This is a genomic window from Kitasatospora sp. cg17-2, from assembly GCF_054031055.1.
On record NZ_CM132923.1, the window covers coordinates 9,041,511 to 9,099,181 of the forward strand.

Genomic DNA, 57,671 nt, shown 5'->3' on the forward strand with positions numbered 1-57,671 from the left:
ACGTAGTAGCCGGTGCCCTGGAACTTGAACCGGTTCGGGTCGTCCTTGTTCTTGCCCACGCCGACGCAGAGCAGGCTGTCGTGGGCGTCCGCCTGGTCGGCGGTGACGTAGTGCGAGTCGTTGGTGGCCAGCAGCGGGATGTTCAGCTGCTTGGCGAGGCGCAGCAGGTCCTCGCGCACGTCCTGCTCGATGGACAGGCCGTGGTCCATCAGCTCCAGGAAGTAGTTCTCCTTGCCGAAGATGTCCTGGTAGGCGCCGGCCGCCTTGACGGCCTCCTCGTACTGCCCGAGCCGCAGCCGGGTCTGCACCTCGCCGGAGGGGCAGCCGGTGGTGGCGATGATGCCGGTGGCGTTGGCGGCGATCAGCTCGCGGTCCATCCGGGGCTTCATGTAGTAGCCCTCCATCGACGCGAGCGAGGAGAGCCGGAAGAGGTTCCGCAGACCGGTGGCGTTCTGCGCCCACATGGTCATGTGGGTGTAGCGGCCGCCGCCGGAGACGTCCTTGCCGCCCTCGCCGTCGGCGCTGGCCGGGCGCTGGCCGCCGGGCGACCAGAACACCTGCTTCTTGTGGAAGCGCGAGGACGGGGCGACGTACGCCTCGATGCCGATGATCGGCTTGACGCCGGTCTTGGCGGCGGAGTGGAAGAACTCGTAGGCGCCGAACATGTTGCCGTGGTCACTCATCGCGATGGCGGGCATGCCCTGTCTCTCCGCCTCGGCGAAGAGCTTGCCGTTCTTCGCGGCCCCGTCCAGCATCGAGTACTCCGTGTGGACGTGCAGGTGCGCGAAGCTGTCGGACACGGCGCTGGGCTCCTCGGGAGGGACGGCGGGACGGCGGGACTGGCAAGCGGTCCAGGGTAGTCGGTCGGCGCGCGCGACACGCCAGCGGTGTGGGCGCGGCCGACCGATCGGGCCGGGGAGCCGGGCCGCAGGGCCCCGGGGACGCGGTCAGGCCGGATGGTGGTCGGGCACGGCGTTGAGCTCGACACCGTGCTCCAGCAGGGCCTTCATCGAGCACAGCGTGGTGGTGAAGCCGCCGACGGTGTCGTTCACCCAGCGCAGGGTCTCGTCCCCCGACCCCCGGAAACCGGTCTCGGTGACCTCGACGAAGGTCGTCTCCGCCGGGCGCGGGGTGAACCTCAGCTCGACCGTCGTCGGCCGGTCGTAGTTGCCCCACTCGAACCGGATCAGGCGGCCCTCCTCGACCTCCAGGACCTTGACCGCGGCCGAGGCCCCGTAGGTCTTCCACTCCCAGCGCAGCGCGGCGCCCGGCACCATCGGGCCGCTGCTCCCGCTGTACCAGAACCGGGTCGTGACGGCCGGGTCGGCGAACGCCCGGAACGCCTCGTCGGCGGGCCGGCGGACGAGCATGCAGGCGTAGGCCCGCGGATCCTGGGTGAGCTGAGGTTTCTCCATGCCGAGGATGATCCGCCGTCGCCGGGCGGGGACCAAGCACCCGGCCGGGTCCGGCCGCACGTGGTGCCGGGGCCGGGGGTGTCCGCCCCGGCCCCGGCCCCGACTGTCGTCCGCGGTCCGCCGTCCGCCGTCCGTCAGCGGAGCTGGAGGGACCACTCCTGCTTCCAGCCGCCCTCGCAGGTCCAGACGCCGAGCTGCTTGTGGTCGGAGTCGTGGGTGAGGCAGTCGTCGTCGGAGATCTGGATCCGGTACTTGCCGTTGCCGACCGCGACGAACTTCCACTTCTGGTTGGAGGTGTCGCCCCAGGCCTGCTGCTCGGCCACGTAGGTGTCGGGGTTCTCGGTGAGGTTGTAACCGAGGTCGTTGACGATCCGGTAGCGGTCGCCGCCGAGCGGCTTGATCGTCCAGGTGGACCCCTTGTAGCCCAGGATGCCGCCCAGGACCGGCGCGCCCCAGCTCGCGGTCTCGTTGGGGGCCGTGGCGCCGAGGCCGTTGTCGAGCTTCAGGAACAGCGGCCGCTCGGTCGGGACGCTCGCGCCGCCGCCGCCCGTCGGGGGCTTCGGGTCCTTCGGATCGGTCGGCGTGCCTCCGCCGCCGCCCGGGGCGACGACGCCGCCGGAGGCCGATTCGAGCACCCACTCCTGCTGCCAGCCGCGCTTGCAGGTCCACACGCCGAGCTGCTTGAAGTCGGAGTCGTGGGCGAGGCAGTCGTCGTCGGAGATCCGGATCTGGTACCTGCCGTTGCCGACGCCGACCAGCTCCCACTTCTGCTTCGAGGAGTTGCTCCACGGCTGGAGCTCGGCCATGTAGCCGCCGCTCTCGGTGAGGTCGAGGCCGTAGGAGCTGGTGATCCGGTAGCGGCCGCCGCCCACCGGGGTGAGCTTCCACTTGGACTCGTTGCCGCCCCGGATCCCGGGGACGACGGCGGCACCGGCGGAGCCGCCGACGGGGAGGGCGCCCAGGCCGTTGTCGAGCTTCAGGGTCACGTCGGCACCGTTGCCGGGCGTGGTGGGGTTGGTGGGGCCGGTGGTCGGCGGGGTGCCGCCCCAGGCCCAGTTCTGGTTGGGCGCGTCGCGGTTGCTGTCGGAACCGCAGGCCCAGGCGACCACGGAGCTGCCGTTGGCGGTGCGGCCGCTGTAGTCGTCGATGCAGACGTCCTTGGAGCGGTCGTCCGGGTCCGTCATGTGGTGCAGGCCGCCGCTGGGCGACATGTGCCAGCGCTGGCCGGGGATCTCCAGGCAGTCCCAGACCTGGAGCTTGTTCCCGTTGGCGGCCCTGTTGTCCGCCAGGTCGAGGCACTTGCCGTTGGCGGCCCGGAGCTTGTAGCCGTTGTAGGTCCACCTCTGGGCGTCGCCGCCGTTGCACTCCCACATCTGCACGGGGGTGCCGTTCGCGCTGCCGTTGCCGCTGACGTCCAAGCAGGCGTGGTTGCCGGGGGCGCTGTCGGGGGTCAGACTGCCCGTCCTGCTGCCGTAGCCGGAGCGGGCGGGGAAGTGCAGGGTGCGCACGTCGCCGTCGCACTTGTAGGGCCGCGCGGTGCCGGAGCGGCAGGTCCACGGCTCCTTCTTGACGCTGTCGCCGTCGTTGCCGACGAACGCCCAGTTCATGTAGCCGCCGTCGCCCCGGTTGCGGAAGGTCGACTCGCCCTGGAACACCCAGATCCGGAACTTGTCGTAACCCGAGGGGTCCTTCTGCTCCTCCTTGTTCATGAAATGGTTCAGCTTGTAGGTGGTGTCGATCAGCACCCCCTTCATATCGGCCTTGTGCTCGTTCGTGAACCATTCGGTGTCGTACATGTCGGTGCCGACGGTCTTGAACACCAGGACATTGAACCCGGGAAACTTCTGGCTCAGCTGCGACGCGGTTTTCTGCGTGAACTCCGCATTGTCCAGCTTGTTGGCGTTGGCGGCGCCGCGCATGGCCCGGATCATGTCGAAACCGGAGCTGATCAGCGAGGTCATGCAGTTGCCGCCGCCCGGCACGGCCGGGGTCCCGCAGGTCTTGTCCACCGGATGGCCGGGCGACGGCGCGGCCTGGGCGGACTGCGCGGTGAGGCCGCCGACCAGGGCGACGGCGGTGACCCCGCAGGCGAATGCGCGTTTCAGGCGGGACAGGGTTTTCATGGCGGAATCGTCTTTCTGCTCGCGTCGGAGACCTTTTTTCGTCCCGACCGAGAAGGACGATAGGCCCGGAAATCCGCCGCGCGGCCGCTCCCTGACGGCTTCCATATGACGGGGCCGGGAGCTCTGCCCTTTCGTGCAGGATCCGGCCCGGCCCGGCCCGGCGGCGTCAACCGCGCGAACGCCGACCGCCGGGGCCGCGTCCGGTGGGAGCGGCCCCGGCGGTCGCCGGTCACGGGCTTCGGTGAGGGGGTCGTCCGGTTACGGGCACAGCTGGTGCGTGGTGGGGGTGCACTCGGGGTCGGGGTCGATCGGGCCGGTGCCGCCCCCGGGCCGGTAGTTGGACCACCAGATCGGTGTGCCGCCGTAGTAGACGGCCAGGTTGCCGCCGTTCTGGATCGCGAGGTAGGCGCCGGGGTGGTACGGCGTACGGCTGTTCCAGACCGCGCGCATGGCGGCGTCGTAGGCGACGAGGTTGCCGTCGGCCTGCATGTAGAGGTACGTCCCGACGCCGTAGGTGCCGACGGCGGTCCAGATGGCGACGTTGTTCTTGTAGAGCACCACGTGGCCGTCCCACTGCTGGTACAGCACGGTGCTGCCGTCCGGCGAGGACCAGCTCTGGCCCCGGTTCAGGCCGGTGGTGCCCTGGATGACGGTCTGGTCGGCGTCCGAGGCGGGCGCGGCCGCGACGGCCGGCGCCGCCGCTGCGGGCGCGCTCGTCGCCGGGGCACCGTCGGCGGCCTGGGCGGCGGTCCCGCCCAGCAGCCCGGCCGCCATCAGTACGGCCCCCAGGGCGACACCGGTACGGGGAACGAGGGAAGGCGCGATCCTCATGACGGTCACTCTCCTCAAGTCACTTCTCCAGGTGGCTTGTTGCCTCGAAGAGTCTCACCGTGCCCGCGTCACCCGGGCAAAGCCCTTCGACCGAGGTCGAAACCGGGCGCGCCCCTGGCGGAGGCGCGCCCGGGGCGGTCACCCCGGAGAGTGGGGTCACCCGGCAGCGTGGTCACCCGGAGCGTGGTCACCTCGGAGGGCGTGCTCCCGGAGCCCGCGGAGCCGCGTCCGGAACAGCAGGGCGCCCAGGGCGAGCCAGGCGGCGGCCAGCACCCAGCCCGCCAGGACGTCCAGCGGCCAGTGCACACCGAGGTAGACCCGGGTGCAGCCGATCAGCAGCGCGAAGCCGGCGGCGGCCGTCGCGGCGGGGCGGGCCGCGCCCGGGCGCGCCAGCGTGACGGCGAGGGCGAGCAGGCCCGCCGAGAGGGCACCGGTGAAGGCGTGCCCGGAGGGGAAGGCGAAGCCGTGCGCCGTGAAGGCCCAGTCGGCGGCCGGCGGGCGGGGCCGGCCGAAGCCGTGCATCAGGCCCTGACGCAGCAGCTGCCCCACCGCCAGCCACGCCACCGGGGCGAGCAGCACGGCGACGGCGGCCGGCCGGGACCGGTGCGGGCGCGTCGCCCGTACGAGGAGGGCCCCGGCGGCGAGGGCGAACAGATAGGAGAAGACCCCGGTGCCCAGATCGGTGAGCAGCTCCGCGGCGCGCTCGGCCGGGTGCGGCCGGTGGGCCACCACCCAGTCGATCGTGCCGCGCTCGAATCCGAACGGCGCCCAGCCGTGGGCGGCGACCAGGGCGGCGAGGGCGGCGAACACCGCGACACCGAGGGCGAGGACGGCGCCGACCGCCGTCGAGGGACGCACGGTCATGCGGTCAGCCACCTCCGCAGCCCGCCCGTGCGGGCCCGGTCGACCAGGGGCGCGGCCCGGCCGGACAACAGGCCGAGCAGATGGCCGGCCGCCGCGCCGATCGCGGCCCCGAGGAGCACGTCGTGCGGGTAGTGGACGCCGACCAGCACCCGGCTGAGGCCCATCGCGGCGGCCAGCAGCAGTCCGAGCGCGCCGAGGCGGCGGTCGACGTGCCACAGGGCGGCGGCACCGGCGAAGACGATCACGGTGTGGTTGCTGGGCAGCGACCAGTCGCCGGCGCCGGGGCAGGTCTCCAGGGTCCGTCCCGCGTCGAGGACCTGGCAGGGCCGGGGTTCGCGCAGCACCGACTTGAGCAGGGTGTCTGCGGCGAAGGCCAGCGTGACCACCAGGGGCACGGCCAGCGCGCGGGCCATCAGGACGTCGTCGGCGCGGCGCGAGCGCCACCAGCCGAGCAGCATCAGGGCGGCGAGCAGCAGCAGCCCGGCGACGGCGTAGGCGGCGACGAGGTGCTGCAGCGGCGCCGGGAGGTGCTCGGCCCAGCGGTCCATCCGCAGGTACAGGCCGCCGTCGACCGGGCGGCCGTCGACGGCGAGCGTCCGCACGGGTCCCCCCGCGGGCCCGCTCACCGGGTCCGGCCCCGACGGCGGGCCCGCAGCACTTCCAGCACCAGCGGCAGCAGCGAGACCGCCACCACGACCGCGACCATCGGCAGCAGGTAGCGGTCGACGTTCGGGATCGAGGAGCCCAGCACGTAGCCCGCCATGACCAGGCCGACCGTCCACACCAGGCCGCCCACGACCTGCCACACCGTGAAGGTCCGGACGTTCACGCCGAGCGCGCCGGCCAGCGGGTTGAGGACGGTGCGTACCACGGGGATGAAGCGGGCGAGCACGACGGCCTTGCGGTGGCCGTAGCGGTCGAGGATCTCCTCGGCCCGTGCCGCTCCCTCGTGCAGGTGCCTGTTGCCGGAGCGGGTGAGCAGCGCGCGTCCGCCGCGGCGCCCCAGCAGGTAGCCGACCTGGGCACCGGTGAGGGCGCCGACCACCGCGGCCGCCAGCACCTGGCCGAGGTTCAAGTGCGGGCCGCTGCGCTCGCCGGTGGTGCACAGCAGACCGGCGGTGAACAGCAGTGAGTCACCGGGCAGGAAGAAGCCGACCAGCAGGCCGGTCTCCGCGAACATGATCACGGCGATGCCCAGCGCGCCGAACGCGGCCAGCAGCGAGCCCGCGTCCAGCGGATTGACGGCCAGCACGGCCGTCGGGGGTAGCACCATGGAAGCGCCTTTCCGAGAAGGGGACCCGGCCGCGCCCGGAGGCCGGGCCTCGTGCCCACTGACACGGCCAGCATGACCGAACGGCGCTGAAGGTCCGCTGAAGACCTGAAGACGTCTTCAGCTCCCCGGCGCGGCGACCTGCGACCCTGGGGGCATGCGCGTACTGGTGGTGGAGGACGAACAGCGGCTCGCCCTGGCGATCAAGCACGGCCTGGAGGTCGAGGGGTTCGCCGTCGACATCGTCCACGACGGCCTGTCCGGCCTGGCCCGCGCCACCGAGCACGCCTACGACGTGATCATCCTCGACATCATGCTGCCCGGCCTCAACGGCTACCGGGTCTGCTCCCGGCTGCGGGCCGCCGGCAGCGACGCGGGGATCCTGATGCTCACCGCCAAGGACGGCGAGTGGGACGAGGCCGAGGCCCTGGACACCGGGGCCGACGACTTCCTCTCCAAGCCCTTCTCCTTCCTCGTCCTGGTCGCCCGCCTCAAGGCCCTGGCCCGGCGCATCGGCTCCCGCGCCCCGCAGCGCACGGTGCTCGGCGACCTGGTGGTGGACTCCGCCGCCCGCACCTGCGCCCGGGCCGGGACACCGGTCGCGCTGACCCCGCGCGAGTTCGCCGTCCTGGACCACCTCGCGCGCCGGGCGGGCGAGGTGGTCTCCAAGCGGGAGATCCTCGACGAGGTCTGGGACGGCGGCCCCGACAGCGGGGCCAACACCGTCGAGGTCCACATCAGCGCCCTCCGGCGCAAGATCGACGCGCCGTTCGGACGGACCGCGGTGCAGACCGTGCGCGGCGTCGGCTACCGGCTGGCGGCCGACGGTGGCTGACCCCGGAGCCGCTGGTCCGCGGGCGGCCGGCCCCGCCCGCACCGGGCTGCTCGCGGCCCTCCGCCGACGGGCCGGCCGGCTGCTGCGCTCGCCGAGGGTGACCGCCGCGACCGAGCGGCTGGCACCCCGCTCGGTCCGCACCCGCACCACGATCGCCGCCTGCGCGGCCGTCGCCGTCGTCCTGCTGGCCGCCTCCGCCGCCGTGGTGCTCCTGATGCGGGTCAACCTGCACCGCACCGTCGACACCGCCGCCCGCGAGCAGGCCAGGGCGGTGGCCGGGACCGCCGCCCAGGGCCCCCTGCCGCACGTGCTCCCGCTCGGTCCCGGCACCGACTTCATCCAGGTCACCGACGCGTCCGGGGCCGTGGTCGCCGCCAGCCAGAACCTCGCCGGCCACCCCGCCCTCACCGGCACCGACGACGGCCGCGACAGCTTCGACCTCGGCATGCTCGGCGGCGAGCACCACCAGCGGGTCACCACCCTCACCACCGACACCCCGAACGGCCCGGTCACCGTCCGGGTCGGTGCCTCGCTGCACACCGCCGACACCGCCGAGGACCTCACCACCGCCGCGCTCGGCGGACTCAGCGCCGTCCTGGTGGCCACCGTCGGCATGGTGACCTGGCGGGCGACCGGCCGCGCGCTGCGCCCCGTCGAGGCGATCCGCGCCGAGGTCGCCGCGATCGGCGACCGCGACCTCGCCCGCCGGGTGCCCGAACCCGGCAGCGAGGACGAGATCGCCCGCCTCGCCCGCACCATGAACGCCATGCTCGACCGGCTGGAGGCCGCCGGGGTCCGCCAGCGGCGCTTCATCGCCGACGCCTCCCACGAACTGCGCAGCCCGCTCGCCGTGCTGCGCACCCAACTGGAGGTCGCCCACACCCACCCCGACCCCGGCGTCCGCGCGGACATGGTGGCCGGCGCGCTCCAGGACACCGACCGGCTCCAGTCGCTCGCGGCCGACCTGCTGCTGCTCGCCCGCCTCGACTCCACCGGGCACAACGGCCCGGCCGAGGAGCTGGACCTCGCCGAGCTGGTGCGCACCTGCCTGGACGGCCGGGGCGCCGGGCGGACGGAGGTGGTGGCGGAGCTGGCCGACGGGGTCGTGGTGACCGGGAACCCGATGTGGCTCGGGCGGCTGCTGACCAACCTCCTGGACAACGCCGAGCGCCACGCCCGCCACCGGGTGACGGTGCGGATCGCCCTCGACGGGGCGACCGGCCGCGCGGTCCTCGACGTCGCCGACGACGGCCCGGGTGTCCCGCCCGCCGAGCGGGAGAAGGTGTTCGAACGCTTCACCCGGCTCGACGACGCCCGCAGCCGCGACGACGGCGGCACCGGCCTCGGTCTGTCGATCGCCCGTGACATCGCCGCCCTCCACGGCGGCACCCTCACCATCGAGGACACCCCGGCCGGTTGCACCTTCCGGACCCGCCTGCCGGCCGGCCACCGGCGCTGAGGCGCTGACGAACGGCGGTACCCGGCGCGCGCGGAGCGATCCGGGCGCGCCCTCCGCGCCGCCCGACGCCACCGGCACGCCGTTCGGCGGAGCGGAATTATTACAGGGAGGGACACGATCGGCTGCGGCCGGGTTACAGTGAAATGGTCGCCCCGGCGTGTTCAAGGCAGTCCGTCAGGAACAGTTCGCTCCGCAGTTCTCCGCACGGGCCTTTTCCCGGCCCTCTGCCCGGGGTCGAGTCACTGCCGCCGGATCCAGCCGGCGCTTTTCGGTCAGTTCAGTACTCCCCGCCACCCCGTTCCGCCGCATTGCCGGCCGGTTGTCGGCCGGTTGTCGGCCGCCTTTCGGCAGGCGCGGAGGACATGTGGGCGGGGCAGAGGATTCGAGCGGATCGGCGTCGGAATACCAGGGGAGGGTGGCGCATGCCTTCGGTGTCCTCGTTCTTCACGCAGGCGACCAATTTCGGGAGTTCGGTGTCGGGAGGCGTGGACCCCCGCACCGGCCTGTACAACGTCCGGATCGTGCTGGGCCGTCTGGTGGGGAACCGGAACCTCGGGCCCTCCCTGCCGGTGGCGCTGGGCTACTCGCCGCTCGACGGCACCGACCTCGGGTTCGGACGGGGCTTCTCAGCGGGGCTCACCACCTACGACACCGACAACGCCCTGCTGGCGCTGGCCACGGGGGAGCGGTACAAGGTCGTCGAGACCGGCACCGAGGTGCTGCCGCAGCAGAAGAAGCTCGACACGGTCCGCATCGGCAAGGACGAGGACGGCGACTTCTACCGGATCGTGCACAAGTCCGGTGAGGTGGAGATCCTGACCGGGCCGCAGAACGCCTTCGGCCTGAAGGTGCCCACCGTGCTGCTGACGCCCGCCGGCCACCGCCTCACCCTGAGCTGGGACTTCGGCGAGGCACAGCCCCGGCTGCTCGCGGTCGCGGACGAGAGCGACACCCTGCTGACCGTGGACCTGGACGACGCGGCCAGGCACGTCCTGCGTGTGCTGCCCGGCCACTCCGAGGGCTACGACGTGGAACTCCTCTTCCAGAACGAGCAGTTGTCGACCGTGCGGCACCTCGGACTCGGCCCGGGCGAGCCGTTGGAGTGGAGCTTCCGCTACGAGCCGATGGGCGAGCAGGGGGAGTGGGGCTCCTGGCTGACCGGGGTGGTCCTGCCGGGCGGGATGTCGGAGACGGCCTCCTACACCGCCGACGGTCACCGGTTCCCGGACAGTTGCGACCTGCCGCCGCTGCCCAGGGTGGCCCGGTTCGCGCAGGAGCCGGGCGGCGGGCAGCCGACGGTCGCGGCGGACTACGACTACACCTCCACCAATTTCGTCGGCGGATTCTCCGGCGCGAGCTACGACGCCGGCTCCGACACCCTGTACGGGGTGCTGACCGGATACACCTACGGGTCGACGGAGTCCCGGACCTGCGGAGCGGACACCAGGACCATCACCCGGACCTACAATTCGTACCACCTCCTGACCGAGGAGACGACGGCGCAGAACGGTTGTTCGCAGCAGGTCGGCACCGAGTACTACGCACGGATCGGCCAGGAATTCGACCAGCAGCCGGCCCAGTTCCAGCTTCCGACACGGCGCACGGTCACCTGGACCGATCCGGCGCGGAACACCCGCAGCGACATCACGGCCACGGATTTCGACGAGCGGGGAAATCCGCGCAGCCGGACCGCTCCGGACGGCAGCCGGACGGACTGGACGTACTACCCGGCGGGCGGCAGCGGATCGGACTGCCCGCCCGATCCGCACGGCTTCACCCGCTCGCTGAAGGAGGTCGTCCGGACGCCGCCGGCCACCGGGTTCGACGCGCCCGTCCTCACCACCGTCTACCGGTACGCCTCGTACGCCACGGGCGAGCCGAGGGTCGGCGCCGCACTGGTGAAGGTCCAGGAGCAACAGCTCGCCGACGGCCGGGAGTTGTCCTCGGTCGGCTTCCACTACCGCACCTCGGGCGAGGAGTTCGGCCGCCTGCTCGGCCTGGACGGGACGGAGACGCTCGGCGGGGACGCGGGCCACGGCTTCGTCACCGTCGCCGCGACCCACACCTTCGGCTTCGTGCTGGACGGGGAGGCCCTCGACCAGACCCACGCCGTCACCACCGACGACGGGCTCACGCTGACCCGCTCGGAGCGGCGCTCGCGCTTCACCGGGCGACTGTGGTCGGCCACCGACACCCAGGGCAACGGCGTGGCGGTGACCTACGACGGGCTGGGCCGGATGCTGACCCGCACCGTCAATCCGGGCACCGCCCACCAGGCGGTGGAGACCCGCGCCTACGCGACGGGCGGCGACGCGCCGTTCCTGGTGACCGCCACCTCCCCGATGATGTCCGCGGACCCGGGCGAGCCGGGCGAGCAGGTCCGGGTGGCCCTCGACGGCGCGGGCCGACCGGTCCGGCGGGAACGCAGGGCCGTCGACGGCGACGGCGGCTGGTACGTCGTCCAGCGGGTCGGCTACGACGAGCAGGGCCGCACGGCCTCCGTCACGGACACCGACCACCTGCCCGACGGCAGCGCCGGCGGCGAGCTGACCGAGACCTTCGGCTACGACGACTGGGGCCGGGTGTCGGCCACGGACTCCACCGACGGCTCCACCCGGGTCGGCCGGAGCGACCCGGTCGCCCTGACCACCACCACCCAGCTGAAGGGCGGCGGCAGCCCGGTCACGGGCACCGTGGTCACCACCCACAACCAACGCGGCGAGCCGGTCCGGGTGGAGCGGTTCGACCTGCGCGGGGTCTCCAGGGGCGTGCGGACGCTGGACCGCGACGGCTGGGGCCGGGTGCGCCGGGTGACCGACGAACTCGGCAACAGCACACGCCACGACTACAACCCGCGCGGCCTGCCCACCCTGACCGAACTCCCGGACGGCACCCAGGTCTCCCGCGCCCACGACGTCCGGCAGGACGGCGGCGGCCTCGCCACCGAACTCACCGTCGGCAAGGCCCACTACGGCACGCGGACCTTCGACCGGCTGGGCCGGCTGACCGGCACCGCCTCCGGCGGCCGGGCGTGGCACTACGACTACGACCGGGACAGCGACCTCGTCCCGACCGGGGCCACCACGCCCGACGGGCAGCGGCGCGGCTACGCGGTCGTCCCCGAACTGGACAACGTGCTGACCGCGGTCCGGGCCGACCGGGTCACCCAGGAGTTCACCCCGCACCCCGTCACCGGTTTCCCGACCGCGGCGCGGGAGGGCGAGGTCGCCGTCACGCGCGACTACTACCCTTCGGGGCTGCCCCGCGCCGAGACCGTCTCCCGCCCCGGGGCGCCCGACACCACGGTGACCTGGCAGTTCACCCTCGGCGGCGACGAGGTCGCCTGCACCGGGGTGGACGGCGCCGTCCGGCGGACCTCCCGGGACCGGCTCGGCCGGCTCCAGGAGATCACCGACCCGGACCTGCGGGTGCTGGACCCGGTCCACGACCCGGCGAGCCGGCTGACCGGCTGGACCGTCGAGGACCTCGGCTCGGGCGCCACCCTGGCCACCGCGCTGACCCTGGACGACCTCGGCCGGGAGGTGGCGCGCGGGTTCACCCGGACCCCGGGGGGAGGCGGCGCCCCCGAGGTCTGGACGCAGACCCAGGAGTGGCAGGACAACGACCTGCTGAGCGCCAGGACGCTCCGGCGGGGCGCCGAACTCCTCCGCCGCGAGACGTTCGGCTACGACAGCCGCAACCGGCTCACCGACTACAGCTGCCAGGGGCCGGTGCCGCCGCAGGACGAACTCGGCCGCGGGATCACCGCGCAGACCTTCCGCCACGACGGCTGGAGCAACCTCACCGACAGCCGGACCGAGTTCGCCGACGGCGGCTCCGAAACGGCCGGCTACCACTACGACAACCCCCTCGACCCCTGCCAGTTGACCGGCATCAGCCGCACCGGCGCCGATGGCGACATCCGACTGACCTACGACGCGGCCGGCCGGCTCACCACCGACGAGGCCGGGCGCGCGCTCCGGTACGACGCCCTCGGCCGGCTGGCCGCCACCGAGGGCGCGGGCGGCTACGGCTACGACCCGTTCGACCGGCTGCTGACCCGCACCGCGCCGGACGGCGGCACCGGCGCGCTGTCCTACCGCGGCGAGACCCTCGCCTCCGTCACCGAGGACGACCGCTCCGCCCGGCTGCTGCACCTCGGCGACCACCCGGTGGCCCAGCACGGCCCGGGCGGACCGCCGGCCACCCGGCTGCTGGGGGCGGACGGCACCGGGACGGTGCGGGTGTCGGCGTCCGGGACCGAGTCGGACCAGTACGCCTACACCCCCTACGGGCTGCGCCCGGCGCAGACCGGCGACGGCGTCCTCGGCTTCACCGGCCGGGCCGTCGACCCGTTGACCGGCTGCTACCACCTCGGCAACGGGGCCCGCGACTACCACCCGGCGCTCCTGCGCTTCGCCACCCCGGACCCGCTCAGCCCCTTCGGTGCCGGCGGCGTCAATCCCTACGCGTACTGCGCCGGCGACCCCGTGAACCGGGTCGACCCGTCCGGCCACCTCAGCTGGACGGCCTGGCTCGGCATCGGCCTCGGGGTCGCCGGCCTCGCCCTCACCGTCGTCACCGGCGGGCTGGCCGTCGTGGCGGCGGGCGGTGTCCTCGCCGCCCTCGGCGCCGCCTCCACCGCCACCCTGGTCGTCGGCGCCCTGGGTGTCGCCTCCGATGTCACCGCCATCGTCGGCGGCGCCCTGGAGAAGGCCTCGCCCAAGGCCTCGTCGGTCCTGGGCTGGGTCTCGCTGGGCACCGGCCTGGCGGGCCTGGCCGAGGCCGGCACCGCCCTCGCCCGCACCGCCTCCCGGCTCGGCGCCCGGGCCCCGGAGGTCGCCGGGGACGCCGCCCACGGGATCGGCGGCGGCAACGTCCGGGCCCTCGGCGACTATCCGGCCCTGGTGGACGCGCCGGACGGCGGGCCGATGGTGGTCCGGGTGCCCGAGGTCATGCACGGCCGGTACGACGCGGAGCGGTACTTCACCCGGACCCCCAACCCGAGGTACCGGAACGCGGTCTGGACGAGTGTCTACCGGGCCACCCCGGAGATGGTCGAGACCACGGCCAGGGAGGCGCGCGGGCTGCCCGAGGTACGGGAGATCCACATCCTGTCGGGGACGCACGGCACCCGGACCGGCGAGCGCGGACCGAACGAGGTCTCCGAGCGGATCCTCGGGGAGGACCAGGACCTCGCGGCCACGATGAACGGGGAGGACCCGCGGGTCCTGGTGACGGCCCACAACCTGCCCACCATGCGGCACGGTTCGCTGCGGGCGGTGCTGGAGCGGCCGAACGCCGAGATCATCGCCGCCTTCTGCTACAGCCGCAACGACCGGGTCCTGCGGGAGATCCTGGGGCTGCATCCCACCGTCTCGTTCACCAAGCGCTAGGGCGCGACCCGAACGGCCGCGCCCCGGGCGGACCCTGGCGGCGCACCCGTCACACGGAGAAGCGGAGGAGACCGCAGATGACCGAATGGGCAGGAGTGTCCAAGCTCTCGCTGATGCTGGAGACCGGAGGTCCGGGCGCCGAGGTCTACGCGAACGGCCGGAACCAGGTCGCGGTGACCGTCAGCGTCAAACCGACCGACGAGAACGGCAGCACCTACTACGGGGACATCTCCTGGCCGAACCGGGTGAACCTCGTCGACTACGTCAGCGGCGAGAAGCTCAACTGGCAGGGCCGGGAAGGCTGGTGCTTCACCGACCGGGAGGACCGCTACTTCCACCACGTCCCGGGCGGGGGCAGCCGGGCCGCCGTGGAGCCCGAACTCGCCGAGCCCGGACTCCCCGAGCCCGAACTCGCGGACGACGGAACGCAGAAGTTCACCTTCTACGTCAGCTGCTGGCCGGGCGCGGACCGGAAGTCGATCTCGGCCTGGGTCGAGACGGACACCGGCAAGGTGTACACGACCACGGCCGGATCGGGCTCCTTCGAGGGCAAGGTCGCGCTGGACCCGCTGGTGGCCCTGGTGCACCGGCGGTCGGGCGTCAACTGGGAGTACTCCAGGACGGCCACCAGGTACGAGAACGACACCAAGTACGTGACCACCGAGGCCTGGAACTACTACCTGTCGCTGGACGCCACCGACAACTACTTCGTCACCTTCTCGGTGTCGGGCTACTGGAGCGACCCCGGTTACGAGGGCTTCTTCGCCTGCGACATCAAGCCCGACAGCCACCACAAGAACCTCTACGGCTCCTACGTCTGGTACCAGGAGCCGCACGGCAGTTCGTACGACGGCGACGGCGGGTACGGCGGGCTGATCGTCAACTTCCCCGACGGCAACAAGTGGTGGGACTACGCGCGGGTCTACGACCGGCCCTACCCCGAGCAGTACCTGTGCTTCACCTGGGTGCACGCCACCACCGGAGGGGACGGCTGGCACATCCCGAACGGGCCGGTGCACACCTGGCGGGTGTACTTCAGCCCGGTGATCACGGCGTGGGACCGGTACGGCAACACCGGCAGGTTCAGCATCGACGGCTCGGGCGTGGACAGCGGGATCGAACTCGCCGACTACTCGTAGCGCCCGGGCAGCGGCTGGACAGCGCCCGGGTTGCGGCCGGGTCGCGACCGGGTGGTGGCCGGCCCGCCGGACGTCCGGCAGGCCGGCCACCGGGTCAGACCGGGTCCACCCGCGCCGGAGTGCGGGCGGCGAGGCCGAACGGGCGCAGCCGCTCCCAGCCCCGCGACTCGTACCAGGACCGGTCGAACCCGTTGACCGCGGGGACGCGCAGGGTGCCGTTCTGGAGGCCCTGTGCGAGGGTGCGCCACAGCTCGTCGACCAGGGAGCAGTGGCGCACCGCCTCGGCCAGCTCGGTGGTGGTGAACGGCGGGCCCTCCATCCGGACCAGCCGGATGTCGTAGCAGCCCCGGTAGCCGTGGCCGAAGACGGTGAACGGCGGGTGCCAGACCTGGGCGCCGGGCGCGCGGATCGTGTACCGCACCCGGGAGGCGACATGGCCGCCGTGGTGGTGCTCGGCGTGCTCCGCGATGTCGGGCACCTGCGGCGGGAAGAAGTAGTGCCGCTTGTCGGGGATCTCCGCCCGGTCGTACTCGCCCGGGGCGAAGTGCCAGCGGTTGTACATCATCCGCTGGGCGGACCGCCACAGGATCGGCGCGGTCTCCTCGCCGACCTCGGCCATCCGGGTCGGGTGCGGCAGGCAGCAGCAGAAGAAGTCGCCCTTCTTCAGTGCCAGGACGCCGTCCGGGCTGCCGGGCCGGACGCCGCGCAGCCCGGACAGGTCGCGCACCGAGCTGCTCATGCCGTAGTCGGCGTCGGTGGCCACGATCGAGGAGAGCACGACCGCCGCCAGCAGTTCGCCGACCGCGCCCTGGGCGGGTGGCACCGGGCCGGGGTCGGTCTCGGCGGTCTCGGCGGCCTCGGCGGCCGCGTCGAGCGCGACGGCGGCCAGGGTCATCGCCCGCAGGTCCGCCCGGACGTCGCCGGTGGGCTCCACCCCGAGGTTCAGCCGGCCGTGCCGGGCGACCAGCTCCGGCATCGTCTCCGGGTCGCGGGGCAGCGGGAAGTCGAGCAGCCGCTCGTTCTTCACGAAGGTCAGCCCGTTGATCCGGCGGTAGCGCATCAGCTCCGAGCGGTCGACGTCGTGCATCAACGCGCGGACGAGTTCGGCCAGTTCGAGCAGCGGGAGGCCGGCCGCGCCGCCCGGTCCGCGGTCCAGCGCGGCGCAGTACTGGGCGTGCCGGTCGAGCAGGAACTCCCGCAGGCCGGTGGCGGAGAGCTGGAGGCCGTTGAACTCCTCGAAGCGCACCGAACGGCCGCTGACGAACAGGCAGTAGGCGAGGACCACGAACAGCCGGTCGGCCGGCCGCCAGTCGTCGACCGGGGACGCCCGGAGTCCGGTCAGCAGGCCCTGCCGGGTCAGGGTGTTGGTGCCCGCGTCGGACTTCGAGAAGACGTCCCGGCCGATCAGGATGTAGACGCTCTCGACCCGTTCGACCCAGTCGGCGAGCCGGGCGAGCCGGTCGTCCAGCTCGCCGTTCTTCTCCCAGGTGCGCAGGATGGTGTCGGCCTCGTGCCGGTCGGCGGCCTCCCGGGCCTCGAACACCCGGGTCTCCTCGGCCACCGCGTCGAGCACCTCGGCCGGGACCCGCAGGCCGCCCACGCGCTCGGCCTCGGGACCGGGAGGTTCGCCGGGCGCCCAGAGCGACAGGCCGGCGAGAGGCGAGCGGGTGAGCGTGACGGTGTCGGGGGCCGCCGGTTCGCGCGGATCCGGGTCGGTGGCGAGGAACTCGACGTCGCCCCGGCCGAGGACGTGCTGCACCAGCAGCGATTCCCAGGTGGTCAGCCGGGAGCAGGCGAGCCGCAGCGATATCCGCCCGTTCCTGGTGAGTTCCGCGAGCAGCAGCGCGGTGGCGCCGGAGCCGGGGCCGGTGGCACCGGTGAGGGTCGCGCCGTCGGCGGCCCGGGGGATCATGACCGCGCTCCCGGTGCGCACCGGACGGCCGGGGTGTCGGTGGACGGGCCGCTCCGGCGGGCCCCGGCAGGGCCGCCGAGGCCGCGTGGGCGGACGAGGATCGTGCAGATGACTCCAATTGTCGCCATGGTCCTGACTTTCCATCGGAAGTGACAGGTCGAAGGGTGCGAGAGGTCGAGAGGGACGGGGAGAAGACGTGGTGCACCGCACCGGCCGTCCGCACGGGCCGGCGGCGGGGTGGTGCGGAGCGCTACTGGGCGGCCGAGGACTCGGCGGCCCGAGCGGCCGCCCCGTCGGACGGACCGTCGGCCGGTCCGTCGGCCGGTCCGTCCGACGGCCTGTCGGCCGGTCGGGGCCCGACCGGGAGCACCGGCAGCCGGGTACAGAGGCCCAGCGAGAGCAGGGCACACCCGAGGGCGACCCCGGTCTGCGGGCCCAGGCCGAGACCGGCCGCCAGACCGCCGACCATGGCCCCGGCCGGATAGCCGGCCATGTTGAGACTGGCGGAGACGGCGAGCGTCGCCGTCGCCCCGGTGTCGGGCAGCAGCCGCTGCCGGAGGCTGAGCAGCCCGACGTCCATGGGCCCCACGGCCACCCCGAGCAGCACGAACATCGCGGCCAGCCAGAACACGGTGGAGTGCAGGAAGAGTCCCGCGAGGCCGAGCGCCGTCAGGGCGGCGCCGGCGATCAGGAACCGGCGCTCCGCGCCGTCGGCGATCCGGTGCCCGGCGACCAGTGAGGACGCGATTCCCAGCGCCCCCGCGATCGACCAGCTGGTGCCGGTCCATGAGGGGGCGGCGCCGAACCCGGCCGAGACCAGCTGGGGCAGCGACACCACGAGGACACCGACCGCGACCTGGTACAGGAAGTACACCCCGGTCAGCCCGCGCAGCACCGGGTGGACCAGGATCCCGCGCACGGCCTCCACGGCGCTGCGCAGACCGACCTCGCCGCCGGCCTCCGGGGTGGTGCGCCCCGAGGCGGCCGCGACCAGCGCCGCGGCCAGGTAGGCCGCACCGACCACCGCCACGCTGTGCCGGCCGCCGAAGACCGTGACCGCGATCCCGGCCAGGGCGGGCCCGGCCATCGCGGCCAGACCCGAGATCATCGAATCGAGGCCGTTGGCCGCCCCGCGCAACCGCGCGGGCAGCGAGAGCGCGACGTAGCTGCGGAAGGCGACATTGCCGAACGCGCTGGTCAGCGAGGACAGCAGGGCCAGCCCCCACAGGGTCCAGATGCCCCCGGAGCCGGCCGACGCGCCGAAGGCGATCCCGAGCGTGGCGGCCGCCTTGATCAGGTAGTCGGCCGCCATCCACGCGGTGACGTTGCGGCCCTGGAGGAAGCCGCCGCTCAGCGGGCTGAGCAGCAGGCCGGGCAGGGTCGCCAGCAGGACGGCCAGGCCGGCCGCCGCGGGGCGGTGCAGGTCCTGCACCACGAAGATCACCACGGTGACGTCGAACATCACCTGGGCGAACCGGCCGACCGCCGTCGACAGGGCCAGTTGGGCACAGATCCGGTCCGCCAGGACCTTGCGGTAGCTCACGCCGGCGCCTCCTCCTCCACCGTCCGGGCCAGCAGCCGGCCCACCGCCTCCGGGTCGTCCAGCCACGGCACGTGCCCGGCCCCGGGCACCGTCCGGGCCCGGCCGTCCGGCAGCGCCGCCGCCAGCTCCCGTGCCGACGGGGCACCGGCCCACGGGTCCCGCTCGCCGTTGACGACCAGCACCGGCGCGCCGACCCGTGCGGCCGTCGCCGCGAGGTCCTCCTCGGGCACCCGCCCGGAGAGCACGGCGCGCACCGCGTGGAGGTCCCAGCTGCGGGCGCAGGCGGCCAGGAAGCCGCGCTGGGCCGGTCCGAGGGCGGGGAAGGTGAGGGCCAGGTCGGCGAGCAGGAGTTCGCGCAGCTCCTCGTCGTCGGCCGGCGCCCGGTCCGGCGCGGTCGCCCGGGCCCGGCGCGCGGTCTCCCGCAGCGGGCCGTCGAGCGCGTCGAGGCGCTCCCGCAGCAGCTCGGGATGGTCGGTGCCGTCCCGCAGTTGGGCGGCGAGCAGCACGACCGCGCGGACCCGGCCGGGGCTCCGGGCCGCGGCGCGCAGGGCCGGACGGGCACCGGCGGAGTGGGCGAGCAGGACGACCGGCCGCTCGGCACCGGCCGTGTCGAGCAGCCGGACCAGCCGGTCGGTCTGGACGGCGAACGGGTCGCCGCCCGGCCCGCAGTCGCCCGCGCCGACCAGGCGCCGGCAGCCGGGCGGCAGCGGCAGCCCGTCGAGGGTCTCGCCGCCGAGACCGGGCCCGCCGGGCGCGAGCACGAAGGTCGGCGGGCCCAGGGGCGGCGGGCCCGTGGTCGGCGGGCTCATGTGCTCCCCCCGGCCGGGGCGAAGGCCGTCGGGGCGTCGGTCGTCGGGGCGAAGGCCGTCGGGGCGGTGGGCCCGGTAGTGGCGGCCTCGTCGGCGACCTCGGTGACCAGCCGCTCCGCCGCCGGGTCCAGGCCGCGGATCCACAGGGCCTGCCGGTGGGCCACGCAGCCGCGCAGATTCTTCGCCTCGTCCGCCGCCGGACCGTACTCCACCGCGTGGTAGCCGTGCGCGGCGGCGTGCTCCACCAGGTGGTAGTAGGCGAGTTCGAAGTAGACGGGCAGACCGGCGATCTGCTCGTAGTCGAAGCCCGGGAACAGCGCGTACACCCGCCCGGCATAGGTGCTGGACACCACGCAGCCGAGGATCCGCCCGTCCCGCTCGGCCAGGTGGGCCTCGGCCCGGCCGTCCTCGATCCCGGTCAGCGCCGCGACCCAGTCGGCGTAGCGGTCGAGGTCGACCCGGCCGCCGTGCCGGGTCACGTTCTCCTCCGCCAGCTCCACCAGCGGCCGGGCCAGCTCCCGGGTGAGCGGCACCGTCCGGCAGGTGATGCCCGCCTCGCGGACCCGGCGCCGCTCGCTGCGCACCGAGACCCGGCGCTTGCTGGTCATCCGGTTCAGGTAGTCGTCGAAGCCGGTCCACGGCCCCTCCAGCGCCCACCGGGGCGTCAGCGGGAAGCGCCGGTAGCCGCGTTCGCCCAGCAGGGCGACCAGGTCCCGTTCCCGCTCGTCCACGCTGGGCCAGCAGACCGAGGCGGCGCCCTGCGAACGCCCCCACTCCTCCAGGGAGTCGACCACGGCCGCGAGTTCGGCCGGTCCGGCCCCGCCCGGCCGGTGGGCGACCCGGCTGTCGTACCAGCCGCCGGCCAGCAGGGTCGGGAACAGCGGCGCCCCGCGCTCCTCGGGGATCTCCAGCAGGACGTCCGGGCGGCACAGGTCCTCGGTGCACTCGTTCCCGAAGATCCAGCCGGCGGTGCCCGCGACCGCCGTGCCGTCGCGTTCGACCACGGCGGCCCGGGCGTCGCGCAGTCCGCCGCCGTAGGTGCCGGGTCCGACCTCCATCCAGCCGGGCAGCAGGAAGAGGTCCCGCTCGCCGAGCAGCGGCAGCCAGGACCGGGCGGGGACGTCCTCGATCCGCAACAGCTCGGCCCGGGCAGTGCGTTCGGGTCGCACGGCGGTCATGTCGCCTCCTCCGGGTCGCGGTGGCCGGCCCGGGCGCCGTCCACCTGGCCGACCCGCAGCGGGAGTTCCTGCGGCACGCCGCCGGCGGCGGCCAGCGCCGGCGCCATCCGGCGGTTCCACTCCCCGGCCACCTCGGCCGGCGGCGCGCCGGCCGAGGAGCGCACCGATCCCCGGCAACTGTCCGCGCCGCAGCGGCAGTCGAACTCCCACGGCTCGTCGTAGCGGAAGGTGCGGTAGTCCCCGGTCACCTCCTCGCCGGCCCGGATGTCGCGGACCGCGAGGCCCACCGCGAGGCCGTGGTCCAGGACGGTGGCCTCGCAGGAGTGGTTGAGCAGGTACGCGTCCCGGCAGGGGAGCAGCAGGCTCCGGTCGGCCAGCCGGTAGCCGAACTCGTCCAGCCAGTCGACGACCCGCGGCGAGAGGCCGAGCTGTTCGGCGGTGTCCCAGGTCCGGCACTGCGGGCACGGCCCCCACAGCACCGTGCCCATCGGGATGTCGCGCAGCGCGACCAGGCCGGTCCCCGCGACCGCGCTGAAGCCGGGGTGGAGGGCGGAGTGCAGCATCAGCCGATCCCCAGGATCTGCTCCAGCTGCCGCTCGACCTCGGCGACCGACCCGTCGTCGCGGCCCACCACCAGGTAGCGCCACTTGCCGTCCACGGCGCGGGTGTCGGCGGTCAGCACGGCCCGCGCGTCCGCCGCCGGGTCGGCGAGTCCGGCCGAGGCCAGCTTCGCCGCCGCGCCCGCGAAGTCCAGCCCGTCCGGGCCGATCCTGACGTCCGCCCGCCAGTGCACCGGGGAGTCCCCGGGCCGCAGCCGGCGCGCCAGCTCCTCCAGGTAAGTGCCGCCGGTGCGACGGACGTTGGCCTCGGTGACGACGTAACCTCCGTCGTACACACCGCAGTCGACGTCGTAGATGCCCCGGTAGCCCTGTCCGTGCAGCCAGCCGCCGATGGCCTCGGCCGCGCCGCGCAGCCGCTCGTGGTGCGGGCCCTCGGCGGCCGGGGTCACCATGCCGGTCCAGGCGTTGTTCACGGTGCGCTGGTCGCAGCTGTAGAAGTCGGTGGCGCCCCGGTCGTCGATCTCCAGCTCCATGCTCGGCGTCGCGGTGAACGGCAGGAACTCCTCGTACACCCAGCCGCAGTCGCGCGCGGGCTGCCCGGCCACGGCGTCCAGGACCTGCCGCTCGACCGACTCCGGCCCGTTCGACCGGATCACGGTGTTGCCGAAGCCGTTGGAGCCCCGGTTGGTCTTAATGATCGCGGCCGACCGGTCGGCCAGGAACTCCACCAGGGCGGCGGCCAGTTCGGCGGCGGTCTCGGCGAAGCCGCCGTCCGCGACCGGCAGCCCCAGACCGGCGGCGGTCCGGCGGAAGCCGTCCTTGGTGTTGATCAGACGCAGCGCGTCGAGGGTGCTGTCCTCCGGCAGCCGGGTGTACGGCAGCACCCGCACCCCGGTGCGGCGGCCGAACTCCAGCACCGGACCGTCCAGTACGAACGGCTTCAACTCGGGGCGCTCGGCGATCCGTTCGGTGGCGCCGAGGTCGGCGGCGACCTCCAGCGCGTGCACCCCGCGGACCTCCGGCGGGGCCACGATCTCGACCCGGTCCACGTCCAGGCCGACCACCTCGGCCACGTAGTCGCGGAAGGCCGGGGTGCACGGCGCCAGCATCACCACGCAGTCGCCCGGCCGCGCCTGCCAGAGCTTGCGCGGGGTCGCGGCGGCCATCGCCCGCCGGTAGGCGTCCGTCGGCTGCTCGGCCATGATCTCGCTGACGATGTTGGCCAGGATCGTGCGGCTCGGTTGCTCGCTCACTCAGTTCGCCTTCCGCTTCGCTGTGAACAGGGCGTGTCCCGCGTACATCCAGACCACGTCGACCTCGACGAAACCGGCCTCGCGCAGCCAGTCCAGGTGCTCGGCCACCGAGGACGGCTTGTCGACCGGGTCCGGGCCGGGCAGCCGGTAGTGGTTCCACTCGGTGCGCTCGAACGCGACGGCCGCCTCGTCGCCGCCGAACTGCTCCTCGGAGGCGCGCCGCACCGCCTCCTCCCAGTGGTCGCCCGCGAGCGTGCGGGCGGTGGCACCGGCGGGCTCCACCAGGTCGGCCATGACGAAGACGCCGCCCGGTTCGAGCATCGCGTGGACGTCCCGGTACAGCAGCCGCTTGCCCTCGCCGTCGAGGTGGTGGACCGCCAGCGAGGTCATCACACCGCCGTAGGTGACGCCGGTGCGCCACAGCCGGTCCTCGATGTCCGCCTCGATGCTGTCGTGCCGGTCGGCGAACGGCTCCAGCCGCTTCGCCGTCAGCGCCAGCATCTCGGGGGAGCGGTCCAGCACGGTGACCCTGGCCTCCGGGTCGCGGCGCAGGTACTCCTCGGACAGCCGCCCCTCGCCGCAGCACAGGTCGAGCACGTGCGGGACGGGGATGCCGGCCAGCAGGTCGCACACCGCGGCGGTCTGCTCGGCCCGGCGCGGGACGAAGGCGTCCCCGTACCTGCTGAAGACCTCGGTGTCCGAGAGCTGCCAGGTGTCCGCGGGGGACGTGTCGGTCATGATGCCTCCATCGGTTCGGGGATCGGGTCGGGGACCGGTTCGAGAATCCGTTGTGCGCACAGCCATCGGGCGAGCCGCTCGCACTCCTGCGGAACCTCGTGCGGGGTGGGGCGGTCGGTGAGCACCGCTTCCAGCCAGTCGCGCGGGACGTCGCCGTCGGCGAAGTCCGCGGTGCGGCCCAGCGCGGCCACGGTCAGCCGCCCCGGCCCGGCGGGCGACCACAGCACCGGCGCCGACGACTCGCGGCGGACGTGGCGCGGCCCGGAGGGCGGCGCGGTGCCGGGTGCGTCGGGCGGGGCCGGCCGCATGCCGAGCGCGGTCAGCCGCGCCAGCAGGGCGGCGTCGTCCCCGGCGGACCGGACGTGCTCCCGGTAGTCGGCCAGCCAGTCGCCCGGGACCTCGCCGTGCAGCCGGTCGCCCCACAGCGGGAGCAGCTCCGCCCCCACGTCCAGGGTCCGGGTGTAGGAGGCGATGTTCAGCGCGACCGACGGCTCGTGGGTCTCGCCCACGTGCCAGATGCCGCTGCGCCAGAAGAAGCCGCCGCCGGTGGTGGCGGTGAGGGCGTGGCCGTGCTCCGCGACCGAGCGGCGGTCGAGCTCCGGCAGGTACTCCTCCGGGAGTTCGGACTCGGGCTCGACGTCCTCGCGGAGCGCCGTCCCGGCCGGTACCCAGTCCGTGCCCCGCCAGAAGTGCATGCTCTTGCGGCCCGCCAGGACGAGGTGGAGGTTGGTGCAGCCCTCCCGGTGGATGCCGCCGGGGGTGTTCCGGTAGGCGCCGTGGAACACCTCGACCTCGACGTGGCCGGGCGGCAGCCCGAGGCGCCAGAGGTGGGGCGCCAGCAGCTCGACGACGGCGCGGAACAGCGTCCGGTCCTGCTCCTGCACGGCGCGGGCGTAGACGAAGCGGTCGTCGTCCGGGCCGAAGGTGTGCCGGCGGTCCAGCCAGGCGGCCGGTCCGGCGGCGTCCGCCTCGGTGGTCGGCCAGGACTCGTGGTCCACCACCGGCTCGCCGTTGACGTGCAGTTTCACCTGGTCGGAGCGCAGGCCGGCCGCCTCGGCGGCGAAGGTGCGGGTCAGCGCCGACCACGCCAGGCCGGCGGTCAGCTCGGGGGCGGACCAGCTGAGCGCCGAGGTGACGCCGCCGGGGTCGGCGAACGCGACGGTGCCGGGGCTGCGCGCGGGCACGGACCGGGACGCGAGGTCCTCAGTCATCGGTCGGGTCCTCCTCCGTGGCCGTGGCCGTGGCCGTGGTCGCGGGTGCCGCCGCTGCGGCGACGCGCGGCGGGTAGTGGTGGCGCTCGCCCCACGGGTCGGTGACGACATGGGTGTCGCCGCCGCCCGTCCCGTCCGCGCCCTCCTCGCCGGGCTCCAGGTAGGAGGGGCCGATCGGCACCTTCCCGTGGCCGCCGGGGATGTCGAGGACGTAGGTGGGCTGGCAGGTGCCGGAGACCCGCCCGCGCAGCCGCCGGACCAGCTCCTGGCCCTCGGCGATCGTGGTGCGGAAGTGCCCGGTGCCCTGGGCGAGGTCGCCGTGGTGCAGGTAGTAGGGCTTCACCCGGTTGGCCACCAGGGTCCGGAACAGCCCCTCCAGCGCCTCCGGGGTGTCGTTCACCCCGCGCAGCAGCACGGTCTGGCTGAGCAGCGGGACGCCGCCCCGGTTCAGCCGCCGCAGCGCGCCGCGCGCCGCCTCGCCGATCTCCTGGCTGTGATTGGTGTGGACCACCACCCAGACCGGGGTCTCGGTGCTGAGCGCGTCCACCAGCTCGTCGGTGACCCGCTCGGGGTCGACCACCGGCACCCGGGTGTGGAAGCGGATCACCTTGACGTGCTCGATCGCGTCCAGCGCCGCCATGATCGGGCGGAGCTTGGTGGGCGCGATGATGAGCGGATCGCCGCCGGTGAAGATGACCTCCCACACCTCCTCGTGGGTCCGGATGTAGTCGAGGGCCGCCTCCAGCTCCGCCTGGCCGAGCATGCCCTCGCCGGGGCCGACCACCTCGCGCCGGAAGCAGAAGCGGCAGTAGACCGGGCACAGGTGCATCGGCTTGAGCAGCAGCCGGTCCGGGTAGCGGTGGGTGATCCCCTTGACCGGGGTGAAGGGGTCGTCGCCGATCGGGTCGGCGCGCTCCTCCGGGGTGATGATCAGCTCGGCCCCGGTGGGGACGAACTGTCTGGCGACCGGATCGTCGAGGTGCGCGATCTGCTCCTGCATCACCCCGGTGATGCTCACGGCGTACCGCTTCGCGACATCGCGAATCTCCGGCAGGCTCTCCTCGTCGATGAGGCCGTTCTCCAACAGGGACTCGGTGGTCCTGATTGTGCGGGGTCGATTACGCATGGCTCCGCCTGTCCTGTGCGGTTTCATGGATTCAATGCCAGCGCCCGTATCAATGACCGGCCGTTCTCAATGACATGTTCTTCTCGACGCACATTTCGGTGCGTTTTTACTGTCCGGTAATTCAGTGGGCCGTCCGGACGAGTGCCCGTCCGGGGTGGAGCCGTTCGTCCGGGTCCTCGGGCTGTCTCGTCACCGCGGTGGCGAGGGCCAGATCGCGGTCCGGCGCGTACGCCATGACCACGCCCCAGCTGCCGCAGTGGCCCCACCACTGCCCCGACCCCAGCGGGATCCGGTAGATCCCCATGCCGCGCCCCTCCGCGCCGCGCGCCGCGACGGGCGCCAGCATCGTCGCGAGCGTGGTGGGCCGCTCGAAGACCCCGCCCCGGAACAACGCCCGGACGAACGCGGTCAGATCGGACATCGTGGAGACCAGTCCGCCGCCGCCCCAGAGGTCGCAGGACGGATCGACGGCCAGCAGGTCGGTGCCGGACACGTACTGGTGCGCGCGGTCCGCGCCGGCCCCGGGGGTGGGCTCCAGCGACTCCAGGTGGACGGAGTCCAGGCCCAGCTCCCGGAGCGGCAGCAGCTCGCGGTAGGCGGCGGCCAGCGGCCGCCCGGTGACCCGTTCGAGCACCTCGCCGAGGATCACGTAACCGGTGTCGGAGTAGTGGAACTCCTCACCGGGGGAAGCGAGTCGGCGCCCGTGCTCGACCGCCCAGCGCACCTGCTCCAGACGGCTCCACCGGTGGTCGGGATCGGCAAACGCCTCCGCGTCGTAGGCGGGATCGCCTCCCCAGTCGTACAGGCCGGCGGTGTGCTGGAGCAGGTGGCGCACGGTCATCCGGGCCGACTCGTAGCCGCCCTCGGCGAGCGCCCCGAGCACCGCCCCGGAGGCCAGCGCCGAGACCGGTTCCTCCAGCCGGAGTTCGCCGCGCTCCACGAGTCGCAGCACCGCGGCCGAGGTGAAGGTCTTGGTGACCGAGGCCACCCGTACCGCCGCCGTCGGACGCAGTTCGCGCCCGGTGGCGGCGTCCGCGACGCCGCTGGCCCCGGCCCAGTGCCAGTCCTCGCCGCGCAGGGCGGCCAGGACACCGGGTTGGCGGGGAGTCGCGGCGTGGCCGGCGCGGAGCGCCTCCGCGAGGCCGCGGGGCACCGCCGGCCGGGTCGGCCCGCGAGCCGCACGGTCGGAACGACTACTTCCGTTTGATCGCACACTCCTCACCCCCAAAGCGGCTGTGAAAGATCCACCCCCGTGGACGTGCTCGCCGATACGGCGACAACGATCAAGGGCATCCGGAGTCGACGTTCCGTGTCCGGATCACCCAGCCGCAATACTCGCATCCGGACCCTGGCATGACAACAGTGCGTAGGGGCCCCTTTTCATGACCGATCCCGAGCTGTGCAGTTTGCCGATGAATGCCGGATGAAGGGGGATTCCTTTACCGTTTCCGGCCGGGCGGCGATGTCCTCCGGACGGACCACGCCGCTCGTGCGACCGCCGGAAGGTCGTGAGGGTGGGAAGCGATGCCCGGCGCCGAGCGCGTGGACGCCGCAGAGGAACCGCAGAGGGAGAGCGACATGACCCCGCACACCGGACCCGCGCCGGCCGAACCGTCGGTCCGGCGGGCCAACGCCGAGCTTCTGGGCCGCCTCCCGTTCGACGACACCCAGGACCACGAGGACGCCCGCCGCGGCTTCCTCGGCACCGCCGCGGACCCGCTGATCCGCAGCGGCGACCGGGTGGTGTGGGACCTCGCCGCGTACGGCTTCCTGGAGCGGGACTGCCCCGACACCGTGAACCCGAGCCTGTGGCGCCAGAGCCGCCTGGCGGCCGACCACGGGCTGTTCGAGGTCGTCGAGGGCGTCTACCAGGTACGGGGCTTCGACCTGTCGAACATGACCCTGGTCGAGGGGGACCGGGGCGTCCTGGTGGTCGACCCCCTGATCTGCGCCGAGACCGCGGCCGCCGCGCTCGCCCTCTACCGCGCCCACCGCGGTGACCGGCCGGTCAGCGCGGTGCTCTACACCCACAGCCACGTCGACCACTTCGGCGGCGTGCGCGGCGTCGTGAGCGAGGAACAGGTCGCCGCCGGCCTGCCCGTGATCGCCCCCGAGGGCTTCCTGGAACACGCGGTCAGCGAGAACGTCTACGCCGGCACCGCGATGGCCCGCCGCGCCGCCTACATGTACGGCGCGGCCCTGCCCAAGGGCGAACGCGGACAGGTCGGCGCCGGGCTGGGCCAGACCACCTCCACCGGGACCGTCGGCCTGATCCCGCCGAACCTGCACATCACCCGGACCGGGCAGACCGAGGTCGTCGACGGCATCCGGACGGTCTTCCAGCTCACCCCGGGCACCGAGGCACCGGCCGAGCTCAACATCCACTTCCCCGACCACCGGGCGCTCTGCCTGGCCGAGAACGCCACCCACAACCTGCACAACCTGCTGACCCTGCGCGGCGCGCAGGTGCGCGACCCCCGGGTGTGGGCGCACTACCTCACCGAGGCCGTCACGCTCTTCGCCGACAGCACCGACGTCGCCTTCGCCTCCCACCACTGGCCCACCTGGGGACGGGACCGCGTGGTGGCGTTCCTGACCGAGCAGCGCGACCTCTACAGCTACCTGCACGACCAGAGCCTGCGCCTGATCAACCAGGGCTTCACCCCGCTGGAGATCGCCGAGCGGATCCAGCTGCCGCCCGCCCTCGAACGCGCCTGGCACACCCGCGGCTACTACGGCTCCGTCAGCCACAACACCAAGGCGGTCTACCAGCGCTACCTCGGCTGGTTCGACGGCAACCCGGCCCACCTGTGGGCGCACCCGCCGACCGAGGCCGCCCGCCGCTACGTCGACTTCATGGGCGGCGCCGACGAGGTGCTGCGCCGGGCCCGGCGGTCCTTCGCGGAGGGGGACTTCCGCTGGGTCGCCCAGGTCGTCGACCACGTGGTGTTCGCGGACCCCGTCAACGCCGAGGCCCGCGCGCTCCAGGCCGACGCGCTCGAACAGCTCGGCTACGGCAGTGAGAACGGCACCTGGCGCAACTTCTACCTGACCGGGGCCCTGGAACTGCGCCACGGGCCCGTCGGCACCCCCACCGAGACCGGGACCGCCGACTTCATGGCCGCCCTCACCCTCGGCCAGCTCTTCGACGCCGCCGCGATCCGGGTCGACGGCCCGCGCAGCTGGTCCGCCGACATCACCGTGCGGTGGAACCTCACCGACACCGGCCCGGTCACCCTGCGGCTGCGCAACGGCGTCCTCACCCACACCGCCGGCGACGGCCCGGCCGTCGGCGCCCCGGACGTGACCGTCACCCTCACCGAGGCCGACCTGCGCGCCCTCCTGCTCGGCGCCGCGACACCGGAGCAGCTCCTCGCCGACGGGCGGGCCGAGGCCACCGGCGACCTTGGCCGGATCGCGGAACTCCTCGGCCACCTCGACGATCCGGACCCGGGCTTCGCGATCGTCACCCCCTGAGCACGGCGCCGGCACCGGAGCGACGGGAGGTCGGTCCGGTGCCGGTACGGTGCGCGGGGTCGGGCAGTGTGCGGGGCCGGGTGGTGCGCGGGGTTCAGGCCGTGCGCGGGGTCAGGCCGTGCGGTGGGCGTCCTCGGCGAGGACGGGGTGGGCGAACGGCTGCCCGGCCGCGTAGCGGGCCAGTTCGTCGGCGGCCGCGGCGGCCATCCGGTGCAGTTCGCGGCCCAGGGACCCGGCGATGTGGGGGGTCAGCACCACATTGGGCAGGTCGTAGAGCGGGGAGTCGGCGGGCAGCACCTCGGGCACGGTGACGTCGAGGACGGCGTCCAGGCGCCCGGAGACCAGCTCGCGGACCAGGGCGTCCTGGTCGAGGAGGGAGCCGCGGGAGGTGTTGATCAGGGTGGCGCCGTCGCGCATCAGGGCGAGCCGGCGGCCGTCGATCAGATGGTGGGTCGCCGGGAGTTCCGGCGCGTGCACGCTGACCGTGTCGGAGGCGGCGCAGAGCTCGTCCAGCCCGACCAGGCGCGCGCCGAGCCCGGCGGCCTCCGCCTCGTCCACGTACGGGTCGTGGAGCAGCAGGTCGAGGTCGTGGGGGCGCAGCAGTTCGAGGACCCGGCGGCCGATCCGGGAGGCGCCGACGATGCCGACGGTGCGCCGGTAGTTGCCCGCGTCGGGGTAGCCGCGCTGCCAGTCGTGCGGGGCGCCGCGGCGGCCCCGGTAGTCCTCGCGGATCCGCAGGAACTGCTTGTTGGCGAGCAGGACGGCGGCGACGGTGTACTCGGCGACGGGCAGGGCGTTGGCCCAGGCGGCGGAGGTGACCCGCAGTCCGCGCTCCCAGCAGGCGTCGGTGATGTGGTGCTTGACGGACCCCGCCGCGTGGATGACGGCGCGCAGCCGGGGGGCGGCGGCGAGCACGGTCCCGTCGATCGCCGGGCAGCCCCAGCTGGAGACGATGACCTCGGCGCCGGCGAGGGCGGCCCGGGCCTCCTCGGTGCCGAAGTCGTCGAGCACCAGCGCGGGGTCGAGTTCGGCGAGCTCGGTGAGGCGGGCCAGGGTCTCGGGGTCGAAGAGCCGGCCGGTGAGGTCGCGGTGCATGGCGAGCACGGCGCGGGGGCGGCGGGCCGGGGGTGCCTCCGGGGGTGCCGGGTCGGCCGGTCGGGGGTCGGTCATGGGCTTCTCCGGGACGGCGGCGGGGTGGTGGGGGCGGGGTGGGGGCGGGTCACTTGACGGCCCCCGCGGTGAGACCGGCCTTCCAGTGCCGCTGGAGCAGGACGAAGGCGAGGACGAGCGGGACGACGGCCAGCAGGGCGCCGGTGACGACCAGCGGGTAGTACTCGGGGAAGGCCCTGGTCTGCGCGTTCCAGGTGAACAGGCCGAGGCTGACCGGGAAGAGGCGGTTGTCGGAGAGCATCACCAGCGGCAGGAAGAAGTTGTTCCAGATGGCGGTGAACTGGAACAGCAGGACGGTGACGAAGCCCGGCATCACCATCCGCAGGCCGATCGACCAGAAGGTGCGCAGTTCGCCCGCGCCGTCGGTGCGGGCGGCCTCCAGGACCTCGCCGGGGATGTAGCCGGCGCAGAAGACCCGGGAGAGGTAGACGCCGAAGGGGTTCACCAGGGAGGGCAGGAACACGGCCCAGAAGGTGTTGACGATGCCGAGTTCGGAGGCGAGCAGGTACATCGGCAGGGCGAGCGCGGTGGTCGGCACCAGCACGCCGAGCAGGACCAGGCCGAACAGCGTCTCTTTGCCGGGGAAGGAGAAGACGTGGAACGCGTAGCCGGCGCCCACGCACACCAGGGCGCAGAGCACGGAGCCGATCCCGGCGTAGAGCAGGGAGTTGAGGTACCAGCGGAAGTAGATGCCGTCGCCGGCGCTCGCGAGGTCGCTCAGGTTCTGCCCGAGGTCGAAGTTGGCGGCGGTCAGGGAGCGGCCGCCGAGCAGGTCGGCGGTGCTCTTGGCGGCGGCGGTGACCAGCCAGCCGAGCGGCAGCAGGGTGTAGGCGGTGGCGAGGACGAGCGCGCCGTTGACGGCGCCCTTCGACAGGGTCCAGGGACGACGGGTGCTCATGCGCGGGCCTCCCGTGCGCGCTCGGACCGGGACCGGGTGGCCCGGGTGACGCCGAAGGAGAGCCCGGCGGCGACGACGGCGAGCAGCACCGAGGAGGCGGCCGCCAGTCCGTAGTCGCCGCGCTCGAAGGCGGCGGTGTAGGCGTACATGTTGGGGGTCCAGGTGGAGGTCACACCGGGTGCGGTGTTGTGCAGGATCATCGGCTCGGTGAAGAGCTGGAGCGAGCCGATGACGGTGAACAGCCCGACCATGGCCAGGGAGGGCCGGATCAGCGGGATCTTGATGCCGAGCGCCGTCCGCAGCGGGCCGGCGCCGTCGATCACGGCGGCCTCCAGCACCTCGCGGGGGATGGCCTGCAGCGCGGCGTAGAAGATGACCATGTTGTAGCCGCTCCACTGCCACAGGGCCATGTTGACCACGGCCGGCAGCGGGTGACCCAGCGGTTCCGGCTGGGCGCCGAGCGACTGGAAGACGTCCAGCACGGGGCTGATGCCGGGGGTGTAGAGGTACATCCAGATCAGCGCGGCGATGATGCCGGGCACGGCGTGCGGGACGAACAGGGCGAGCTGGAAGAACCGCTTGGCGCGGACCAGCGCGGAGTCCAGGAGCAGGGCGAGGACGAGCGCCAGGGCGGTCATCAGCGGGATGTAGAGCAGGCAGTACTGGGCGATGGTGAGGAAGCCGTCGCGGAAGGCCTCGTCCTCCAGCGCCCGGGTGTAGTTGCCGAGGCCGGTGAAGACGGTCTCGGTGCCGCCGAAGCCGAGGCCGGAGCGGTGCTCGGTGAACAGGCTGAGCCTGACCGCGTAGCCGATCGGGACGAGGGTGCAGGCGGTGAACAGGACGAGGAACGGGGCGAGCAGGACGGCCGGCGCCCCGTACCGCCCGCGCCGCCGGGGGGCGGCGGCGCGGGCGGTGGCTCCGGGGCGCGTGCCGGCTCCGGGGCGGGCGGTGCTCCCGGGGCCGGCGGTGCTCTTGGTGCTGGTGGCGCGGGTCGTCACTGGGCGACCTTCAGCCCGCGGTTCTTGAGCTCGGCGAGGGTGGCCTGCTGGGCGGCGGCGAGCGCGTCGTCGATGGTGCCGGTCTTGCCCGCGACCTTGCCGAAGGCGTCCTTGACGGTGCCGTTGGTGAGGCCCATCACGGGGCCCCAGGTCCAGCCGGACTTGATCGAGTCGGCGGCGTGCGCGTAGAGGCCGTAGAGGTCCTGGCCGCCGTAGAAGTCGCTGTTGAAGGCCTTCGCGGCGGTGGGGACCAGCTCGGTGGCGGCGGGGTAGGTGGAGGAGGTGCCGGAGGCGATCCGGGCCTTGATGCCCTCGGGGGTGGTGGTGGCCCAGGCGGCGAACTCCACGGCCGCCTTGCCCTTCTTGCTGTCCTTGGAGACGGCGAAGGTGGTGCCGCCGAGCATGCCGCTCGCCGGAGTGCCGTCCCAGCTGGGCATCGCGGCGACGGCCCACTTGCCGGCGGCGTCGGGGGTGGTGGCGAGGTTGGACTTCAGCACGCCGCCGCCCCAGGAGGCACCGAGGTAGCCGGCGGTCTCGCCCTTCTGCAGGGAGGCGGTCCACTGCTGGCTGAACGAGGGCTGGACGCGGACGAGGTCCTCGTCGACGAGCTGCTGCCAGTAGGCGGAGACCTTCTTGGTCTCGGGTCCGGTCAGGTCGGCCTTCCAGGCCTCGCCGGAGGTGCTGAACCAGCGGGCCCCGTTCTGCCAGGCCATCGCCTCGAAGGTGGTGGGGTCGTCGGGGAAGAAGGTGGCGATCCGGGTGTCCGGCTGGGCGGCCTTGAGCTTCTGGGCGGCGGTGCGGAACTCGTCCCAGGTCTTGGGGACGGTGATGCCGGCCTTCTCGAAGAGGTCCTTGCGGTAGTAGAAGGCCTGCGGCGCGGCGTCCAGCGGCAGGGCCCAGGTCCGGCCGCCGAGCGAGGTCAGCTCGGTGGCCTGCGGCAGGTACTTGGCCTTGAGGTCCTGGCCGACGAGCTTGGTGATGTCCTGGACGGCGCCCTGGCTGACGAAGTCCGGCAGCTGCGGGTACTCGACGTTGAAGACGTCGGGGGCGTTGCCGGCCTTGACCGCGTTGGAGAGCTTCGCGTAGCCGCCGGCGTTGCCGGCCGGGATCTCCTCGAAGGTGATCCGGATGTTCGGGTGGCTCGCGTTGAAGGCCTCGACGACCTCCTTGGTGCCCTTGGCCCAGCCCCAGAAGGTGAGGTCGACGGGCTTGCCGTCCTCGGCGGAGGCGGTGGAGGTCGACCCGCCGCCGCTGCTGCCGCAGGCGGCGAGGAGGGTCACGGAGAGCGCGACGGCGGTGGCGGCGGCGGTGGCGCGGAGGGCTCTGCGGCGGGAGAACGCGGATGAGCGCATGGCACGGCTCCTCGGAGGGGGACGTCACGGTCCGGTGGGTCGGCCACTCACGGACTCGTGGAGGGTGGGGGCGGCTGGCAGCCATCCTGAGCAGCTTGCCGATCGGAGTCAAGGGATCCAGATCGAATGATCTGATCCGATCGAATGGACGAACCGGTCGGATCGGTCAGCCCTGGGTCGTTGACCTGCCGAAACGATGATCGGGGCGGGCTCGCGGCGGCAAGGTCACAATCCGATCAACCAGTTCATTTGATCCACAAGCCTTGACGAATGATCGGTCGATTCCTAGATTCCGGCCAGGGACCCACCCGCTCCCGGCCGCCCGGCCGTCAGACTGCCCGACTGCCCGACGAAGGACACCAGCTGATGCCACTGCCCCCCGAGGACCGACACCTCAGCCCCCGCACGGGCTGGACCAGGGCGCACTGGGAGGCCGTCGCCGACGAGCTGCTCACCGCCGTCCGCCCCTTCGCCAGCCCCGGCCAGGCCCTGATCGACCTCCCCGGCACCGGCCCCAGCTGGTCCGGCCGCCGCTCCGACGGACTGGAGGGCTACGCCCGCACCTTCCTGCCCGCCGCCCTGCGGATCGCCGGCGCCGGCGGCGACGACCCGCACGGCCTGCTGGACGCCTACGCGCGCGGCCTCGACACCGGCACCCGCACCCCCACCGCCGAACGCGGACTCACCGAGGACGACCCGGAGTCCTGGCCGCTGATCACCGACCGGGGCCAGGCCATGGTCGAGGCCGCGTCGATCGCCTTCGCCCTCCGGCTCACCCGGCCCTGGCTCTGGGACCGCCTCGACGCCCCCGTCCGCGACCGCGTCGGCCGCTGGCTGGCCGACGCCCTCCACCGCACCCCCAACGACAACAACTGGTGGCTGTTCCCGCTCTCGGTCGGCGGCTTCCTCGCCGAGGCCGGCATCGAGGAGCGCGCGGCCGACGCCGCCGTACGGCGCGGCCTGGAGCGGATCGAACGCTTCCACCTCGGCGACGGCTGGTACACCGACGGCCGCCCCCGCGCCTTCGACCACTACAACGGCTGGGCCCTGCACCTCTACCCCGTCCTGCACGCCCACCTCGCCGCCGACCGCCCCCTGCTCGCCGAGTACGGCTCCCGGCTCGCGGCCCACCTCGCCGACCAGTCCCACCTGTTCGGCGGCGACGGCGCCCCCGTCCACCAGGGCCGCTCGCTCACCTACCGCTTCGCCGCCACCGCCCCGCTCTGGGCCGGCGCCCTCACCGGCCACACCCCGCTCGCCCCCGGCACCACCCGTCGGATCGCCTCCGGCGCGCTGCGCCACTTCGTCGACCGGGGCGCGATCGACGAGCGCGGCCTGCTCACCCTCGGCTGGTACGGCCCGGAACCACGCCTCGTCCAGCCCTACTCCGGCCCGGCCTCGCCGTACTGGGCCGGCAGCGGCTTCCTCGGCCTGCTGCTCCCGCCCGACCACCCGGTATGGACCGAGCCCGAGCAGCCCGCCCCGGCGGAGGAGCGCGACACCGTACGGGTCCTGGCGCGGCCGAACTGGCTGGTCCAGTCGACGGCGGCGGACGGACTGGTGCGCCTGCACAACCACGGCAGCGACGACCAGCCGGCCGACGAGGTCCGGCCCGACGACCCGCACTACGCCCGCCTCGCCCACTCCACGGCCACCGGCCCCACCCACGACGGTCCGGCCGACAACCACCTCGCCCTGCTGATCGACGGCGCGGCGAGCGAGCGCGGCCGGATCGAGCCCGTCGGCTGCGGCCCGGACTGGGCGGCCTCCCTCAGCCGCCCCCGCGTCCGCGGCGCGGAGCTCGCCGGGGTGACGGTCACCACCGTCACCGTGGTGCGCGGCGCCGACGAGGCACGGGTCCACCTGGTCACCGGCGCGGCACCCGGCACCGGGGTCCGCCAGGCCGGCTGGGCCGTCGCCGGCCGGACCGCCGGGGCCGGGGCCGGCGTTGCTGCCGCGGGGCAGCCGGGCGCCCGCGCCTCGGCCGACGGCGGACGCCTCGTCAGCGAGCTCACCGGGCTGCACGGTTTCACCACGGCCGCGCTGCTCGCCGTACCGGGCGGCACCGCCTTCGGGCCCGAGGCGGCCGTGCCGGTCCTCGACGGGGTCCTCGACAACGGGATCCTCGGCAACGGCAAGGGTGCCGGCGACGACGGTGCTGGTGACGACGGTGGCGCGGGTGACGACGGTACCGCGCTGTTCGCCTGCGCGGCGCGCCTCACCGGCACGGCCCTCCTGCCCCCGCCGGCAGCGTCGCTGGAGGCGACCGGGGCAGCGCCCGACGGCACCCGGAACCTGCGCCTGACCTGGCCGGACGGCACCACCCACCGCATCCGCATCGGGCCCGGCACGGTCTCCGTCTCCGCTTCCGACTCCGCTTCCGCCCCCGTCGGCGACGAGGGCTAGGACTCCGCCATGCCCCTCGCCCTCTCCACCCTCGGCCTGCCCGGCACCCCCCTCGACCGGGTCGCCGGGCTGGCCGCCGACCACGGCTGGCACGGCCTGGAACTGCGCTGCGCCTCCGACCAGCCGGTCCGGCTCAAGCTGAGCGCCCTCCAGCGCCGGGCCGCGGCCCGGACCCTCGGCCGCGCCGGGCTGGTCCCGGTCGCCCTCGCCTCCTACACCGGCGTGGCCGCGCCGGGGCCGGACGAACCGGTGGTCGCGGACCTGCTCGCACATCTGCGGCTCGCCGCCGACCTGGGCTGCCACCGGCTGCGGGTCTTCCCGCACGGCGGGCCCGGCGCGGGCGCCGCCGCCGACGCCAGGGCGGTCCGCCGCCTGCTGGAGGTGGCCGACCACGCCCGCTCGCTGGGCGTCCGGATCCTGGTCGAGACGCACGACTCGCACCGGTCGGCCGGCGCGCTCGCGGCGCTGCTCGACCAGGTCGGTCACCCCGCCGTCGGCGCGCTCTGGGACCTCCTGCACACCTGGCTGGCGGGGGAGAGCCCGGCCGAGTCGCACCGGACCCTCGGCCGCCACCTCGGCTATGTGCAGGTCAAGGACGTCGTCTCGGCGGACGACCTCACCCCGGTCGCCCTCGGCAGCGGCGTCCTGCCGATCGCGGACTGCCTCCGGCTGCTGCCCCGGGACGGCTGGATCGCCTGGGAGTACGAGGCCCCCTGGCACCCCCGCGCCGCGCCGCTCGCCCCGCAGCTCGGGGCCGGGGCCGGGTACCTGGCGGCGCGCGCCCGCCGGTGAGCGGACGGCGCCGGGCCCGCGCCGCGGGGATCGGGCCGGCCGGTGCGTGACGCGGTTCCCCGGCACCCCCTGCTGCCCCGCTCGCGCCGCAGAAGGGGGCGGGTGCGGGTGCGGGGGCCGGGCCTTCGGCGGTGTGCGCCCGCCGGACGAGCGGACGGCGCGCGCGGGGGTGCCGCCCGGCCGGTGTGCGACGGCGGCCCGCACCCCCCTCGTGGCTCGTCCTCGGCCGGCCCACAGCCGTCGTGCGGGCCTCCGTCAGCCGGTGCGCGAGGTCACGGCCGGCCCCCGCAGGAGGTGCGGACGTGCAGGACGGGGAGCAGGGCGGTGCGGTGGACCGGGAGGTCGGTGCTGCCCGTGAGGCGGCGCAGCAGCAGGTCGAACGCGGCCGCGCCGACGGCCCGCTTGGGCGGGGCCACGGCGGTCAGCGGGGGAGCGGCGAGCGCCGCGAACACGTCGTCGTAGGCGATCAGCGCCACGTCCTCGGGCACCCGCAGCCCGCGGGCGCGCAGCAGCGGCGGCAGCCGGATCGCGTCCTGGTCGTTGTGGACGAGGACCGCCCGGGTGCCCGTCGCGACGGCCCCGGCGATGCGGTCGGCGAGCGGGGCGGCATCGGTCTGCGTCCCCTCGGCGTTGGAGGTGTCCAGCACCGGGAGCTCCGGCAGGCCGAGCAGCCGGGTGCCCTCGCGGTAGCCGGTCCTGACCTCCTCCGCCGTCCAGGAGTCGCCCCGGGCGGCGAGCAGGACGCTGTCGTGGCCGAGGCCGGCGAAGTGGATCAGCGCGCGCAGCACCCCGTGGCGGTGGTCCGAGCCGACGGTGTCCAGCCGGGAGCCGGGACCGTCCGGGGTGGGGGAGCGCCGTTCCACCAGGACCGTCGGGACCGGCAGGTCGTCGAGCCAGTCGCCGGCGGGAGAGCGGCGTCCGGGGAGCAGGTTCGGGGCGAGCAGCAGGCCCTGGGCCCCGGACTCCAGGAGCCGTTCCACCTGGACCGGGTCGTCGCCCGCCCGGTAGGGCGCGATACCGAGGACCAGTCGGGCACCGGCCTCGGTGGCGGCGGCGCGGGCACCGGCGATCACCTCGTCGAAGTACGAGCCGACCGAGGGGACCAGCAGGCCGACGGTGCGTCCGGCGCCCGGGCCGCCGTCGTGCTCCGGGGCCCGGTCGGGGCCGGGGTGGTCGAGCGACACGAACCCGTGCGAGCGGACCAGCCGGCCGGCCTCGGCCAGTGCGGCGATGTCGCGCCGTACGGTGACGGCGGGGATGCCCAGTCGGTCGGCGAGGTCCTTGAGCCGTACCTGGCCGCCGAGATCACCGACCGCCGTGACGATCAGCCTGCGTCGCTCCTCCCTGGACATGGCCATCCACTCCCTCTGTTCGCTCTGTGCTGTGGCGGTGCTGCCGCGGTGGTGCCGCGCAGCGGCGACGTGCGGTGCCGACCGACGTGCGGTGTCGGCAGGCGATGCCGGCAAGCAGTGCCGACATGCGGTGCCGACGTGCTGCGCGCTCCGTCTGCGAAGCGGATCAAAGGCTATCGTTCGATCGAAATTCGATCAATAGACGGGGTCTATATCGATTGATTGACCGCCCGATCATCCTGCTCGTAGGGTACGGACCGGCGATCGATCGTCGATCTCGCCCATGCCCGCATCGACGGAGGCACCCATGGCCGACCGGGCCACCCATCCCGCGCTGACCCTCGACGGAGACACCTTCCTGCGGGCCGGACGCCCGCACCGGATCGTCTCCGCGGCCGTCCACTACTTCCGGATCCGCCCGGAACTCTGGTCCGACCGCCTGCTGCGCCTGCGCGCCATGGGCGTCAACACCGTCGAGACCTACGTCGCCTGGAACTTCCACCAGCCCGCGCCGGGCACCAGCGACTTCACCGGCGACCGCGACCTCGCCGCCTTCGTCCGCACCGCCGGCGACCTCGGGCTCGACGTGATCGTCCGGCCCGGCCCGTACATCTGCGCCGAGTGGGAGTTCGGCGGCCTCCCGGCCTGGCTGCTGGCCGACCCCACCCTCCGGCTCCGCCGCGTCGACGGCCCCTACCTCGCCGCCGTCGACGCCTGGTTCGACGAACTCGTGCCCGTCCTGCTCCCGCTGCTGGCCTCCGCCGGCGGACCCGTCGTCGCCGTCGCGGTCGAGAACGAGTACGGGAGCTACGGCAACGACACCGCCTACCTGGAACACCTCAGGGACGGCCTGGTCCGCCGCGGCGTCGACTGCCTGCTGTTCACCGCCGACGGCGCCGAGGACGGCTTCCAGCTCGGCGGCCGCCTGCCCGGCCTGCTCACCACCGGCACCTTCGGCTCCCGCCCCGAGGAGTCCCTCGACTGCCTGCGCCGCCACCAGCCGGTCGGCCCCCTGGTCTGCATGGAGTACTGGACCGGCTGGTTCGACCACTGGGGCACCCCGCACCACCTGCGCGACCCCGAGGAGTGCGCCGACGTTCTCGACCGGATGCTCGCCGCCGGCGCCTCCGTCAACATCTACATGGGTCACGGCGGCACCAACTTCGGTTGGTGGAACGGCGCCAACCACGACGGGACGGCCTACCAGCCGGACACCACCAGCTACGACTACGACGCCCCGGTGGGCGAGGCGGGCGAACTCACCCCCAAGTTCCACCTCTTCCGCGAGGTGATCGGGCGCCACCTCGGCACCGAGCCGCACCAGCCGCCGCCGCTGCCCGCCCGGCTCGCCCCGCAGAGCGCCCCGGTCACCGCGAGCGCCCGTCTCGCGGACTCCCTCGACGCCCTCGCCACCGTCCACCACAGCCCCGAGCCGGAACCGATGGAGGTCTTCGGCCAGAACCTCGGCCTGATCCACTACCGCACCCGGCTGCGCGGCCCGCTCGGCCACGGGGAACTCCGGGTCGACGGACTCGCCGACCGCGCCCAGGTGTTCCTCGACGGCGCCCCGATCGGCGTGCTCGAACGCGACCGCCCGGACGAGGCGCTGCCGGTCACGGTGCCCGCCGGCGGGGCGGTGCTCGACCTGCTGGTGGAGAACATGGGCCGGATCAACTACGGGCCGCTGCTCCACGACCGCAAGGGGATCACCGGCGGGGTCCGGGTCGACCGGCAGTTCCAGTTCGGCTGGGAGGTCCGCCCGCTGCCCCTCGACGACCTGACCGTCCTGCGCTTCGGCCCCGCGAGCACGGAGGACGGGCCCGGCTTCCACCGCGCCCTGTTCACCGTCGACACCCCGGCCGACGGCTTCCTCGCGCTCCCCGGCTTCACCAAGGGCATGGTCTGGCTCAACGGCTTCGCCCTCGGACGCCACTGGGAGCGCGGCCCGCAGCGCACCCTCTACGCCCCCGCGCCGCTGTGGCGCGCGGGTGTCAACGAGGTGGTCGTGCTCGAACTCCACCGGCCGGGCGCCCGGATCGAGCTCCGGGACACCCCCGACCTCGGCCCGGCGGCCCCGGCGGAGGCGGCGGAGGCGGCCCCGACCGAGGTGGCCGCGGGCTGAGCGGGAGGCCGGGAGCGGTGGCCGGCCGGTCCACGGATCGGATCCCGATCGAATGGTAGATTCCTGTCCGCGCTGGGCAGATCACCTCGCACCGACCGGAGCGAACCGCAGGGCGAACCGCAGGGAGTGACATGTCGATCTCGGCCGACGAACGCCGCACACGCATCCTCGACGCGGTGCGGAGCCTCGGATCGGTCCGGATCACGGAACTCGCCGAGCGGCTGGAGATCCCCGCGGTCACCGTCCGCCGCGACGTCGCGGCGCTCGCCGAGGCCGGCCTGCTCCGCCGCACGCACGGCTCGGTGTCCTCGGCGACCGCCGCCACCGGCGGCGACGCCCCCGTCCGGGGCGACGGGCCCTCGATCGGACTGCTCGTCCCGGCGGTCGGCCAGTACTTCGACGAGGTCATCGCCGGGGCCAGGGCCGCCGCCGCCCTGGTCGGCGCCAGCCTGGTGCTCGGGATCTCCTCCTACGAGGCGAGCGCCGACCGCGTCCAGGTCGAGCAACTGCTCACCTCGGGCGCGCAGGGACTGCTGCTCGCGCCCAACTGGACCCCCGCCGACGGCCCCGAGGGCCGGGAGTGGGTCGAGGACCTCCCCGTCCCGGCCGTGCTGGTGGAACGTCGATCGGCCCCGGGAAGCGCGGCCCAGGACCTCGACTCGGTCGCCTCCGACCACCGCCACGGCGTGCTCCTCGCGGTCCGGCACCTCGCCGCCCTCGGCCACGGCTCGGTGGCGCTGGTCGCCCGCCGGGACACCTGGACGGCGCACGAGATCCGGGCCGGCTACGCCGAGAGCTGCGCGCTGCTCGGCCTGCCCGTGGAGCCCGTCATCGACATCGTGCGCCCGGTGGCGGACGCGGAGGACGTGGCGGACACCCTGGCGGAGGCGCACGCGCGCGGCGTCCGGGCGGTCCTGGTCCACAACGACCAGGACGCGATCCAGCTGCTGCCGCTGCTGCGCGCCCGCGGCCTCCAGGTGCCCGGCGACCTGGCAATGGTGAGCTACGACGATGTGCTGGCGGAGCTCGGCGCCCCGCCGCTGACGGCGGTCGCGCCGCCGAAGCGGGCGGTCGGGGCCGAGGCCGTCGCGCTGCTCCTGCGCCGGCTCGGCGGGGACGACGCGCTCCCCGTCCACCACCTGCTGCTGCTGCCCCGGCTGACGGTCCGCGAGTCCTGCGGCGCCGCCCGGTCGAACTGACGGGGCCCTGGCCGGACTGACGGGCCCCGGCCGGGATTCGGAGGGGGTCGGTCGGGGCCGGCGGGAGCTGGCGGGAGCCCCGCCCCAGCGGTGATCACATGGTCAATTGACTGGTTTTTCGACCGAATATTGATCAAATGGATCGCGATGCCTTGACCCGGTCAGATGGCCGTCCTATGGTGCGGGCGGGCGCCCACCCTCCCTCCTCCCTCCCCCACCTCGGGAGTCCCCCCATGCACCTGAACCCCACCTCGCGAAGTGCGGCCGTGCTCGCCGCAGCCGCCTCGCTGATCCTCCTCCCACTGTCCGGGCCGACACCGGCCGCCGCCGCGGGCGGCACCACCCGGTACCTGGACTGCTCGGCCGCGTCGAACGGCGACGGCAGCCAGGCCGCCCCGTGGAACAGCCTGGCCACCGCCAACGCCCACGTCTTCAGGCCGGGCGACCAACTACTGCTCAAGCGCGGTTCGACCTGCACCGGCACCCTGAAGCCGCAGGGGTCCGGCAGCGCCGCCGCGCCGATCACCCTCGCCGCGTACGGGACCGGCACGGACCGCCCGGTCGTCGCCGGCAGCGCCTCCTCCACCGAGAAGGCCGCCGTCCACCTCTACAACGTCGAGCAGTGGGAGATCCGCGACCTGGAGATCACCTTCAAGGACACCTCCGCCACCAAGCGCGAGCGCAACGGCCTGCTGGTCGAGGTCGCCGACCTGCCCGACGGCGTCGGCACCCACTACGTGGTCGACGACGTCTACGTGCACGACGTCAACGGCGACGCGACCAAGTGGTCCAACGGCATCCAGTTCCGCGTCTCCGGCACCACCACCCCCACCAACTTCGACGACGTCCTGGTCCAGGACTCCCGCATCGACAAGGTCGACCGCGAGGGCCTGACCAACCGCACCACCTGGATGTGCCGCCCCCAGTACGGCACCGGCGACGACTGCGGGACGAAGAACAACTGGCGCGCCAGCACCCGCCTGGTCTTCCGCGGCAACACCATCAGCAACACCGGCGGCGACGGCATCGTGCTGCGCGCCGCCGACCACGGCCTGGTGGAGCACAACACCGCCTACGACCTCGCGATGCGGCCGATGGGCTCCAACGCGGGCATCTGGACGATCAACTCGGACGACAGCCTGATCCAGTACAACGAGGTCCACCACGTGCGCCGGCTCCCGGACAACGGCGACGGCATGGCCTTCGACTCGGACTACGGCAACAACCGGGCCGTCTTCCAGTTCAACCACAGCCACGACAACGAGGGCGGCTTCATGCTGTTCTGCGGGGCCTGCGGTTCGGGCTCCAGCAGCACCGGCACGGTCGTGCGCTACAACCTCAGCCACCACGACAAGGACCGCTGGCTGGCCAGCTCCGGCGAGGACAGCGCCGACCTGTACCAGAACACCGTGTACTTCGCGGCCGGCTCCACCGCGGACATCGTCCAGGACGGCTACGGCACCACCCACGCCCGCTTCACCAACAACGTCTTCCACAACCTCGGCACCGGCGGCTTCGACGGCCTGAACAACCAGGGCACCTACCACCCGGCCGAGTTCACCTGGGCGGCCAACACCTTCTTCGGCAACCACCCCGCCAACGAGCCGGCCGACCCGGAGAAGAAGACCTACGACCCGCAGTTCGTCAACGCGGGCGGCAGCAGCCCGGCGGACTACAAGCTGGCCGAGGGCTCGCCGGTCCGCGGCACCGGGACCACGATCCCGACCCTCGGCAGCAAGGACTACTTCGGCAACGCGCTCCCGCAGGTGTGCCGTCCCGACCGGGGCTTCCACCAGGCGTCCGCGTTCGACGACAGCGCCTGCGCCCCGGTCAACGCGGTCCGCAACTCCGGCTTCGAGAACACCGACCTCAACCCCTGGACCAGCTACGGCGGCGTCACCCTGGACTCCGGCACCAAGCACGGCGGCAGCCGCGCGGTGAAGGTCGGCCCCGCCCAGGCCGCCGCCGAGCAGATCGTCCAGGTCAAGCCCGGCACCAGCTACACCCTCGCCGGCTGGGGCAAGGTCTCCGCGAGCGGCACCGAACTCTCCCTCGGCGCCAAGCAGTACGACGCGGCCAACTCCACCAGCACCGTCTTCACCACCACCGCGTTCACCCAGCGCTCCACCACCTTCACCACCGGTCCGACCGCCACCACCGCCAAGATCTACTGCTACGCCCGCACCGGCACCGGTTACGGCTGGTGCGACGACATCACCCTCCAGGAGAACTGACACCGGCCCCGGGCACTCAACGCCGGTTGCCTGACCCCGGTTGCCTGACCCCGAGTACCTGACCCCGAGTACCTGACCCAGGGCGCCCGGCGCCGGACCGTCCCACGGTCCCGCGCCGGGCGCCCGCCCGGTCCGGCGCCCGGGGTCAGGCCGTGCGCGCCGACAGGACGAAGGCGAACGCGGCCGGCTCGGCGGTCAACCGGTGCTCGGGCAGGACGCCGGGCCCGCAGGAGGCGGAGCCCAGCCCGTGCTGGGCGTGGTCGAGGTTCAACCACACCGTGTCACCCGGTGTCAGGTCCGTCCGGTGGCGGGCGGCGGCGAGCTGCTCGGAGGTCCAGCGGCGGGCGGTGAACGAGAACACCGGATCGCCCTCGATCCGTACCGAGGTGACGCCGTCGTCGAGTTCGGCCCAGCGCACGTCCGCCCGGGCGCCGTTCTCCTGCGGCCGCACGTACCGCGTCCCCAGCGCGTCGACGTTCAGCCGGTGGAGTCCGATCCGCGCGGCCGACCGGGAGTCCGGGTAGGCCTCGCCCGGCCCGCCGCCGAACCACCGGGCCCGGCCGAAGGCCGAGGGCAGACCCATCCGGACGCCCAGCCGGGGCAGCGGCAGCTCCCAGTCGCCCTCCGGCTCGACCGCGACGTCCAGCCGCAGCAGCTCCGCGTCGGCGCTCCAGCGCAGGACGGCCCGCAGGGCCAGCGCGCTGCCGGCCGGCGCCACCCGGGTGCGGACCTCCAGGGTGTCGGCGGTCGGCTCGACGCCGTCGGTCCGGTGGCGCATCCGGTGCAGGCCCAGTTCGCTCCACCGCCGGGCGAGTTGGTCCGCGGGGGTCCACGGCGCGCCCCGGTCGTTGTCCGTGGGCGCGCGCCACACGTCCAGCCGGGGCCCGCTGACCGGGACGCCGCCGAGCCGGATCAGCCGCCCGGTCCCGGCCTCGAAGGCGGCCGGGCCCAGCACCACCAGGCCGTCCCGGACGCGCGGCGCCAGGCCGCGGGCCCGGGGCAGGGCCGGCCGCCCGGCGGCACCGGCGGAACCGGCAGAACCGGCGGAATCGGTGGCACCGGCGGGGAGTTGGCCCCAGGCCACGGTGTGTCCCGAGGGCGCCCACGGCACGGGCCCGGCGAGCGAGGCGCGCACCGTCCACCAGGCCTCGCCGGTGGCCCGACGCGGCACCGGCGGCAGTTCCACCTCGACGGACCCGCCCGGTCCCAGCGGCGGGACGTCCAGGGTCCGGGTGAACGGGCCCGCGCCGTCGGCCTCGTGGGTGCAGGTGAAGAGGAAGCCGGACAGGTCGGCGAAGTCGTGCAGATTGGAGATCCGGACGCTGTCGGGGCCGTCGCCGGGCGCGATCCGGACCGGCTCGATCACCTTCGCGTACTCGGTGAGCCCGGGGGAGGGTGTGCGGTCGGGCAGCAGCAGGCCGTCGCAGACGAAGGCGCCGTCGTGCAGCTCCTCCCCGAAGTCGCCACCGTACGCGTGGCCGAACCGGGGGTGGTCGAGCCCGTGGTCGATCCACTCCCAGACGAAGCCGCCCTGGCAGCGCTCGTGGGTCTCGAACAGCCGCTGGTACTCGGCCAGTCCGCCGGGTCCGTTGCCCATCGCGTGGGCGTACTCGCAGAGCAGGAAGGGCAGTCGGGCGCGGTGCTCGGGCCCGCCGTCGGCGCGGCGGCCGATCCGGTCGACCTCGGCGTGGTCGGCGTACATCAGGGAGTACACGTCGGTGTCGCGGCAGGACGGGTCGCCCTCGTAGTGCAGCGGCCGGGACGGGTCGCGCTCGCGGATCCAGGACGCCATGGCGGTGAGGCCGCGCCCCGTCCCCGACTCGTTGCCGAGCGACCAGAGCACCACGCTGGGGTGGTTCTTGTCGCGTTCGACGGTCCGGGCGGCCCGGTCCAGCAGGGCCGGGGTCCAGCGGTCGTCGTCGGCGGGGTTGCCCCGCCAGTCCGTCAGATGGAACCCGTGGGTCTCCAGGTCGCACTCGTCGATCACCCAGAGGCCGAGTTCGTCGCACAGGTCGAGGAAGGCGGGGTGCGGCGGGTAGTGGCTGGTGCGGACGGCGTTGATGTTGTGACGCTTCATCAGCAGGACGTCCTCGCGCATGGTGGCGAGGTCCAGGGTGCGACCGGTGGCGGGGTGGAACTCGTGCCGGTTCACCCCGCGGAAGAGGATCCGACGGCCGTTGACCTTGAGCAGGCCGTCCTCGACCGCGACGGTGCGGAAGCCGATCCGCAGCGGGACGCGCTCGCCCGCCGTCGCCAGCTCGGCGGCGTACAGGCGCGGGAGTTCGGCGTTCCACGCCTCCACCGGCACGACGGCGCTCTCGCCGGTGGCGAGGTCGAGCCCGAGCTCCGGCACGGTGACCCGGCCCGGCACCTCGCTGTCGACCCGCAGGGTGCCGAGCCCCGAGCGGTGGTCGTAGGAGGCGTGGACGGAGAAGTCGCCCGCCGCCCCCTCGGGCCGGTGCAGCAGGGCGACCTCGCGGAAGATCCCGGGCAGCCACCACTGGTCCTGGTCCTCCAGGTAGCTCCCGGAGGACCACTGGTGGACACGGACGGCGAGGGTGTTCCCGGTGGGCCGCAGCAGGGCGCCGACCGGGAACTCGTGCGGCAGTCGGCTGCCCTTGAAGGTGCCGAGCTCGTGCCCGTTCAGCCACACCCGGGCGCAGGACTCGACGCCCTCGAAGCGCAGCACGGCGGAGCCGCCGTCGGGCCAGTCCGGGGGCAGGTCGAAGGTCCGGACGTGGTCGCCGGTCGGGTTCTCGTCGGGCACCCGGGGCGGATCGACCGGGAACGGATAGGCGACGTTGGTGTAGGCGGGGGCGCCGAACGCGCCGTCGCCCTGGAGCACCCAGTGGCCGGGCACGGTGAGTTCGGCCCAGTCCGAGGTGTCGTGGCCGGGACGGGCGAAGGCCTCGTCGTGGGCGTCCGCGGTGGGCGACAGCCGGAACCGCCAACGGCCGCCCAGGCCGAGGCGGGTGGCGTCGGACTCCGGGTACCAGGCACGGGGTGGCAGCGCACCGGTGCCGGGGGAGCGGTCTTCGAGGTAGGCGGGGCCGGGAATCCGGGAAGTGCTCATGGGTCCTCTCGGGGGCGCGGCGGCCGGCGGGGCGGAGCCCGCACCCCGTCATCTTGGGCGGGGTGCCGGACGGGCGTCAAGGAAAAGTGATTGAACGATCCGAAGTGATCCGGGAGTTGGATCGTTTTCGCCGAGTGCGCGCTTTTCGGTCGTTCTCTCCTGGCTCAATCACGGCCCCGTCCGGCGGTGGATCTCTGTCGGAAGGGCGGCAGTGGCGGGTTCACGACAGTTCGAGAGGCCGTTCCGGCCCTAGCCTTCTCGTCAACTCCCGTCCCCCACAAGGAGGAAGCATGAAGCGCACCGCGTTGTCCGCCGGCCTGGTGCTGGCAGCGGTCGCAGGATTCGGAGCCACCCCGGCCACCGCCGGTACCGTCGGCTCCGCCACGCAGGAACCCACCCGCTACCTGGTGGTGCTCAAGGACGGCACGGCGACCGACCCCCTCACGGTCGCCCGCTCCGTCCCCGGCGTCCGGCCCGGTCCGGTCTTCCGCTCGGCGCTCAGCGGCTTCGCGGCCGAGCTGACCGCCGGCGCCGTCCGTTCGCTGCGCGCCGACCCCGCCGTCGCGTACGTCGAGGCCTCGGTGCTCGGCCACGCCGACGGCCAGGAGGTCCCCAACGGCGCGGCCCGCGCCGGTGTGCCGGCCAACGCCGGTCTGAAGGTCGGCGACGGGCTGGACCAACGGGTGGACGTCGACGTGGCGGTCATCGACTCGGGCGTCGACTACACCCATCCCGACCTCAATGTGGTGCGCCGGGTGAACTGCGTGGGCGTCACCGCCTGCGTGGAGAACGCGGGGATGGACGACAACGGGCACGGCAGCAACGTCGCCGGGATCGTCGGCGGCCTGGACAACGGCATCGGCTACGTCGGTGTCGCCCCCGGCGCCCGCCTCTGGTCGGTGAAGGCCCTCGACGCCAAGGGCAGCGGCAGCAGCGAGGAGATCGTCAACGCGATCGACTGGGTGACCGCGCACGCCGACGAGATCGAGGTCGCCAATATCTCGATCGGTTTCAACGGCACCGTCCAGGCGGTCAACGACGCCGTGAACCGCGCGATATCCAAGGGCATCGTGGTGGTGGTCTCGGCGGGCAACGACCACCGGGACGTCTCCAACCAGAGCCCCGCCAACGTGCCCGACGCCATCACCGTCTCCTCGCTCAGCGACGGGGACGGAAGGCCCGGCGGCCTCGGCAACTTCGCCTGGTGCAACAAGAACAACCGGAACACCGACGACACCCTGTCCGACTACAGCAACTTCGGCCGGGGCGTGGACCTCGCGGCCCCCGGCGACTGCATCCGCTCGACCTACAAGAACGGCGGCTACTCCAACTACAGCGGCACCTCCCAGGCCGCCCCGCACGTGGCCGGCGCCGCCGCCTGGCTCGCCCGGGGCGGCAACAAGCCCGCGAACCGGGCCGGCGTGCTCGCCGTCCGCGACAAGCTCGTGGCCGCCGGCAACTCCAACTGGACGGACAACTCCGGCGACGGCGTGAAGGAGCCGCTGCTCGACCTCAGCAGCACGGCGGTCTTCCCGGCCGGCGGCACCGCCGGACCCGACGCCACCTTCGTCCCGCAGTGCGACCGGGCCTCCCGCGCCTGCACCTTCGACGCCTCCCTCACCTCCGGCACGGGCCTGTCCTACCGCTGGGACTTCGGTGACGGCACCACCGGCACCGGCGTCAAGCCCACCCACACCTACGCCGGTTACGGCACCTACACCGTCGCACTGACCGTCACCGACGGCTCCGGCCGGACCAGCGGCAACCGGACGACGTTCCGGCTCCTGGAGCCGAACCACAACGACCGGCCGGTCGCCTCGATCGGCGGGTTCTGCATCATCAACGGCAGCTGCGTGCTGGAGGCGAAGAACTCCTACGACCCGGACGGCGCGATCGTCTCCTACAGCTGGAACTTCGGCGACGGCACCACGGGCAGCGGCCAGAGCGTCGACCACACCTTCCCCTCCACCGTCTCCGGCACCTACACCACCCGGCTGACCGTGACCGACGACAAGGGCGGCACCGGCGGTGACACGGCGACGGTCACCTGCGTCAAGCAGCCGTACTACCTGACCTGCGACCTCACGTAGCACCCACGGACGCGCCGCCGGTGGACTCCTGTCCACCGGCGGCGCGTCCGCGCGTCCGGGCGGCCCCCGCGCCGCTCCGACCGGTGCCGGTGCCGGTGCCGGTCATGGCGGTGACGGCTGACGGCGGTGCCGTCCCCCCGGTCGCGGGTCAGCCGCCGCTCAGCTCCTTGTCCACCTTGCCGTCGATGCCGCGCAGCGCCTGGTCGACGGGCGTCCGTCCGTCGACACCGGCGACGATGTCCGCCTTCTGGGCCTCCCAGCGGGTGGCGAAGCCGTGCCGGTCCTGGAGCAGGAGGTCCGGGGTGCTGCGGTCGAACTGGGTCATGATCGCGGCCCAGCTGGGATCGGTGTTGTAGAAGGCTTCGACCGAGGCCCGGGTCTCGCGCGACACCTTGGCGGTGTCGTACGGGAAGATCCCGTGGAACTCCATGAACTGGGTGCTGGTCGACGGCGAGCCGAGCCAGCGCATGAACGTTCCGGCGGCCCCCGGGTCCGGCAGGCCGGCGCGGGCGACCAGGCTGTGCCCGCCGACGGCGGAACAGCCGCTCTTCGGCCCGGTGGGCATCGGGGCCACGGCCCACTTGCCCTTGGTCTTCTCGTTCCCGGCGGCGATGTCGGAGATGACGCTCTGGTAGAAGGAGAACATCGCGACGTCGCCCTCGACGAAGCCGTTGAGGGCGCTGGTGCCGAGGGTGGACGTCCGGTCGGTGTAGAAGGACTTCAGGTAGTTCAGCGCGGTGCGCCCGGCCTCGGTGTTCTGGGTGGAGGTCTTGAAGTCGGGGGTGGTGAGGCCGCCGCCGGCCTGGCAGAGGAAGCTCTCCCAGGTCGGGTTGATGGCGTTGAGGTGGTCGTCCATGCCCTTGAACTGCCAGCCCATCACCTTCTTCCCCGCCGCGGCGGACCTGGTGGTGATCGCGGCGGCGGTGGACTTCAGCTCGTCCCAGGTCCTCGGTGGAGTGCTGAACCCGTACTGCTGGAGGACGTCCTTGCGGTAGAGCAGCACATTGACGTCGAAGTACAGCGGCGCGCCGTAGAGGCGGCCCTGGTACTCGTTGACCTTCACCAGGGGGCGGAACCGGCCGAGGTCCTCGGCGGTGTACCCGAGGGTGTCCAGCGGAGCCATTCTGGCGGCGGTCAGCAGGTCGAGGTCGAGGCCGTTGTTGGCGAGCCAGATGTCGGGGCCCTGGCCGTTCATCACGGCCTTCTTGATCGCCTCCCGTCCGGTCTGCCAGTCGAGCACGGTGAGCTGGACGTCGATCCGGTTCTGGGAGGCGTTGAAGTCCTCGACCAGGTGCTTGAGGTTGTTCGGTCGGCCGATCCAGAAGGGCATCGTCCAGAAGGTGAGGGTGGTGCGCCCGGCGGCGACCGGCGTGGCCGGGTCGGGGGAGCAGGCCGCGACCGTGAACGCCGAGGCGGTGGCCAGCGCGGTGGCGATGAGCCGGTGGGGGAGGTGCGCCATGGGGGAACTCCCGGGTGGTGGAGTCGGATGATGGCGCAGAGTATCTGATATACGAAATGTTTGGACAGGGAGCCCGACTGTTCTCGTGCCGGGGTCGGCGTCGGGTTCGGCGTGCCGGCGGCCTCAGTCGACGGTGAGTTCGGCCCAGACCAGCTGTCCCGCGCCCGTGTCGAGCGCGCCCCACCGGCTGCTGAGCGCGGCGACCAGCAGCAGGCCGCGGCCGCCGCAGCTCTCGCCGGTCCCGCTCGCGTCGGTCGCCGGGATGCACTCGCGCGGGTCGAAGCCCGGTCCGGAGTCCCGAACCTCCAGGCGGACGGTGCGCGGCCCCCGGTCCGGGGCGGAGAGTGACAGGGTGGCGAGGGCGGTGGTGCCGCCGTGCCGCACGGCGTTGGTGGTGAGCTCGGTCGCGATCAGCGCGAGGTCGTCGGCCAGGTGCGGGAGCCGCCAGTCGTCGAGCAGTCCGGCGATCCAGCCGCGCACCCGGCCCGGCGTCCGGTCGTCGGGGGCGAGCTCGTAGCGGTGCGGCCGGGGCGGCGGCGGTGGTACGCGGCTGCCGGCGCGGGGCGTGGCAAGAATGCGAGGCATCGGAGCTCCTCGGCTTGCGTGGGGAGGGTGGTCCGGCTGATAGCTGGACAATAGTATACGAAATCTCATACGGCAACAGGGTGGGTGAAATCGGTCAAACCACCAGCTCAATCGAGTGGATGCGTAGGGAATCCGGCATTCCAGGGTAATGGAATATCGCATACCATCAACGGATGGACCGAAGCAGCTGGGCGGAGCGCATCCCCGCCGTGAAGAGCAAGGCCGACCTCGCCTACGAGAGCCTGCGCAGCGCCATCGCCCGGGGTGACCTCAGAGCCGGCGAGCGGATCAACATGGACGAACTCGCCCGGCGCTTCGGAGTCAGCAAGATCCCGATCCGCGAGGCGGTGAAGCGGCTGGAGTCGGACGGGCTGCTGGTCTCCCGGGTCCACGCGGGCGTCACCGTGGCGGGCGTCGACGCCACCGAGATGCGCGGTGTCTTCCTGGCGCGCGAGGTGATCGAGGCCCTGATCGCGGAACTCGCCGCGGAGCGCGTCGACGAGCGGCGGCTCGCCGCGCTGGAGGAGGTGCAGGGCCGGATGCGCGAGGCCCTGGCCTCCGGCGCCACCGCCGAGATGGCCGAGCTGAACTCCCGCTTCCACCGGCTCCTGGCGGAGGCGGCCGGCTACCGGATCCTGTCCGACCTGACCGAGCAACTGCTGCTCACCATCCGCCGCTACCGGATCGCGGCGCCGCTCGGCGAGCGCAACTGGCGCTCGGTGGTCGACGAGCACGACGCCGTCATGGCGGCACTGCACCGGCGCGATCCGCGCGGGGCGGCCGAGGCCGCGCGGGCCCACATCGGTTCCCAGGCGGCGCACGAGGTGGACGAGGTGGACGAGGTCGATGCGTCGCACGGGACGGACGGGCCGGACCGAGTGCGGTGAGCCCGGTCCGACCGGGGGTCGGAAGCCCGGCGACGGCGGCGCGCGAGGTGTTCGCACGCCGCCGCCACGACCGGCCGCCCCGCCGCGACGAGCGGCTGTCCGGCGGGCACGGCCGGCGGGGGCGCGGGAGCGACCGGCCGCCCGGCGGGAAGGACCGGCCGCCCCGCCGGCTCAGCGGGCGTCGAGCGGCGGGAGCCCCATCCGCACCCGGTGCGCGTCGCGCAGCAGGCTGGCCGGGCTGACCACCGACGCGCCCGCGTCCAGCACCAGTTCGGAGCCGGTCAGCAGCCCGGCCGCCGGGGAGGCGGCGAAGACGACGGCCTCCGCCACCGCCTCCGCGTCGACGACCGCGCGCATCGGGTTGCTCTCCCGCAGGCGCACCAGGTCCTCCTCGCCGGGCGCGAGCCGGGACTCGGTCGCCGGGGTGCGCACCCAGCCGGGGGAGAGGGTGACGAAGCTGATGCCGTACCGCCCGTAGTCCACCGCGAGCTGGCGGTTCAGGGCGGCGATCGCGCCCTTGGCGGCGGCGTACGCGGGCAGGCCCGGGGCCGCCGTGCGGTGCAGGACGGAGCCGACGGTGACGACCGCGCCCGAGCCGGCCGCCATCATCGTGGGCAGCACCTCGCGGACGCAGCGGAACACCGAGCCGAGGTTGACGGACAGCATCCGCTGCCACTCCTCGTCGGTGGTCAGGTGCAGCGGGGCGCCTTCGGTGATCCCGGCGCAGGTGACCAGGACGTCGAGACCGCCGAGCTCGTCGACGGCGTGCCCGATCGCGGTGCGCACCTGGTCGGTGTCGGTCACGTCGGCCCGGTGGAACGCGACGCCGGGGAGCCCGGGGTCGGTGAGGTCGAGGCCGGCCACGCGCAGGCCGTCGGCGACCAGGCGGGCGGCGACGGCGCGGCCGATGCCGCCGGCCGCGCCGGTGATCAGGGCGGTACGGGTCACGAGGGGCGCCTTTCGTCGGATGCCTTCGTCGGATGCGGCAGTGCGGAGCGGGGGGTCCGGATCGCGCAGGGAAAGTATACGATATTCTAAATCCATCACCTGAACCCTCGGAGGCAACCGTGCACCCGGACGACCTTCTCGCCGCGCTGCGGGGCCGCAGGATCCTGGCCATCGTCAGGGGGAACGACCCCGACGCCGCCCTGGATGCGGTCCTCGCCCTGTTCGCGTCCGGCATCGACCTGGTGGAGGTCTCGCTGACCACCGCCGGTGCGCTGGACGTGCTGGAGCGCGCCCGGGCCGCCCTCGGCCCCTACGCGGCGCTCGGCGCCGGCACCCTGGTCACCGCCGCCGACGCCCGTGCGGCGGCCAGGGCCGGAGCCGGCTTCGCGGTGACCCCCGGGCTGACCGAGGCGGTCGGCGAGGCGCAGTCCCTCGGCCTGCCGGTGCTGGCCGGCGCGGTCACCCCGACCGAGGTGGCCTCCGCCTGGACCGAGGGGGCGACCGCGGTGAAGCTGTTCCCCGGCAGCCTCGGCGGCCCCGGTTACCTGAAGGCCCTGCGCGACCCTTTCCCCGACATCCCGTTCGTGCCCGTCGGCGGGGTGGACGCCGCGGCCGCCCGCGAGTTCCTGGCCGGCGGCGCCCTCGCCGTCGGCGTCGGCGGGCCCCTGGTCGGCACCGCCGCCTCGCTCGGCGGCGACACCGCCGGCCTGGCCGCCCGCGCCGCCGCCTTCCGCTCGCTCGCCGAGGAGTTCCCGTGCCCGACGTCCTGACCTTCGGCGAGGCCATGGCGGCCCTGCGCGCCGACCGCCCGCTGCGGCTCGGCGGCACGCTCTCCCTCTCGGTGGCCGGCGCCGAGGCCAATGTCGCCATCGGGCTCGCCAGACTCGGGCACGCGGTGCGCTGGGCCGGGGCCGTCGGCGAGGACGAGTTCGGCGGCCTGGTCCTGCGCACCCTGCGGGCCGAGAGCGTGGACGTCTCCCGGGTCGCGGTCGACCCGGCCGCGCCGACCGGCCTGGTGGTCTTCGAGCCGAGGGTCGCCGACCTGACCCGGGTCTCCTACTACCGCTCCGGTTCGGCCGGCTCCCGGCTCACGCCCGCCGCGCTGGCCGGGGCGCTCGCCGAGGGCGCCCGGATCGTCCACCTCACCGGCATCACCGCCGCGCTCGGCCCCGGCCCCCGGGCCGCCGTCGAGGCCGCCGCCCGCGCGCCGGGCGGCGCCGTCTGCCTGGACGTCAACCACCGGGCCAAGCTCTGGTCGCGGGAGGAGGCCGCGGTCGCGCTGCGTCCGCTGGTCCCGCTGCTGGACATCCTGGTGGCCTCCGACGACGAACTCGCCCTGGTCGCCCCGCCCGGGGTCGAGGACGAGGCCGAGTGCGTCGAGGCCCTGCTCGCCCAGGGGGTGGGCGAAGTGGTGGTCAAGCGCGGCGCCGACGGTGCCGAGGTCTTCACCGAGCACGGGTCGGTCGCCCGGCCCGCCGTCCGGGTGCCGGTCCGGGACACCGTCGGCGCGGGGGACGCCTTCGTCGCGGGCTACCTCTCCGGGCTGCTCGACGGCCTGCCGGTCGAAGGGCGGCTGCATCGGGCGGTGACCACCGGCGCGTTCGCGGTCGCCGCGGCGGGAGACTGGGAGGGCCTGCCGTTCCGCGAGGAGCTGAGCCTGCTGGACGCCGCGCCCGGTACCGCGCTGCGATGACGGGGCCCGGACGGGAGGAGGTGGTGACCGTGGAGACCGAGGGCTGGCAGGACCGCTGCCCCGACCGGTTCCAGCTGGGCGAGGGGGCCCGCTGGCACGCGGGGCGGCTGTACTTCGTCGACCTGCTGCAGGGCGCCCTGTACAGCCTCGGCGGCGGCCCCGGTCCTGGCCCCGACGGCGGTGGCGGCCCGGCCGACCCGCGCCCCGAGGCCCGGTCGGACGTACCGCTCGGCGCCGTCGCCCCGGTGCACGGGCGGCCGGGGGAGTGGATCGCCGCCGCCGGTCCCGGCATCGCCCTGCTGCGGCCCGGCGCACTGCCGCACTGGCTCGCCCGGCCGGAGGAGGGCGCGCCCCGGCCGATGCGGATGAACGACGCCGCGTGCGACCCGGTCGGGCGGTTCTGGGCCACCAGCATGGCGGCCGACGCCGAACCCGGCGCCGGTTCGCTGTACCGGGTGGACCGGGACGGCTCGGCGCGCCGGGTGCTGACCGGTCTGACCGTCCCCAACGGGCCGGTCTTCGACGGGGCGGGCAGCACGCTCTTCCTGGCCGACAGCGCGCGCGGCCTGATCGCCTCGCACGCCGTCGACCCGGGGAGCGGGCGGCTCGGTCCGGCCCGCCCCTTCGTCCGGCTCGAACCGGGGGAGGGCAAGCCCGACGGGATGACCGTCGACGACGCGGGGCACCTGTGGGTGGCCCTGTGGGGTGCCGGGCGGGTGCGCCGCTACGACCCGCGCGGGAGGCTGTGCGAGGAGGTGGCCGTGCCCACCCCGAACGTCAGCAGCGTGGCCTTCGGCGGCGGCCTGATGCACGTGACCACGGCCCGGCACCGTCTGGCCGAGCCGGACGCGTGGGCGGGCGCCGTGCTCGCCCGGCGGTCCGGGGTCACCGCTCCGCCGGCCGCGCCGTTCCGTCCCTCGTTCCGGCTTCCGCTCCCGTCCGCCGAGTCGTTCCCACGGGCCGCGCCGTCCCCGCCGCCCCCGTGAGTGGCGGCGGCGGGTCCGGGCGGCGAACCGGCGGCGAACCCTGGCGGTATTTTCGTATATCGCATACCTTGGTCTCATCAACTCCGCTCGAACCGGATCCGGAGTCCCCATGAGCACCATCCGATCCACCCGAACCGGAGCACGAGCCAGAGGCAGGACCGTGAGCAGCGAGCAGACGCCGGGCACCCGCCGGACGATGATCGCCGGGACCGTCGGCACCGTCATGGAGTGGTACGACTTCAACCTCTACGGCCTCGCCTCGGCCCTCGTGTTCGGCCCGCTGTTCTTCGGCTCCTCCGGTCTCGGCGGCACCCTCGCCTCCTTCGCCACCTTCGGCGTCGGCTTCGCCGCCCGGCCGGTCGGCGGCATCCTGTTCGGCCACCTCGGCGACCGGATCGGCCGCAAACGGGTCCTGCTGATCACCCTGCTCGCCATGGGCGCCGCCACCACCCTGGTCGGCACCCTGCCCACCCACGCCGTCGCCGGCGTCTGGGCCCCGGTTCTGCTGATCGTCCTGCGGATCGCCCAGGGCATCGCCGTGGGCGGGGAGTTCGCCGGCGCCACGCTGCTCACCGTCGAGAACGCCCCCGCCGACCGCCGAGGTCTGCACGGGGCTGTCCCGGCGATGGGCACCGGCGCCGGGTTCGTCCTGGCCAGCGCCGTGTTCGGCACGGTCTCCCTGCTCCCCGACGACGCCTTCCTCACCTGGGGCTGGCGGATCCCGTTCCTGATCAGCATCGGCCTGGTCGCCTTCGGCCTGTGGCTGCGCCGCGGCATCGACGAGACACCCGCCTTCACCGCGCTCCAGCAGCGGGGTGCCACCGTCCGCTCCCCCCTGACGCTGCTGCTGCGCACCCGGCCCGGCGCGCTGCTCAGAGTGCTCGGGATCACCGCCTCCGGCTTCGTCTGGGGTTATCTGATCCAGGCCTTCGCCCTCTCCCACGCCACCAAGAACCTCGGCATCCCCCGGTCCACCATGCTCTGGGCGATCGCCCTCGCCTCCGCCCTGGAGATCGTGGCCATCCCGTTCTGGGGCCGGCTCTCCGACCGGATCGGCCGACGCCGGGTGGTCCTCGCCGGGCTGCTCTGCACGGCCGCCTACGCCTACCCCTTCTTCCTGCTGCTGGAGACCCGCTCCGCCCCCGTGATCCTGCTCGCCCTGGTGGTGGCGATCCCGTTCTGCAAGGACATGGCCTTCGGACCGCAGGCGGCCCTGGTCGCCGAACAGTTCGACGCCCGGGTCCGCTTCACCGGCGTCAGCGTCGGCCGCGAGTTCGGCGGCGCGATCTTCGGCGGCACCGCGCCGTTCGTCGGAACCGCCCTGGTGGCGGCCGCCGACGGCTCCGTCACCCCCGTCGTCCTCTACATCGCCGCCGCCTGCGCCGTCACCGCGGTCGCCGTCCTCAGCGGCCGGGAGACCGCCCGCGGCGAGATCACCGGCGGGATCTGACCCCCGCGCCGGCGCCCCGCGACTTCCTCCCCCACGACCGCGACGCCCACGACCGTGACGCCCGCTACCGCGTCTCCCGCGACCGCGTCTCCCACGACTTCCTCCCCCACCCGGGCGAGGACCCCGCACTCCTCAGGAGCAACCCCCGTGAGCACCCAGCCACTTCGCATCACCAAGGTCGAGGCGCTGGCCCTGTCCGCCAGCTTCGACGACCTGTACGACTCGCCCGAGGACGTGCCGGACTGGCTGCGGTACCCGGCCTCCAGCCATCTCGTACTGCCCCGCCGGGGCCAGTACGCCACCCTGGTCAAGATCCACACCGAGGACGGCTCGGTAGGCATCGGCGAGGCCTACGGGCTGCCCAGCCCCCAGGTCACCGCCACCGTCGTCGCCACCGTCCTCGCCCCGCTGCTGATCGGCCAGGACGCCCTGGCCACCGGCGCGATCTGGGAGCGCCTCTTCAAGGGTCAGGCCGCCGGCGGCCACAACCGCGGCTTCTACCTGGAGGCGATGGCGGGCGTCGACCTCGCCCTGTGGGACCTGCGCGGCAAGCTCGCGGGCGTCCCCGTCCACCGCCTGCTCGGCGGACCGATCCGGGAGACCGTCGACTGCTACGCCAGCCCCGTCGCCCTGCACGCCGACCCGGAGGACTCCGCCCGCCAGGCCCTCGGCTTCGTCGACGACGGCTTCAAGGCCCTCAAGGTCAAGATCGGCCGGGGCGAGCGCACCGACCGCGCCCACCTCACCGCCGTCCGCGAGGCGGTCGGCGCGGACATCGAGATCCTCACCGACGTCAACTGCGCCTACGACCTCGACCAGGCCACCCGGGTCGGCGCCG

43 protein-coding genes (2 of these 43 cut by a window edge) are annotated in these 57,671 nt (G+C 73.8%); 17 read left to right on the forward strand and 26 right to left on the reverse strand.

The window, feature by feature from the left end; genetic code table 11:
• From dnaE to ACW14Y_RS38035, 7 genes are all read right to left on the reverse strand, one after another.
• A protein-coding gene (gene dnaE, locus ACW14Y_RS38005; RefSeq protein WP_380301107.1) for a DNA polymerase III subunit alpha crosses the window boundary here: on the reverse strand, positions 1 to 800 show its beginning. 2,758 nt of this gene lie to the left of the window's left edge; the window shows 800 of its 3,558 coding nt (coding positions 1-800); its start codon is at positions 798 to 800; its stop codon lies beyond the left edge, outside the window.
• Positions 801 to 947: 147 nt separating this feature from the next.
• Complete coding sequence (locus ACW14Y_RS38010; protein WP_456985065.1) at positions 948 to 1,415, reverse strand: SRPBCC family protein; 468 nt, start codon at positions 1,413 to 1,415, stop codon at positions 948 to 950.
• A gap of 134 nt (positions 1,416 to 1,549) precedes the next feature.
• Positions 1,550 to 3,538, reverse strand: a complete 1,989-nt coding sequence (locus ACW14Y_RS38015) for a ricin-type beta-trefoil lectin domain protein (RefSeq protein ID WP_456985066.1) — start codon at positions 3,536 to 3,538, stop codon at positions 1,550 to 1,552.
• Between the two features lie 258 nt (positions 3,539 to 3,796).
• Positions 3,797 to 4,369, reverse strand: a complete 573-nt coding sequence (locus ACW14Y_RS38020; RefSeq protein ID WP_380301101.1) for a hypothetical protein — start codon at positions 4,367 to 4,369, stop codon at positions 3,797 to 3,799.
• 156 nt (positions 4,370 to 4,525) lie between these two features.
• A complete protein-coding gene (locus ACW14Y_RS38025) occupies positions 4,526 to 5,233 on the reverse strand; it encodes a phosphatase PAP2 family protein (RefSeq protein ID WP_456985067.1) in 708 nt (235 codons plus the stop codon).
• Positions 5,230 to 5,835, reverse strand: a complete 606-nt coding sequence (locus tag ACW14Y_RS38030; RefSeq protein ID WP_456985068.1) for a phosphatase PAP2 family protein — start codon at positions 5,833 to 5,835, stop codon at positions 5,230 to 5,232. The genes ACW14Y_RS38025 and ACW14Y_RS38030 overlap by 4 nt, the downstream gene beginning before the upstream one ends.
• A 20-nt stretch (positions 5,836 to 5,855) precedes the next feature.
• Positions 5,856 to 6,506 carry a DedA family protein gene (locus ACW14Y_RS38035; RefSeq protein WP_380301095.1) on the reverse strand — a complete coding sequence of 217 codons (651 nt, stop codon included), beginning with the start codon at positions 6,504 to 6,506 and terminating at the stop codon, positions 5,856 to 5,858.
• 154 nt (positions 6,507 to 6,660) lie between these two features.
• On the opposite strand from ACW14Y_RS38035, the gene ACW14Y_RS38040 reads away from it, so the two are divergent.
• The 4 genes from ACW14Y_RS38040 (at position 6,661) to ACW14Y_RS38055 (ending at position 15,332) form a co-directional block, all read left to right on the forward strand.
• Positions 6,661 to 7,338 (forward strand): response regulator transcription factor, encoded by a 678-nt coding sequence (locus tag ACW14Y_RS38040; protein WP_380301093.1) that lies wholly within the window; start codon positions 6,661 to 6,663, stop codon positions 7,336 to 7,338.
• Entirely contained in the window at positions 7,331 to 8,797 is a 1,467-nt protein-coding gene (locus ACW14Y_RS38045) for an ATP-binding protein (RefSeq protein WP_456985069.1), read from the forward strand. Before ACW14Y_RS38040 ends, ACW14Y_RS38045 begins: the two co-directional genes overlap by 8 nt.
• 422 nt (positions 8,798 to 9,219) lie before the next feature.
• Complete coding sequence (locus tag ACW14Y_RS38050) at positions 9,220 to 14,193, forward strand: RHS repeat-associated core domain-containing protein (protein WP_456985070.1); 4,974 nt, start codon at positions 9,220 to 9,222, stop codon at positions 14,191 to 14,193.
• A 77-nt stretch (positions 14,194 to 14,270) separates the two neighbouring features.
• Positions 14,271 to 15,332, forward strand: coding sequence for a hypothetical protein (locus ACW14Y_RS38055; RefSeq protein ID WP_380301087.1), 1,062 nt, complete (start codon positions 14,271 to 14,273; stop codon positions 15,330 to 15,332).
• 94 nt (positions 15,333 to 15,426) lie between these two features.
• Here ACW14Y_RS38055 and ACW14Y_RS38060 read toward each other — a convergent pair whose 3' ends face one another.
• The 10 genes from ACW14Y_RS38060 to ACW14Y_RS38105 all read right to left on the reverse strand — a co-directional run bounded on the left by ACW14Y_RS38060 (position 15,427) and on the right by ACW14Y_RS38105 (position 26,815).
• Entirely contained in the window at positions 15,427 to 17,244 is a 1,818-nt protein-coding gene (locus ACW14Y_RS38060; protein WP_456985071.1) for a hypothetical protein, read from the reverse strand.
• Between the two features lie 250 nt (positions 17,245 to 17,494).
• Positions 17,495 to 18,787, reverse strand: a complete 1,293-nt coding sequence (locus tag ACW14Y_RS38065; RefSeq protein ID WP_456985072.1) for an MFS transporter — start codon at positions 18,785 to 18,787, stop codon at positions 17,495 to 17,497.
• Entirely contained in the window at positions 18,784 to 19,596 is an 813-nt protein-coding gene (locus ACW14Y_RS38070) for an alpha/beta hydrolase (RefSeq protein ID WP_456985073.1), read from the reverse strand. Before ACW14Y_RS38070 ends, ACW14Y_RS38065 begins: the two co-directional genes overlap by 4 nt.
• On the reverse strand, positions 19,593 to 20,774 hold the full coding sequence (locus ACW14Y_RS38075) for a GNAT family N-acetyltransferase (RefSeq protein ID WP_456985074.1): 1,182 nt from the start codon (positions 20,772 to 20,774) through the stop codon (positions 19,593 to 19,595). The genes ACW14Y_RS38070 and ACW14Y_RS38075 overlap by 4 nt, the downstream gene beginning before the upstream one ends.
• On the reverse strand, positions 20,771 to 21,337 hold the full coding sequence (locus ACW14Y_RS38080) for an SET domain-containing protein-lysine N-methyltransferase (protein ID WP_456985075.1): 567 nt from the start codon (positions 21,335 to 21,337) through the stop codon (positions 20,771 to 20,773). Before ACW14Y_RS38080 ends, ACW14Y_RS38075 begins: the two co-directional genes overlap by 4 nt.
• Entirely contained in the window at positions 21,337 to 22,587 is a 1,251-nt protein-coding gene (locus ACW14Y_RS38085; RefSeq protein WP_456985076.1) for a preATP grasp domain-containing protein, read from the reverse strand. The genes ACW14Y_RS38080 and ACW14Y_RS38085 overlap by 1 nt, the downstream gene beginning before the upstream one ends.
• Entirely contained in the window at positions 22,588 to 23,325 is a 738-nt protein-coding gene (locus ACW14Y_RS38090; protein WP_402723324.1) for a class I SAM-dependent methyltransferase, read from the reverse strand.
• Complete coding sequence (locus ACW14Y_RS38095; RefSeq protein ID WP_456985077.1) at positions 23,322 to 24,536, reverse strand: hypothetical protein; 1,215 nt, start codon at positions 24,534 to 24,536, stop codon at positions 23,322 to 23,324. Before ACW14Y_RS38095 ends, ACW14Y_RS38090 begins: the two co-directional genes overlap by 4 nt.
• Complete coding sequence (locus tag ACW14Y_RS38100) at positions 24,529 to 25,662, reverse strand: lysine-2,3-aminomutase-like protein (protein WP_380301069.1); 1,134 nt, start codon at positions 25,660 to 25,662, stop codon at positions 24,529 to 24,531. The genes ACW14Y_RS38095 and ACW14Y_RS38100 overlap by 8 nt, the downstream gene beginning before the upstream one ends.
• A gap of 121 nt (positions 25,663 to 25,783) precedes the next feature.
• A complete protein-coding gene (locus ACW14Y_RS38105) occupies positions 25,784 to 26,815 on the reverse strand; it encodes a serine hydrolase domain-containing protein (protein WP_456985078.1) in 1,032 nt (343 codons plus the stop codon).
• A 425-nt stretch (positions 26,816 to 27,240) separates the two neighbouring features.
• On the opposite strand from ACW14Y_RS38105, the gene ACW14Y_RS38110 reads away from it, so the two are divergent.
• Positions 27,241 to 29,139, forward strand: coding sequence for an alkyl/aryl-sulfatase (locus tag ACW14Y_RS38110; protein ID WP_380301065.1), 1,899 nt, complete (start codon positions 27,241 to 27,243; stop codon positions 29,137 to 29,139).
• A gap of 111 nt (positions 29,140 to 29,250) precedes the next feature.
• On the opposite strand, the gene ACW14Y_RS38115 is transcribed toward ACW14Y_RS38110, so the two are convergent.
• The 4 genes from ACW14Y_RS38115 to ACW14Y_RS38130 all read right to left on the reverse strand — a co-directional run bounded on the left by ACW14Y_RS38115 (position 29,251) and on the right by ACW14Y_RS38130 (position 33,557).
• Positions 29,251 to 30,309, reverse strand: a complete 1,059-nt coding sequence (locus tag ACW14Y_RS38115) for a hydroxyacid dehydrogenase (protein ID WP_380301063.1) — start codon at positions 30,307 to 30,309, stop codon at positions 29,251 to 29,253.
• A 49-nt stretch (positions 30,310 to 30,358) separates the two neighbouring features.
• Positions 30,359 to 31,207, reverse strand: coding sequence for a carbohydrate ABC transporter permease (locus ACW14Y_RS38120; protein ID WP_266272322.1), 849 nt, complete (start codon positions 31,205 to 31,207; stop codon positions 30,359 to 30,361).
• A complete protein-coding gene (locus ACW14Y_RS38125; RefSeq protein WP_380391223.1) occupies positions 31,204 to 32,067 on the reverse strand; it encodes a carbohydrate ABC transporter permease in 864 nt (287 codons plus the stop codon). The genes ACW14Y_RS38120 and ACW14Y_RS38125 overlap by 4 nt, the downstream gene beginning before the upstream one ends.
• Before the next feature lie 134 nt (positions 32,068 to 32,201).
• Positions 32,202 to 33,557, reverse strand: coding sequence for an ABC transporter substrate-binding protein (locus ACW14Y_RS38130; protein WP_380391219.1), 1,356 nt, complete (start codon positions 33,555 to 33,557; stop codon positions 32,202 to 32,204).
• Between the two features lie 366 nt (positions 33,558 to 33,923).
• Between ACW14Y_RS38130 and ACW14Y_RS38135 the strand changes: the two genes are divergently transcribed.
• Both ACW14Y_RS38135 and ACW14Y_RS38140 read left to right on the forward strand, forming a co-directional pair.
• Positions 33,924 to 35,963: a DUF2264 domain-containing protein gene (locus ACW14Y_RS38135; protein WP_456985079.1), complete on the forward strand. Its 2,040-nt coding sequence runs from the start codon at positions 33,924 to 33,926 to the stop codon at positions 35,961 to 35,963.
• Between the two features lie 9 nt (positions 35,964 to 35,972).
• Positions 35,973 to 36,755: a sugar phosphate isomerase/epimerase family protein gene (locus ACW14Y_RS38140; protein ID WP_380301054.1), complete on the forward strand. Its 783-nt coding sequence runs from the start codon at positions 35,973 to 35,975 to the stop codon at positions 36,753 to 36,755.
• A gap of 272 nt (positions 36,756 to 37,027) precedes the next feature.
• Here ACW14Y_RS38140 and ACW14Y_RS38145 read toward each other — a convergent pair whose 3' ends face one another.
• Positions 37,028 to 38,107 carry a substrate-binding domain-containing protein gene (locus ACW14Y_RS38145; RefSeq protein WP_380301052.1) on the reverse strand — a complete coding sequence of 360 codons (1,080 nt, stop codon included), beginning with the start codon at positions 38,105 to 38,107 and terminating at the stop codon, positions 37,028 to 37,030.
• A gap of 283 nt (positions 38,108 to 38,390) precedes the next feature.
• On the opposite strand from ACW14Y_RS38145, the gene ACW14Y_RS38150 reads away from it, so the two are divergent.
• The 3 genes from ACW14Y_RS38150 (at position 38,391) to ACW14Y_RS38160 (ending at position 43,662) form a co-directional block, all read left to right on the forward strand.
• Entirely contained in the window at positions 38,391 to 40,229 is a 1,839-nt protein-coding gene (locus ACW14Y_RS38150) for a glycoside hydrolase family 35 protein (RefSeq protein ID WP_456985080.1), read from the forward strand.
• Positions 40,230 to 40,360: 131 nt separating this feature from the next.
• Entirely contained in the window at positions 40,361 to 41,428 is a 1,068-nt protein-coding gene (locus tag ACW14Y_RS38155) for a substrate-binding domain-containing protein (protein WP_380301048.1), read from the forward strand.
• 233 nt (positions 41,429 to 41,661) lie between these two features.
• Positions 41,662 to 43,662 (forward strand): carbohydrate binding domain-containing protein, encoded by a 2,001-nt coding sequence (locus ACW14Y_RS38160; RefSeq protein ID WP_456985081.1) that lies wholly within the window; start codon positions 41,662 to 41,664, stop codon positions 43,660 to 43,662.
• A 145-nt stretch (positions 43,663 to 43,807) separates the two neighbouring features.
• Here the strand turns inward: ACW14Y_RS38160 and ACW14Y_RS38165 are convergent, their stop codons facing one another.
• The gene (locus tag ACW14Y_RS38165; RefSeq protein ID WP_402723318.1) at positions 43,808 to 46,735 is read right to left on the reverse strand and encodes a glycoside hydrolase family 2 TIM barrel-domain containing protein; all 2,928 of its coding nucleotides are present in this window, start codon (positions 46,733 to 46,735) and stop codon (positions 43,808 to 43,810) included.
• 290 nt (positions 46,736 to 47,025) lie between these two features.
• Here ACW14Y_RS38165 and ACW14Y_RS38170 point away from each other — a divergent pair, with 290 nt between their 5' ends.
• Complete coding sequence (locus tag ACW14Y_RS38170) at positions 47,026 to 48,825, forward strand: S8 family serine peptidase (protein ID WP_402723317.1); 1,800 nt, start codon at positions 47,026 to 47,028, stop codon at positions 48,823 to 48,825.
• A 148-nt stretch (positions 48,826 to 48,973) separates the two neighbouring features.
• Here ACW14Y_RS38170 and ACW14Y_RS38175 read toward each other — a convergent pair whose 3' ends face one another.
• Positions 48,974 to 50,284: an ABC transporter substrate-binding protein gene (locus ACW14Y_RS38175; RefSeq protein ID WP_402723316.1), complete on the reverse strand. Its 1,311-nt coding sequence runs from the start codon at positions 50,282 to 50,284 to the stop codon at positions 48,974 to 48,976.
• A 123-nt stretch (positions 50,285 to 50,407) separates the two neighbouring features.
• A complete protein-coding gene (locus ACW14Y_RS38180; protein ID WP_456985082.1) occupies positions 50,408 to 50,869 on the reverse strand; it encodes an ATP-binding protein in 462 nt (153 codons plus the stop codon).
• 173 nt (positions 50,870 to 51,042) lie between these two features.
• On the opposite strand from ACW14Y_RS38180, the gene ACW14Y_RS38185 reads away from it, so the two are divergent.
• Positions 51,043 to 51,756, forward strand: a complete 714-nt coding sequence (locus tag ACW14Y_RS38185) for a GntR family transcriptional regulator (RefSeq protein ID WP_456985083.1) — start codon at positions 51,043 to 51,045, stop codon at positions 51,754 to 51,756.
• 171 nt (positions 51,757 to 51,927) lie between these two features.
• Here ACW14Y_RS38185 and ACW14Y_RS38190 read toward each other — a convergent pair whose 3' ends face one another.
• Complete coding sequence (locus tag ACW14Y_RS38190) at positions 51,928 to 52,704, reverse strand: SDR family NAD(P)-dependent oxidoreductase (RefSeq protein WP_456985084.1); 777 nt, start codon at positions 52,702 to 52,704, stop codon at positions 51,928 to 51,930.
• A gap of 119 nt (positions 52,705 to 52,823) precedes the next feature.
• On the opposite strand from ACW14Y_RS38190, the gene ACW14Y_RS38195 reads away from it, so the two are divergent.
• From ACW14Y_RS38195 to ACW14Y_RS38215, 5 genes are all read left to right on the forward strand, one after another.
• A complete protein-coding gene (locus ACW14Y_RS38195) occupies positions 52,824 to 53,474 on the forward strand; it encodes a bifunctional 4-hydroxy-2-oxoglutarate aldolase/2-dehydro-3-deoxy-phosphogluconate aldolase (protein ID WP_380392166.1) in 651 nt (216 codons plus the stop codon).
• 14 nt (positions 53,475 to 53,488) lie between these two features.
• The gene (locus ACW14Y_RS38200; RefSeq protein ID WP_456988363.1) at positions 53,489 to 54,397 is read left to right on the forward strand and encodes a sugar kinase; all 909 of its coding nucleotides are present in this window, start codon (positions 53,489 to 53,491) and stop codon (positions 54,395 to 54,397) included.
• Complete coding sequence (locus tag ACW14Y_RS38205; protein WP_456985085.1) at positions 54,394 to 55,383, forward strand: SMP-30/gluconolactonase/LRE family protein; 990 nt, start codon at positions 54,394 to 54,396, stop codon at positions 55,381 to 55,383. The genes ACW14Y_RS38200 and ACW14Y_RS38205 overlap by 4 nt, the downstream gene beginning before the upstream one ends.
• Positions 55,384 to 55,543: 160 nt before the next feature.
• Complete coding sequence (locus ACW14Y_RS38210) at positions 55,544 to 56,833, forward strand: MFS transporter (protein ID WP_380311927.1); 1,290 nt, start codon at positions 55,544 to 55,546, stop codon at positions 56,831 to 56,833.
• Positions 56,834 to 56,980: 147 nt separating this feature from the next.
• A protein-coding gene (locus ACW14Y_RS38215; RefSeq protein WP_380392158.1) for a mandelate racemase/muconate lactonizing enzyme family protein crosses the window boundary here: on the forward strand, positions 56,981 to 57,671 show its 5' portion. Its footprint extends 485 nt past the window's final position; only the first 691 of its 1,176 coding nucleotides appear in the window; the start codon lies at positions 56,981 to 56,983; the stop codon falls past the right edge of the window.

Coding starts and splice junctions, on each gene's coding strand:
- ACW14Y_RS38035 (WP_380301095.1), bottom strand. CDS start 6,506: ATGGTGCTACCCCCGACGGCCGTGCTGGCCGTCAATCCGCTGGACGCG.
- ACW14Y_RS38175 (WP_402723316.1), bottom strand. CDS start 50,284: ATGGCGCACCTCCCCCACCGGCTCATCGCCACCGCGCTGGCCACCGCC.
- ACW14Y_RS38010 (WP_456985065.1), bottom strand. CDS start 1,415: ATGGAGAAACCTCAGCTCACCCAGGATCCGCGGGCCTACGCCTGCATG.
- ACW14Y_RS38060 (WP_456985071.1), bottom strand. CDS start 17,244: ATGATCCCCCGGGCCGCCGACGGCGCGACCCTCACCGGTGCCACCGGC.
- ACW14Y_RS38135 (WP_456985079.1), top strand. CDS start 33,924: ATGCCACTGCCCCCCGAGGACCGACACCTCAGCCCCCGCACGGGCTGG.
- ACW14Y_RS38025 (WP_456985067.1), bottom strand. CDS start 5,233: ATGACCGTGCGTCCCTCGACGGCGGTCGGCGCCGTCCTCGCCCTCGGT.
- ACW14Y_RS38160 (WP_456985081.1), top strand. CDS start 41,662: ATGCACCTGAACCCCACCTCGCGAAGTGCGGCCGTGCTCGCCGCAGCC.
- ACW14Y_RS38150 (WP_456985080.1), top strand. CDS start 38,391: ATGCCCGCATCGACGGAGGCACCCATGGCCGACCGGGCCACCCATCCC.
- ACW14Y_RS38020 (WP_380301101.1), bottom strand. CDS start 4,369: ATGAGGATCGCGCCTTCCCTCGTTCCCCGTACCGGTGTCGCCCTGGGG.
- ACW14Y_RS38110 (WP_380301065.1), top strand. CDS start 27,241: ATGACCCCGCACACCGGACCCGCGCCGGCCGAACCGTCGGTCCGGCGG.
- ACW14Y_RS38070 (WP_456985073.1), bottom strand. CDS start 19,596: ATGAGCCCGCCGACCACGGGCCCGCCGCCCCTGGGCCCGCCGACCTTC.
- ACW14Y_RS38040 (WP_380301093.1), top strand. CDS start 6,661: ATGCGCGTACTGGTGGTGGAGGACGAACAGCGGCTCGCCCTGGCGATC.
- ACW14Y_RS38200 (WP_456988363.1), top strand. CDS start 53,489: ATGGCGGCCCTGCGCGCCGACCGCCCGCTGCGGCTCGGCGGCACGCTC.
- ACW14Y_RS38185 (WP_456985083.1), top strand. CDS start 51,043: ATGGACCGAAGCAGCTGGGCGGAGCGCATCCCCGCCGTGAAGAGCAAG.
- ACW14Y_RS38130 (WP_380391219.1), bottom strand. CDS start 33,557: ATGCGCTCATCCGCGTTCTCCCGCCGCAGAGCCCTCCGCGCCACCGCC.
- ACW14Y_RS38120 (WP_266272322.1), bottom strand. CDS start 31,207: ATGAGCACCCGTCGTCCCTGGACCCTGTCGAAGGGCGCCGTCAACGGC.
- ACW14Y_RS38145 (WP_380301052.1), bottom strand. CDS start 38,107: ATGTCCAGGGAGGAGCGACGCAGGCTGATCGTCACGGCGGTCGGTGAT.
- ACW14Y_RS38155 (WP_380301048.1), top strand. CDS start 40,361: ATGTCGATCTCGGCCGACGAACGCCGCACACGCATCCTCGACGCGGTG.
- ACW14Y_RS38015 (WP_456985066.1), bottom strand. CDS start 3,538: ATGAAAACCCTGTCCCGCCTGAAACGCGCATTCGCCTGCGGGGTCACC.
- ACW14Y_RS38205 (WP_456985085.1), top strand. CDS start 54,394: ATGACGGGGCCCGGACGGGAGGAGGTGGTGACCGTGGAGACCGAGGGC.
- ACW14Y_RS38115 (WP_380301063.1), bottom strand. CDS start 30,309: ATGACCGACCCCCGACCGGCCGACCCGGCACCCCCGGAGGCACCCCCG.
- ACW14Y_RS38140 (WP_380301054.1), top strand. CDS start 35,973: ATGCCCCTCGCCCTCTCCACCCTCGGCCTGCCCGGCACCCCCCTCGAC.
- ACW14Y_RS38100 (WP_380301069.1), bottom strand. CDS start 25,662: ATGCGTAATCGACCCCGCACAATCAGGACCACCGAGTCCCTGTTGGAG.
- ACW14Y_RS38075 (WP_456985074.1), bottom strand. CDS start 20,774: ATGACCGCCGTGCGACCCGAACGCACTGCCCGGGCCGAGCTGTTGCGG.
- ACW14Y_RS38090 (WP_402723324.1), bottom strand. CDS start 23,325: ATGACCGACACGTCCCCCGCGGACACCTGGCAGCTCTCGGACACCGAG.
- ACW14Y_RS38095 (WP_456985077.1), bottom strand. CDS start 24,536: ATGACTGAGGACCTCGCGTCCCGGTCCGTGCCCGCGCGCAGCCCCGGC.
- ACW14Y_RS38080 (WP_456985075.1), bottom strand. CDS start 21,337: ATGCTGCACTCCGCCCTCCACCCCGGCTTCAGCGCGGTCGCGGGGACC.
- ACW14Y_RS38170 (WP_402723317.1), top strand. CDS start 47,026: ATGAAGCGCACCGCGTTGTCCGCCGGCCTGGTGCTGGCAGCGGTCGCA.
- ACW14Y_RS38180 (WP_456985082.1), bottom strand. CDS start 50,869: ATGCCTCGCATTCTTGCCACGCCCCGCGCCGGCAGCCGCGTACCACCG.
- ACW14Y_RS38165 (WP_402723318.1), bottom strand. CDS start 46,735: ATGAGCACTTCCCGGATTCCCGGCCCCGCCTACCTCGAAGACCGCTCC.
- ACW14Y_RS38050 (WP_456985070.1), top strand. CDS start 9,220: ATGCCTTCGGTGTCCTCGTTCTTCACGCAGGCGACCAATTTCGGGAGT.
- ACW14Y_RS38055 (WP_380301087.1), top strand. CDS start 14,271: ATGACCGAATGGGCAGGAGTGTCCAAGCTCTCGCTGATGCTGGAGACC.